At 58.2% G+C, this 55,379-nt stretch carries 57 protein-coding genes (2 of these 57 only partly in view); 28 read left to right on the top strand and 29 right to left on the bottom strand.

The window, feature by feature from the left end:
* A protein-coding gene (locus AVCG78_RS12910) for a TetR/AcrR family transcriptional regulator (RefSeq protein WP_015917176.1) crosses the window boundary here: on the bottom strand, positions 1-112 show its 5' end (the start). It extends 581 nt beyond the left edge of the window; only the first 112 of its 693 coding nucleotides appear in the window; it begins with the start codon at positions 110-112; its stop codon lies beyond the left edge, outside the window.
* Between the two features lie 161 nt (positions 113-273).
* On the opposite strand from AVCG78_RS12910, the gene AVCG78_RS12905 reads away from it, so the two are divergent.
* The 7 genes from AVCG78_RS12905 to AVCG78_RS12875 all read left to right on the top strand — a co-directional run bounded on the left by AVCG78_RS12905 (position 274) and on the right by AVCG78_RS12875 (position 9,720).
* Positions 274-1,539, top strand: a complete 1,266-nt coding sequence (locus AVCG78_RS12905; protein ID WP_081355410.1) for an HlyD family secretion protein — start codon at positions 274-276, stop codon at positions 1,537-1,539.
* 36 nt (positions 1,540-1,575) lie between these two features.
* Positions 1,576-3,153: a DHA2 family efflux MFS transporter permease subunit gene (locus AVCG78_RS12900; protein WP_015917174.1), complete on the top strand. Its 1,578-nt coding sequence runs from the start codon at positions 1,576-1,578 to the stop codon at positions 3,151-3,153.
* A 241-nt stretch (positions 3,154-3,394) separates the two neighbouring features.
* The gene (locus AVCG78_RS12895) at positions 3,395-4,435 is read left to right on the top strand and encodes a LacI family DNA-binding transcriptional regulator (RefSeq protein WP_071584915.1); all 1,041 of its coding nucleotides are present in this window, start codon (positions 3,395-3,397) and stop codon (positions 4,433-4,435) included.
* Positions 4,436-4,458: 23 nt separating this feature from the next.
* The gene (gene xylB, locus AVCG78_RS12890; RefSeq protein WP_071584914.1) at positions 4,459-5,928 is read left to right on the top strand and encodes a xylulokinase; all 1,470 of its coding nucleotides are present in this window, start codon (positions 4,459-4,461) and stop codon (positions 5,926-5,928) included.
* Between the two features lie 37 nt (positions 5,929-5,965).
* A complete protein-coding gene (gene xylA / locus AVCG78_RS12885; protein ID WP_071584913.1) occupies positions 5,966-7,273 on the top strand; it encodes a xylose isomerase in 1,308 nt (435 codons plus the stop codon).
* A gap of 203 nt (positions 7,274-7,476) precedes the next feature.
* Positions 7,477-8,529 carry a sugar phosphate isomerase/epimerase family protein gene (locus AVCG78_RS12880; protein ID WP_071203830.1) on the top strand — a complete coding sequence of 351 codons (1,053 nt, stop codon included), beginning with the start codon at positions 7,477-7,479 and terminating at the stop codon, positions 8,527-8,529.
* An 18-nt stretch (positions 8,530-8,547) separates the two neighbouring features.
* Entirely contained in the window at positions 8,548-9,720 is a 1,173-nt protein-coding gene (locus AVCG78_RS12875; protein ID WP_071584911.1) for a Gfo/Idh/MocA family protein, read from the top strand.
* A 23-nt stretch (positions 9,721-9,743) separates the two neighbouring features.
* On the opposite strand, the gene AVCG78_RS12870 is transcribed toward AVCG78_RS12875, so the two are convergent.
* Complete coding sequence (locus tag AVCG78_RS12870; RefSeq protein WP_071584910.1) at positions 9,744-10,718, bottom strand: phosphotransferase; 975 nt, start codon at positions 10,716-10,718, stop codon at positions 9,744-9,746.
* Positions 10,719-10,950: 232 nt separating this feature from the next.
* Between AVCG78_RS12870 and AVCG78_RS12865 the strand changes: the two genes are divergently transcribed.
* The 3 genes from AVCG78_RS12865 (at position 10,951) to AVCG78_RS12855 (ending at position 13,642) form a co-directional block, all read left to right on the top strand.
* Positions 10,951-12,324: a GH1 family beta-glucosidase gene (locus tag AVCG78_RS12865; RefSeq protein ID WP_071203825.1), complete on the top strand. Its 1,374-nt coding sequence runs from the start codon at positions 10,951-10,953 to the stop codon at positions 12,322-12,324.
* Positions 12,325-12,443: 119 nt separating this feature from the next.
* A complete protein-coding gene (locus tag AVCG78_RS12860) occupies positions 12,444-12,779 on the top strand; it encodes a hypothetical protein (protein WP_060718499.1) in 336 nt (111 codons plus the stop codon).
* A 113-nt stretch (positions 12,780-12,892) separates the two neighbouring features.
* A complete protein-coding gene (locus tag AVCG78_RS12855) occupies positions 12,893-13,642 on the top strand; it encodes an EAL domain-containing protein (RefSeq protein WP_071203823.1) in 750 nt (249 codons plus the stop codon).
* A 52-nt stretch (positions 13,643-13,694) separates the two neighbouring features.
* Here the strand turns inward: AVCG78_RS12855 and trhO are convergent, their stop codons facing one another.
* The 5 genes from trhO to AVCG78_RS12830 form a co-directional block, all read right to left on the bottom strand.
* Entirely contained in the window at positions 13,695-14,639 is a 945-nt protein-coding gene (trhO, locus tag AVCG78_RS12850) for an oxygen-dependent tRNA uridine(34) hydroxylase TrhO (protein WP_071584939.1), read from the bottom strand.
* Between the two features lie 76 nt (positions 14,640-14,715).
* Positions 14,716-15,093 (bottom strand): VOC family protein, encoded by a 378-nt coding sequence (locus tag AVCG78_RS12845; protein WP_071203821.1) that lies wholly within the window; start codon positions 15,091-15,093, stop codon positions 14,716-14,718.
* 96 nt (positions 15,094-15,189) lie between these two features.
* The gene (locus tag AVCG78_RS12840) at positions 15,190-15,888 is read right to left on the bottom strand and encodes a helix-turn-helix transcriptional regulator (RefSeq protein ID WP_071203819.1); all 699 of its coding nucleotides are present in this window, start codon (positions 15,886-15,888) and stop codon (positions 15,190-15,192) included.
* A 10-nt stretch (positions 15,889-15,898) separates the two neighbouring features.
* Positions 15,899-16,825, bottom strand: coding sequence for a CHAD domain-containing protein (locus tag AVCG78_RS12835; protein WP_071203923.1), 927 nt, complete (start codon positions 16,823-16,825; stop codon positions 15,899-15,901).
* Positions 16,803-17,297: a CYTH domain-containing protein gene (locus AVCG78_RS12830; RefSeq protein ID WP_071203817.1), complete on the bottom strand. Its 495-nt coding sequence runs from the start codon at positions 17,295-17,297 to the stop codon at positions 16,803-16,805. The genes AVCG78_RS12835 and AVCG78_RS12830 overlap by 23 nt, the downstream gene beginning before the upstream one ends.
* Before the next feature lie 159 nt (positions 17,298-17,456).
* Between AVCG78_RS12830 and AVCG78_RS12825 the strand changes: the two genes are divergently transcribed.
* From AVCG78_RS12825 to AVCG78_RS12810, 4 genes are all read left to right on the top strand, one after another.
* Positions 17,457-18,095, top strand: coding sequence for a 2-dehydro-3-deoxy-phosphogluconate aldolase (locus tag AVCG78_RS12825; protein WP_015917159.1), 639 nt, complete (start codon positions 17,457-17,459; stop codon positions 18,093-18,095).
* A 100-nt stretch (positions 18,096-18,195) separates the two neighbouring features.
* Entirely contained in the window at positions 18,196-18,900 is a 705-nt protein-coding gene (locus AVCG78_RS12820; protein WP_071203816.1) for a tellurite resistance TerB family protein, read from the top strand.
* Between the two features lie 95 nt (positions 18,901-18,995).
* Positions 18,996-19,685 carry a GNAT family N-acetyltransferase gene (locus AVCG78_RS12815; protein ID WP_071203814.1) on the top strand — a complete coding sequence of 230 codons (690 nt, stop codon included), beginning with the start codon at positions 18,996-18,998 and terminating at the stop codon, positions 19,683-19,685.
* A complete protein-coding gene (locus AVCG78_RS12810) occupies positions 19,682-19,894 on the top strand; it encodes a hypothetical protein (protein ID WP_015917156.1) in 213 nt (70 codons plus the stop codon). Before AVCG78_RS12815 ends, AVCG78_RS12810 begins: the two co-directional genes overlap by 4 nt.
* On the opposite strand, the gene AVCG78_RS12805 is transcribed toward AVCG78_RS12810, so the two are convergent.
* The 3 genes from AVCG78_RS12805 to AVCG78_RS12795 form a co-directional block, all read right to left on the bottom strand.
* Positions 19,876-21,045 (bottom strand): nickel/cobalt transporter, encoded by a 1,170-nt coding sequence (locus AVCG78_RS12805; RefSeq protein WP_071203812.1) that lies wholly within the window; start codon positions 21,043-21,045, stop codon positions 19,876-19,878. The two genes, AVCG78_RS12810 and AVCG78_RS12805, sit on opposite strands and share 19 nt — an antisense overlap.
* Positions 21,039-21,698 carry a DUF1007 family protein gene (locus AVCG78_RS12800; protein WP_071203810.1) on the bottom strand — a complete coding sequence of 220 codons (660 nt, stop codon included), beginning with the start codon at positions 21,696-21,698 and terminating at the stop codon, positions 21,039-21,041. Before AVCG78_RS12800 ends, AVCG78_RS12805 begins: the two co-directional genes overlap by 7 nt.
* A gap of 207 nt (positions 21,699-21,905) precedes the next feature.
* On the bottom strand, positions 21,906-22,835 hold the full coding sequence (locus tag AVCG78_RS12795; RefSeq protein WP_071203808.1) for a LysR family transcriptional regulator: 930 nt from the start codon (positions 22,833-22,835) through the stop codon (positions 21,906-21,908).
* A gap of 548 nt (positions 22,836-23,383) precedes the next feature.
* Between AVCG78_RS12795 and odc2 the strand changes: the two genes are divergently transcribed.
* Together odc2 and AVCG78_RS12785 are read left to right on the top strand one after the other, a co-directional pair.
* The gene (gene odc2 / locus AVCG78_RS12790; protein ID WP_015917152.1) at positions 23,384-24,517 is read left to right on the top strand and encodes an ornithine/lysine decarboxylase; all 1,134 of its coding nucleotides are present in this window, start codon (positions 23,384-23,386) and stop codon (positions 24,515-24,517) included.
* Between the two features lie 134 nt (positions 24,518-24,651).
* The gene (locus AVCG78_RS12785; RefSeq protein WP_071203806.1) at positions 24,652-25,242 is read left to right on the top strand and encodes a GNAT family N-acetyltransferase; all 591 of its coding nucleotides are present in this window, start codon (positions 24,652-24,654) and stop codon (positions 25,240-25,242) included.
* 260 nt (positions 25,243-25,502) lie between these two features.
* On the opposite strand, the gene AVCG78_RS12780 is transcribed toward AVCG78_RS12785, so the two are convergent.
* Together AVCG78_RS12780 and AVCG78_RS12775 are read right to left on the bottom strand one after the other, a co-directional pair.
* The gene (locus tag AVCG78_RS12780) at positions 25,503-26,867 is read right to left on the bottom strand and encodes a cytochrome-c peroxidase (RefSeq protein WP_071203804.1); all 1,365 of its coding nucleotides are present in this window, start codon (positions 26,865-26,867) and stop codon (positions 25,503-25,505) included.
* A gap of 25 nt (positions 26,868-26,892) precedes the next feature.
* Complete coding sequence (locus AVCG78_RS12775) at positions 26,893-28,473, bottom strand: alkaline phosphatase family protein (RefSeq protein WP_234665063.1); 1,581 nt, start codon at positions 28,471-28,473, stop codon at positions 26,893-26,895.
* A 468-nt stretch (positions 28,474-28,941) separates the two neighbouring features.
* Between AVCG78_RS12775 and AVCG78_RS12770 the strand changes: the two genes are divergently transcribed.
* A complete protein-coding gene (locus AVCG78_RS12770) occupies positions 28,942-29,643 on the top strand; it encodes an OmpW/AlkL family protein (protein ID WP_015917148.1) in 702 nt (233 codons plus the stop codon).
* Between the two features lie 125 nt (positions 29,644-29,768).
* Here the strand turns inward: AVCG78_RS12770 and AVCG78_RS12765 are convergent, their stop codons facing one another.
* The 4 genes from AVCG78_RS12765 to AVCG78_RS12750 all read right to left on the bottom strand — a co-directional run bounded on the left by AVCG78_RS12765 (position 29,769) and on the right by AVCG78_RS12750 (position 34,826).
* Entirely contained in the window at positions 29,769-31,574 is a 1,806-nt protein-coding gene (locus AVCG78_RS12765) for a methyl-accepting chemotaxis protein (protein WP_071203799.1), read from the bottom strand.
* Positions 31,575-31,822: 248 nt separating this feature from the next.
* Positions 31,823-32,809 carry a WD40 repeat domain-containing protein gene (locus AVCG78_RS12760; protein WP_015917146.1) on the bottom strand — a complete coding sequence of 329 codons (987 nt, stop codon included), beginning with the start codon at positions 32,807-32,809 and terminating at the stop codon, positions 31,823-31,825.
* A 55-nt stretch (positions 32,810-32,864) separates the two neighbouring features.
* Positions 32,865-33,956, bottom strand: coding sequence for a CobW family GTP-binding protein (locus tag AVCG78_RS12755; protein WP_071203797.1), 1,092 nt, complete (start codon positions 33,954-33,956; stop codon positions 32,865-32,867).
* Positions 33,957-34,004: 48 nt separating this feature from the next.
* A complete protein-coding gene (locus tag AVCG78_RS12750; protein WP_015917144.1) occupies positions 34,005-34,826 on the bottom strand; it encodes a creatininase family protein in 822 nt (273 codons plus the stop codon).
* Between the two features lie 89 nt (positions 34,827-34,915).
* Here AVCG78_RS12750 and AVCG78_RS12745 point away from each other — a divergent pair, with 89 nt between their 5' ends.
* From AVCG78_RS12745 to AVCG78_RS12735, 3 genes are all read left to right on the top strand, one after another.
* Entirely contained in the window at positions 34,916-35,458 is a 543-nt protein-coding gene (locus AVCG78_RS12745; protein ID WP_015917143.1) for a MarR family winged helix-turn-helix transcriptional regulator, read from the top strand.
* 107 nt (positions 35,459-35,565) lie between these two features.
* Positions 35,566-36,591 carry a LacI family DNA-binding transcriptional regulator gene (locus AVCG78_RS12740; RefSeq protein ID WP_174089707.1) on the top strand — a complete coding sequence of 342 codons (1,026 nt, stop codon included), beginning with the start codon at positions 35,566-35,568 and terminating at the stop codon, positions 36,589-36,591.
* A 12-nt stretch (positions 36,592-36,603) separates the two neighbouring features.
* Complete coding sequence (locus tag AVCG78_RS12735) at positions 36,604-37,563, top strand: 2-hydroxyacid dehydrogenase (RefSeq protein WP_071203795.1); 960 nt, start codon at positions 36,604-36,606, stop codon at positions 37,561-37,563.
* A gap of 2 nt (positions 37,564-37,565) precedes the next feature.
* Here AVCG78_RS12735 and AVCG78_RS12730 read toward each other — a convergent pair whose 3' ends face one another.
* Positions 37,566-38,330, bottom strand: coding sequence for a gamma-glutamyl-gamma-aminobutyrate hydrolase family protein (locus tag AVCG78_RS12730; RefSeq protein WP_156582936.1), 765 nt, complete (start codon positions 38,328-38,330; stop codon positions 37,566-37,568).
* A gap of 200 nt (positions 38,331-38,530) precedes the next feature.
* On the opposite strand from AVCG78_RS12730, the gene AVCG78_RS12725 reads away from it, so the two are divergent.
* Complete coding sequence (locus AVCG78_RS12725; RefSeq protein ID WP_015917139.1) at positions 38,531-39,637, top strand: TRAP transporter substrate-binding protein; 1,107 nt, start codon at positions 38,531-38,533, stop codon at positions 39,635-39,637.
* Between the two features lie 178 nt (positions 39,638-39,815).
* On the opposite strand, the gene AVCG78_RS12720 is transcribed toward AVCG78_RS12725, so the two are convergent.
* The 5 genes from AVCG78_RS12720 to AVCG78_RS12700 all read right to left on the bottom strand — a co-directional run bounded on the left by AVCG78_RS12720 (position 39,816) and on the right by AVCG78_RS12700 (position 41,807).
* On the bottom strand, positions 39,816-40,094 hold the full coding sequence (locus AVCG78_RS12720) for a helix-turn-helix domain-containing protein (protein ID WP_071203793.1): 279 nt from the start codon (positions 40,092-40,094) through the stop codon (positions 39,816-39,818).
* Positions 40,063-40,335, bottom strand: coding sequence for a BrnT family toxin (locus AVCG78_RS12715; RefSeq protein WP_071203791.1), 273 nt, complete (start codon positions 40,333-40,335; stop codon positions 40,063-40,065). Before AVCG78_RS12715 ends, AVCG78_RS12720 begins: the two co-directional genes overlap by 32 nt.
* 117 nt (positions 40,336-40,452) lie before the next feature.
* Entirely contained in the window at positions 40,453-40,920 is a 468-nt protein-coding gene (locus AVCG78_RS12710; protein ID WP_071203790.1) for a hypothetical protein, read from the bottom strand.
* 358 nt (positions 40,921-41,278) lie between these two features.
* Positions 41,279-41,569: a type II toxin-antitoxin system RelE family toxin gene (locus AVCG78_RS12705; protein WP_015917135.1), complete on the bottom strand. Its 291-nt coding sequence runs from the start codon at positions 41,567-41,569 to the stop codon at positions 41,279-41,281.
* Complete coding sequence (locus AVCG78_RS12700; protein ID WP_015917134.1) at positions 41,559-41,807, bottom strand: type II toxin-antitoxin system Phd/YefM family antitoxin; 249 nt, start codon at positions 41,805-41,807, stop codon at positions 41,559-41,561. The genes AVCG78_RS12705 and AVCG78_RS12700 overlap by 11 nt, the downstream gene beginning before the upstream one ends.
* Before the next feature lie 156 nt (positions 41,808-41,963).
* On the opposite strand from AVCG78_RS12700, the gene AVCG78_RS12695 reads away from it, so the two are divergent.
* Both AVCG78_RS12695 and AVCG78_RS12690 read left to right on the top strand, forming a co-directional pair.
* A complete protein-coding gene (locus AVCG78_RS12695; RefSeq protein WP_015917133.1) occupies positions 41,964-42,224 on the top strand; it encodes a type II toxin-antitoxin system RelB/DinJ family antitoxin in 261 nt (86 codons plus the stop codon).
* Positions 42,211-42,492, top strand: a complete 282-nt coding sequence (locus AVCG78_RS12690; protein ID WP_071203788.1) for a type II toxin-antitoxin system YafQ family toxin — start codon at positions 42,211-42,213, stop codon at positions 42,490-42,492. The genes AVCG78_RS12695 and AVCG78_RS12690 overlap by 14 nt, the downstream gene beginning before the upstream one ends.
* 56 nt (positions 42,493-42,548) lie before the next feature.
* Here AVCG78_RS12690 and AVCG78_RS12685 read toward each other — a convergent pair whose 3' ends face one another.
* Complete coding sequence (locus AVCG78_RS12685) at positions 42,549-42,941, bottom strand: winged helix-turn-helix transcriptional regulator (RefSeq protein ID WP_071203786.1); 393 nt, start codon at positions 42,939-42,941, stop codon at positions 42,549-42,551.
* A 98-nt stretch (positions 42,942-43,039) separates the two neighbouring features.
* On the opposite strand from AVCG78_RS12685, the gene AVCG78_RS12680 reads away from it, so the two are divergent.
* Positions 43,040-44,101, top strand: coding sequence for an SDR family oxidoreductase (locus AVCG78_RS12680; RefSeq protein WP_071203915.1), 1,062 nt, complete (start codon positions 43,040-43,042; stop codon positions 44,099-44,101).
* A 321-nt stretch (positions 44,102-44,422) separates the two neighbouring features.
* On the opposite strand, the gene AVCG78_RS12675 is transcribed toward AVCG78_RS12680, so the two are convergent.
* From AVCG78_RS12675 to AVCG78_RS12660, 4 genes are read right to left on the bottom strand one after another with little or no spacing between them, the layout of a single operon-like run.
* A complete protein-coding gene (locus tag AVCG78_RS12675; protein ID WP_071203785.1) occupies positions 44,423-44,989 on the bottom strand; it encodes a sarcosine oxidase subunit gamma in 567 nt (188 codons plus the stop codon).
* Positions 44,982-47,975: a sarcosine oxidase subunit alpha gene (locus AVCG78_RS12670; RefSeq protein WP_071584635.1), complete on the bottom strand. Its 2,994-nt coding sequence runs from the start codon at positions 47,973-47,975 to the stop codon at positions 44,982-44,984. Before AVCG78_RS12670 ends, AVCG78_RS12675 begins: the two co-directional genes overlap by 8 nt.
* On the bottom strand, positions 47,972-48,292 hold the full coding sequence (locus tag AVCG78_RS12665; RefSeq protein ID WP_015917127.1) for a sarcosine oxidase subunit delta: 321 nt from the start codon (positions 48,290-48,292) through the stop codon (positions 47,972-47,974). The genes AVCG78_RS12670 and AVCG78_RS12665 overlap by 4 nt, the downstream gene beginning before the upstream one ends.
* Before the next feature lie 16 nt (positions 48,293-48,308).
* The gene (locus AVCG78_RS12660) at positions 48,309-49,562 is read right to left on the bottom strand and encodes a sarcosine oxidase subunit beta family protein (RefSeq protein WP_071203782.1); all 1,254 of its coding nucleotides are present in this window, start codon (positions 49,560-49,562) and stop codon (positions 48,309-48,311) included.
* 456 nt (positions 49,563-50,018) lie between these two features.
* On the opposite strand from AVCG78_RS12660, the gene rpsU reads away from it, so the two are divergent.
* Positions 50,019-50,258, top strand: a complete 240-nt coding sequence (gene rpsU / locus AVCG78_RS12655) for a 30S ribosomal protein S21 (protein WP_015917126.1) — start codon at positions 50,019-50,021, stop codon at positions 50,256-50,258.
* A gap of 518 nt (positions 50,259-50,776) precedes the next feature.
* Positions 50,777-51,607: a tetratricopeptide repeat protein gene (locus tag AVCG78_RS12650; protein ID WP_071203913.1), complete on the top strand. Its 831-nt coding sequence runs from the start codon at positions 50,777-50,779 to the stop codon at positions 51,605-51,607.
* Positions 51,608-51,682: 75 nt separating this feature from the next.
* Here AVCG78_RS12650 and AVCG78_RS12645 read toward each other — a convergent pair whose 3' ends face one another.
* Positions 51,683-51,907, bottom strand: a complete 225-nt coding sequence (locus tag AVCG78_RS12645) for an aa3-type cytochrome c oxidase subunit IV (protein ID WP_015917123.1) — start codon at positions 51,905-51,907, stop codon at positions 51,683-51,685.
* Between the two features lie 264 nt (positions 51,908-52,171).
* Here AVCG78_RS12645 and AVCG78_RS12640 point away from each other — a divergent pair, with 264 nt between their 5' ends.
* Together AVCG78_RS12640 and AVCG78_RS12635 are read left to right on the top strand one after the other, a co-directional pair.
* A complete protein-coding gene (locus tag AVCG78_RS12640; protein ID WP_015917122.1) occupies positions 52,172-52,711 on the top strand; it encodes a TRAP transporter small permease subunit in 540 nt (179 codons plus the stop codon).
* 24 nt (positions 52,712-52,735) lie between these two features.
* On the top strand, positions 52,736-54,250 hold the full coding sequence (locus tag AVCG78_RS12635; protein ID WP_071203780.1) for a TRAP transporter large permease: 1,515 nt from the start codon (positions 52,736-52,738) through the stop codon (positions 54,248-54,250).
* Positions 54,251-54,491: 241 nt separating this feature from the next.
* On the opposite strand, the gene AVCG78_RS12630 is transcribed toward AVCG78_RS12635, so the two are convergent.
* Positions 54,492-55,379 carry the 3' portion of a DUF2332 domain-containing protein gene (locus tag AVCG78_RS12630; protein WP_071203777.1) on the bottom strand. The gene runs 162 nt beyond the window's last position, so only the last 888 of its 1,050 coding nucleotides appear in the window; its start codon lies beyond the right edge, outside the window — the gene reads right to left on this strand; the stop codon is at positions 54,492-54,494.

Here is a 55,379-nt window from a genome sequence, read left to right as displayed (position 1 = left end):
TGAAGGCGCGTTTGGCGCCATCCAGGATCTGGTCGCGCTTGGCCGGATCTTCACCTGCGGCGAAACGTCCTGAAGCGGCCTGGGCGGGTTTTTCATCGTCGACGACTGTCATGCTCGGGTGTCTTCGCTCATATGGGGCATTTGCAACACAAAAATTAACTTTAGATGGCCGGCACTCGTTTGTTCTCTTGATATGCGGTATGAATTGGCCTATGTCAAATCGAACCGAACGGTTCCGTTCGATTGTTTCCGCCTTTGTTGTATGGTGACGTTATGTCTGTTTCTCCCAGAAAGGGCGCGATCCGCGCCGTCGATGCACAGGATCAATCGGTCGATCAGGAGCGTTCCGCCTTGGATGAAGGCGTGACCGGCGAGGCGGGTTCCGATCCGGTGACAGGTGACGCCACGGCACGCGACGCCAAGGCGCGGGCTGAAACCGCATCGCCCGCCGCGAAGGTGGCGCCCGCCGCAGGCCAGGCTCCGCCGAAGAAGCGCCGCAACTTTGCGCTGCCGGTCATCGCGCTGGCCGTTTTGGCGGGTGCGGGCTATTACGGTTACAATTACTGGACCGAGGGCCGGTTCATGATCTCCACCGACGACGCCTATATTGGCGGCGATATCGCGGTGATTACCCCGAAGGTGACCGGCTATGTCCAGTCGGTCTCGGTGACTGACAACGATCATGTTAAGAAGGGCGACGTGATCGCCACGCTCGATGACGGCGATTATCGCATTGCGCTCGATCAGGCCAAGAGCCAGCTCGCCACGCAGAAGCTGACGGTCGAGCGCATCGAGGCGCAGGTGCAGGGCGGCGAAGCGGCACTTCAGCAGTCCAAGGCGCAGCAGGCATCCGCCGAGGCGACGTTGCGTACGGCGCAATTGTCCTTCAAGCGCGTCACGGATTTGCGGGCCCAGTCCGTGATGTCTCAGTCGGAGCTGGACACGGCAACATCGACGCTCGCTGTCGCCCAGGCCAATGTGGATGCTGCGGTTGCGGCTGTTGCCTCCTCCGTTTCAAGCATTGCCGTCCTCAAGGCCCAGAAAGCCGAGGCGCAGGCTGGCGTGCTGACAGAAGAAACGGTGGTTGCAAAGGCGCAGCGCGATCTGGATTTCACCGTGCTGCGCGCGCCTTATGACGGTGTGATCGGCAATCTGGGCGTCCAGGTCGGCGATCTCGTGTCGAGCAGCAAGCGGCTTGCCTCACTGGTGCCGATTGGCCGTCTCTATATCGATGCGAACTTTAAGGAAACGCAGCTTTCCGGTATCGTGCCGGGCTCGAAGGTGCGGGTGCATGTGGATGCCTATGATGAGCATGCCTTCGAGGGTAGGGTCGTCTCGATCGCCGCAGGGTCCGGCTCGATCTTCTCCATGCTGCCGGCGGAAAACGCCACGGGCAATTTCACCAAGGTCATCCAGCGTGTTCCGGTGCGGATCGCTATTCCGCAGGAGATGCTCGACAAGGGTTATCTGCGTGCGGGCCTGAGTGTCGTGGTCGATATCGACACCCGCACCGCGCCGAAGGCACCTGACGCGAAGTAATCAGCACGGCCAAGGCACGGATTTCGAGGCAAGATCATGACGGACAATGCAAGCACGGCCGGACCGGATGCGGTTGCGCAAATGCCAAGCCGGCGCGACGTCATCGGCTTTCTGGCGATGGTATTCGGCATGTTCATGGCGATCCTCGACATTCAGATCGTCTCGGCCTCGCTTTCCGAAATCCAGGCTGGCCTCGGGGCCGGTTCCGAAGAAGTATCCTGGGTGCAGACCTCTTATCTGATTGCGGAAGTGATTATGATCCCGCTATCGGGGATGCTGGCACGGATCGTGTCGACACGGGTGCTGTTTTCCTGTGCTGCGGCTGGCTTTACCATTGCCAGCGCCATGGCGGCGACCGCCACCAATATCGAGCAGATGATCATCTACCGCGCTATCCAGGGCTTCATCGGTGGCGGCATGATTCCCTCGGTTTTTGCCGCGGCGTTTACGATTTTTCCGCCTTCCAAGCGCAGTATTGTTTCGCCCATCATCGGCCTTGTCGCAACGCTCGCGCCAACCATCGGCCCGACGGTTGGCGGCTATATCAGCCATGCCATGTCCTGGCACTGGCTGTTCCTGATCAACATCTTTCCCGGCATTATCGTAACGCTCGTGGTCTGGACATTCGTGGACTTTGACAAGCCCGACAGATCGCTTCTGGCGAAATTCGACTGGTGGGGCCTGTTTTCCATGGCGCTGTTTCTGGGGGCGATGGAATATGTTCTCGAAGAGGGCAATAACAAGGACTGGTTTAACGACGAGCGCATTGTTTGGGGCGCCCTGCTGATGACCTTGGGTGGGGTGGTGTTCTTCTACCGTGCCTTCACCTGCGAGCAACCCGTGGTCGATCTCAGGGCCTTTTCCAATCGAAATTTTGCCTTTGGATCGCTGTTTTCCTTCGTCATGGGCATGGGCCTCTATGGTTTGACCTATCTCTATCCGCTCTATCTGTCACGGGTACGCGGCTATGACAGTCTGATGATCGGTGAAACAATGTTTGTTTCCGGTCTTGCCATGTTCCTGACCGCGCCACTTGCCGGCATATTATCCACGAAAATGGACCCGCGGCTGATGATGGCGTGTGGCTTTACCAGCTTTGCGCTTGGCACCTATATGGTAACCGGCATGACCGCTGATTGGGATTTTTATGACTTGCTGTTGCCGCAGATCCTGCGTGGCTGCTCGTTGATGACCTGCATGGTGCCGATCAACAATATTGCCCTTGGAACTTTGCCGCCTGAGCGGATCAAAAACGCCTCCGGTCTTTACAATCTCACACGAAATCTCGGCGGTGCCGTAGGGCTGGCGATTATCAACACATTGCTGACCCGGCGCACCGATGAGCATTACGGTCGCCTGGTGGAACATATAAACTGGAGCAAGCCGGCGGCGATGAGCTGGATTGATACAGTCTCGGCCAATTACGCATTTTACGGCCTCGATGGTGAAAATGCGGCCTTTAAAAAGCTGTCCAGCATGATCAACCAGCAGGCATGGATCATGGCGTTTATGGATGTATTTTTAGGGATCACAATCTTGTTTATTGCACTGACGGCACTTTCAACGATGATTAAAAAACCTGAAGGTGCCGTGCCCGCCGATGCGGCGCACTAATTGATTTGACTTTCCGCCAGAGAAAGCAGGTCAAGGCTTCGTCGGGTAAAAGACCCCCCGTCATTCTGGTTAGGTAGAGGTTTTTACCTGACCATTAATTCCCGCGATCCACCGCAGAAACTTGGCCGCCCCTCAACAGGCGGCCTTTTTTTTGCGCGTTTCTGATGTACGTACATCAGAAAATCATTTACGGATGTGGGGCCATGGGATAAAGGTCAGATCCTGACGGAGAGATGTGTGTATGAAACCCACGGTTCATGACATTGCGGCACAGGCGGGCGTCAGTTTGGCGACGGTGGACCGGGTTTTGAACAATCGCAGCGGCGTCAGTGCTTCGACCCGCGCCCGCGTGGAAAGCGCCGTCGGCATGCTCGGCTATGTTCGGGATTTGGCGGCTGCCAATCTGGCCAAAGGCCGGATTTATCCTTTCATCTTCATCCTGCCGGCCAATGACAATTCCTTTATGCACGGTCTGCGCCTGCAAGTGCTCGACGCCGCCAGCCGGGCTGGCATGGAGCGAACCCGCATCGATATGATCGATGTTGCGGCTTTCGATGCCGCATCTTTGGTTGCGGCCCTGGACGAGGCTGCGGCCCGCCAACCCGCTGGCGTGGCCGTGGTGGCGGTGGATGCGCCGGACGTGGCTGCGGCGGTCGCGCGGTTGCGTGCTGCGGGCATACCGGTGGTGACACTGGTCTCGGATCTCAGCGGTGCCGAGCGCGACCATTTTGTCGGCATAGACAACCGTGCCGCCGGGCGCACGGCAGCCAGCCTGCTTGGCCGGTTTACCGGCGGACGGCAAGGGACCATTGCAATTGTCGCCGGGTCGATGCTGGTGCGCGACCACCGCGACCGGTTTGAGGGATTTCGCGCCGTCATGGCTGCTGAATTTCCGCAATTGACCTTGCTGCCGGTGCTGGAAGGCCGTGACGATCCGCATCATGTCGAAACCCTGCTGCACGATCTGTTTTCGCAATCGCCGGATATAACCGGCCTCTACAGTCTGGGTGCAGGCAATCGCGGCTTGATCGCGGCATTGGAGCGGCTGGATGCCGACCATCGCCCCCTGGTGGTCGCCCATGAATTGACGCCGGTGACGAGAGCGGCGCTGCTGTCCGGGTTGATCGACGCGGTGTTGAACCAGGACGCTGGGCATGAAGTGCGCAGCGCCATCCGGGTGCTGAAGGCCAAGGCCGATGGCGCGGCTGTGTTGGCGGCGCAGGAACGTATTCGTCTCGACATATTTCTCAAAGACAATCTGCCAGAGCAAGAACAGCGATAACAGGCAGGATAGGGAGGCTTCTCATGTATCTCGGATTGGATCTCGGCACGTCGGGCGTCAAGGCGATGTTGATCGACGCGGACCAGACGGTGATTGGCTCGGCGAATGGCGCGCTGACTGTCTCTCGTCCGCATTCCGGCTGGTCGGAGCAGGCGCCGGCGGATTGGATCAGGGCGACGCAGGAGGCCATTGCCGGGCTGAAAGCGCAGTTTTCCCGCGAGCTTGCCGCCGTCAAGGGCATCGGTCTTTCCGGCCATATGCATGGCGCAACATTGATCGATGCGCAGGGCGACGTCTTGCGGCCCTGCATTCTGTGGAACGACACCCGCTCCTTCAAACAAGCCGCAGCACTGGATGCTGATCCGCGTTTTCGCGCGCTCACCGGCAATATCGTCTTTCCAGGCTTTACCGCGCCGAAGCTGGCATGGGTGAAGGAGAATGAGCCTGACATCTTCGCCAAAGTTGCCAAGGTATTGTTGCCCAAGGACTATCTGCGGCTCTGGCTGACGGGTGAATATCTGTCGGAGATGTCGGATTCGGCCGGTACCTCCTGGCTCGACACCGGCAAGCGCGCCTGGTCGAGCGAGCTTCTCGCCGCCACCGATCTCGGCGAGCAGCACATGCCCGGCTTGGTCGAAGGCACTGCCGAGGCGGGCCGGTTGCGAGCCGAGCTGGCGGCTGATTGGGGCATGGGTGCCGGTGTCATCGTTGCTGGCGGGGCGGGGGACAACGCGGCCTCTGCTTGCGGCATGGGCACGGTGGCGGAAGGCCATGCCTTCGTGTCGCTTGGCACATCCGGGGTGCTGTTTGCCGCCAATGCCTCCTATCTGCCAAAGCCGGAAAGCGCGGTACATGCCTTTTGCCACGCGCTTCCCAATACCTGGCACCAGATGGGCGTGATCCTGTCGGCCACGGACGCGCTGAACTGGTATTCCGGCATTAGCGGCAAGCCTGCCGGAGACCTGACCCATGAGCTTGGCGAGGACCTCAAAGCCCCGACCGGCGTGACCTTCCTGCCTTATCTCTCGGGTGAGCGCACGCCCCATAACGATGCCGAAATCCGGGGCGCGTTCATTGGTCTCGGCCACGAATCCAGCCGTGCTGTTCTGACCCAGGCCGTGCTGGAAGGCGTGTCCTTCGCCATCAGGGACAGTCTTGAAGCGCTGAAGTCGGCGGGAACCTCACTGTCACGGGTTACGGCGATCGGTGGCGGCTCGCGCTCGCGCTACTGGCTGGCGTCGATTGCCACCACGCTTGGCATTCCCGTCGAGATTCCCGCCGATGGTGACTTTGGGGCTGCCTTTGGTGCTGCCCGCCTGGGGTTGATTGCTGCAACCGGTGCCGATCCGCTCGCCGTGTGCTCAGCCCCACCGACGGAGGCAACCATTGAGCCCGTGACGGCTTTGCGCGACGGCTACGAGGACGCTTATCAGCGCTACCGCGCGCTCTATCCGGCCATCAAGCAATTGGGTCCCATCACGCTGGCCCATTGAAAACAACAGAAAACGTTTAACATCAGGAGGAAAACCCATGAGCACAGGCTTTTTCGGCGACATCACCAAGATCAAATATGAAGGCCCTGACAGCACCAATCCGCTGGCCTTCCGCCACTATAACCCCGATGAAGTGGTGATGGGCAAGCGGATGGAAGACCATCTGCGTTTTGCCGTGGCCTACTGGCACACATTTGTGTGGCCTGGAACCGACCCGTTCGGCGGCAATACGTTTGAGCGTCCTTGGTTCAAGGATTCGATGGAGGCTGCCAAGCTGAAGGCCGATGTGGCCTTTGAATTCTTCCAGTTACTCGGCACGCCTTACTATTGCTTCCATGATGCGGATGCGCGTCCTGAAGGCGCGTCCTTTGCGGAAAACACCAGAAATCTGAATGAAATTGTCGATTACTTTGCCCAAAAGCAGGCCGATACCGGCGTCAAGCTGCTGTGGGGGACGGCCAACATGTTCTCGCATCGCCGCTACATGTCGGGTGCCGCCACCAATCCCGACCCTGACGTCTTTGCCTTTGCCGCGGCAACCGTGAAGACCTGCCTGGATGCCACGCAAAAGCTGGGTGGCGAAAACTACGTGCTGTGGGGTGGTCGTGAAGGCTATGAAACCCTGCTCAACACCGACCTGAAACAGGAACTCGACCATATGGGCCGTTTCCTCAACATGGTGGTGGAATACAAGCACAAAATCGGCTTCAAGGGCGCGATCCTGATCGAGCCAAAGCCGCAGGAGCCTTCCAAGCATCAGTATGATTATGATGTGGCCACCGTCTACGGCTTCCTCAAGACTTACGGTCTTGAGAAGGAAGTGAAGGTCAATATCGAGCAGGGCCACGCCATTCTGGCCGGTCATACGTTTGAGCATGAACTGGCACTGGCCAATGCTTTGGGCATTTTCGGCTCCATCGACATGAACCGCAACGACTATCAATCCGGCTGGGATACTGACCAGTTCCCCAACAATGTGCCGGAAATGGCGCTGGCCTATTATCAGGTTCTGCAGGCGGGCGGCTTTACCTCCGGCGGCACCAATTTCGATAGCAAGCTGCGCCGCCAGTCCATCGACCCGGCGGATCTGCTGATCGGCCATATCGGTGGCATGGATTGCTGCGCCCGTGGCCTGAAGGCAGCGGCGAAAATGGTGGAAGACAAAGCGCTGTCAGCACCGCTCGCCAACCGCTACGCAGGCTGGAACAGCGACGGCGCCAAGGCCATGCTGGCCAGTGGCACGCTGGAGAGCATTGCTGCCCGGGTTGAGAAGGAAGACATCAATCCGCAGCCCGTCTCCGGCAAGCAGGAGCTTTTGGAAAACGTGGTCAATCGCTACGTTTAATCCACGTCTTGCTCAACGCTTCGTCACCCTCGGGCCTGTCCCGAGGGTCTGCTGCGCGGGCCGGGGCGTTGAGCTTGCTTTTAAAATTTGGCGGTTGCAGATTTTCTTTTTTGCATTTTCGGTCTCTAAACCCGCTTCACAGTTGAGAGAGAATTGCATACACCTACTGCAACGTTTCAGTATCATTTTGGAGGAGATGCATAATGAAGACGATTAAAGGCCCCGCTTTGTTTTTGGGCCAGTTTGCCGGTGACGCCGCGCCCTTCAATTCATGGGATGCGATTACCAAATGGGCCGCTGACAAAGGCTATCTTGGTGTGCAGGTTCCGACCTGGGCCAGCCAGTTGATCGACCTGAAAAAAGCCGCTGAATCCAAGGATTATTGTGACGAACTGGCCGGTGTGGCCCGCGCCAATGGCGTCGAGATTACCGAGCTGTCCACCCATTTGCAGGGCCAATTGGTGGCAGTGCATCCGGCCTATGATGAGGCGTTTGACGGTTTCGCTGCCCCGGAAGTGCGCGGCAATCCGAAAGCCCGGCAGGAATGGGCTGTACAACAGGTGAAATACGCGCTGAAAGCTTCACGCCATCTCGGCATCAAGGCACATGCCACTTTTTCCGGGGCGTTGGCCTGGCCGTTTATCTACCCATGGCCGCAGCGTCCGGCAGGCTTGGTTGAGACGGCTTTTGACGAACTGGCCAAGCGCTGGCTGCCCATTCTCGACTATGCCGACGAGCAGGGCGTGGATATCGCTTACGAAATCCACCCCGGCGAAGACCTGCATGATGGTGTGACCTTCGAGATGTTCCTGGAGCGGGTGAAGAACCATTCCCGCGCCAACATGCTCTACGATCCCTCGCATTATGTGCTGCAATGCCTCGATTATCTCGACAATATCGACATCTACAAAGACCGGATCAAGATGTTTCATGTCAAGGATGCCGAGTTCAATCCGAATGGCCGACAGGGCGTTTACGGTGGCTACCAATCCTGGGTCAACCGCGCCGGGCGCTTCCGGTCGCCGGGCGACGGACAGGTGGATTTCGGCGCGATCTTCTCGAAAATGGCGGCCAATGATTTCGAAGGCTGGGCCGTGGTCGAGTGGGAATGCGCTCTAAAACACCCGGAAGACGGCGCGCGTGAAGGGGCGGAATTCGTCAAGGCCCATATTATCAGGGTCACGGAGCACGCCTTTGACGATTTCGCCGCCAGCGGCACGGATGAGGCGGCCAATCGGCGGATGCTGGGACTGTAACGGCGAAGGAAGGACATCATGACAATCGAAGCAAGCAAATCCGAGCAACGCGCGCCCAAGATCCGTCTCGGCATGGTGGGCGGCGGGCAGGGTGCGTTTATCGGCGCGGTCCACCGCATGGCGGCGCGGCTCGACGATCATTACGATCTGGTGGCGGGAGCTTTGTCCTCCACGCCGGAGAAATCCTTGGCCTCGGGCCGGGATCTGGGGCTTGATCCCGCCCGCTGCTACGGCTCTTTTGAAGAAATGGCGCAGATAGAGGCGGGGCGCCCGGATGGGATCGAGGCCGTGTCTATCGTCACGCCCAATCACATGCATTACCCGGCGGCGAAAGCCTTTCTGGAACGCGGCATCCATGTGATCTGTGACAAGCCACTGACCTCCAATCTGGACGATGCCAAAAAGCTGAAAGAGGTTGCCGACAAGGCCAAGGCCCTGTTCATCCTCACCCACAATTACACCGGCTATCCCATGGTGCGCCATGCCCGCGAACTGGTGCAAAACGGCGAGTTGGGGGAGATCCGGCTGGTACAGATGGAATATCCGCAGGATTGGCTGGCGGAACCGGTAGAGCAGACCGGCGCCAAGCAGGCCGTCTGGCGCACCGACCCGGCCCAATCCGGCGTTGGCGGCTCCACCGGCGATATCGGTACCCACGCCTACAACCTCGGCAGCTTCATTTCCGGGCTGGAACTGGAGGAACTCGCTGCCGATGTACATACCTTTGTCGAAGGCCGTAGGCTGGATGACAACGCCCATGTGATGCTGCGTTTCCAAGGCGGCGCCAAGGGGCTGTTATGGTGCAGCCAGGTAGCAACCGGCAATGAAAACGGCTTGAAAGTGCGTATCTACGGCACAAAAGCTGGGATTGAGTGGACACAGGCCGACCCGAACTACCTCTGGTATACCAAGCTTGGCGAGCCGAAACAGCTGATCACCCGTGGCGGTGCCGGGGCCGGTGGAGCAGCTGCCCGCGTCACCCGCATTCCCGGTGGCCATCCCGAAGGCTATCTCGAAGCCTTTGCCACCATCTATTCCGAAGCTGCCCAGGCAATCCTTGCGGCAAGAACGGGGGCGGCGGTTGATCCGGCGGTGGTTTATCCCACGGTGGATGATGGGGTGAAGGGGGTGGCTTTTGTGACGGCGTGTATTCAGTCGTCACAGCAGAACGGGGCTTGGGTGAGGGTTTAGATACGGTTAAAAATCGCTTATCTTCATGTAATGTGCCTGGAGCTTTCAATTGAAGAATTAACGCGCTTAAGTTGAATCTCCCAAAGCCACCGCATTTTCTCGACGGTTTCTGACTTGGAACACCATTCCATTGGAACATGGATGCATTGCTCTACTGCCAGTCTCCAATCTGCGAGAGTTTGATGCCAGGTATAAGTATCATCACCTATTTGCTCATACCAATGACGCAGGATTTTTGCTTCATAGGTGGCTCGAATATGTTCGGGCCACCACAATACAAGACAATAGGCCAGATCATAGACTGCTATAGAGTATGTTAGTGACCATTCAAACGGTTGCCTATCGATGAAATATACCGGTTTTTCAGCCGACTGGGGTGTCAATATATTCATTGAGTTAAGGTCGCCGTGGAGCAGACTCATGCCTCGAAAGTCTGAAAGGCGTTGTTGTAAATGCTTCTTATGAATGCCGTAACGATTAGTAGACACTTGACCCGTGACATGTTCCATGGGCGCAACGCCGGGTTCTATCTCGTTAAAATACCGGTTGATTGCTTTAGAAGATGGGGCGGGCTGAGATTGCCAGTGATGGCGGTGCATTTGCCCTAGGGCCTCAGCTATTGCCATTCCATACTCAAGGCTTGGCAATATATCTCGACGGTTTGTGTGTGTCGTTGCGAGATCGTCCAGCAATATATTGTAACCAAGCGACTTATAAAAAAGAGCGCTCCAGCAATGCACAAGTGGAGCGCTCTCAAGATTTACGTAATCCCGCGTATAATATTCGACCTCAGAAGGTCCAAAATTTTCACCGAGGCAAATTTTGAGTCTCAGATTTTTCTGTTCGCCGTTAGCTAATTCGACCAGAATACGTATCTGTTCTGACCAATTGCTTTGATCGGTCTCGGCGATAAATGAGACCACGTCGCGCTTTAAAATTGTGCTGAGCCAATCAGTCGTAATATCGTTTTTATCACTTATGAATTTTCTATTAATCATAGCCTGAGGTGCTTTTAAATGTGCCTATTAATATCACCGATCTTTGTATCGGTTCTGTGACGTGCATAATATTAGGATCAGTCCAAATGACGTCACGCGTTAGTATGTTTTTTGTCAAACTCGTTTTTAATGTCTCACATCTTTCCCCCATCGTGCTGTTGGGTTAAATCGTTTTGACCGCAGAAGTGGCACGGCGAGTCACGCCATTAACTGACACCAACGGGAGTTCCCGATGACCGACGCCCAGATCCTTGCCGCCCGCTTCCCCGGTGATTTCCTGTTCGGTGTGGCCACCGCCGCCTACCAGATTGAAGGGGCAACCAAGGCGGATGGGCGCAAGCCGTGCATCTGGGATGCGTTTTCCAATATGCCGGGCCGGGTGTTTGAGCGGCATAATGGTGATGTGGCCTGCGATCATTACAACCGATGGGAACAGGATCTCGACCTGATCCAGGAGATGGGCGTTTCCGCCTATCGCTTTTCCATTGCCTGGCCGCGCATTATTCCTGATGGCACAGGCCGGGTGAATGAGGCAGGGTTGGATTTTTACGACAAGCTGGTCGATGGCTTGAAAGATCGTGGCATCAAGGCCTATGCGACGCTCTACCATTGGGATCTGCCGCTGGCGCTGATGGGCGATGGCGGCTGGACGGCGCGCTCTACGGCCTATGCCTTCCAGCGCTATGCCAAGCTGGTGATGGCGCGGCTGGGCGACCGGCTGGATGCCGTGGCGACGTTTAACGAGCCGTGGTGCTCGGTCTGGCTTAGCCATCTCTACGGCGTGCATGCGCCGGGCGAGCGTAATATGGAGGCAGCGCTGCATGCCTTGCACTATACCAATCTCGCCCATGGGCTGGGCATTGATGCTATCAGGCAGGTCGCGCCGCAGGTGCCTGCTGGTCTGGTGCTGAACGCCCATTCGGTCATCCCCGGCTCGCAGAGTGCGGCTGATCAGGCCGCCGCTGAACGTGCCCATCAGTTTCACAATGGCGCTTTCTTCGATCCGGTCTTCAAGGGCGAATATCCGGCAGAATTTTTTGCTGCTTTGGGCGACCGCATGCCTGTCATCGAGGATGGCGATCTGGAGGTCATTTCCCAGAAACTCGATTGGTGGGGCCTGAATTATTACACGCCGATGCGGGTTGCCGACAATCCGGCTGAGGGCGCCGAGTTCCCCGCCACGGTGGATGCGCCGCCGGTCTCATCAGTCAAGACCGATATCGGCTGGGAAGTCTATGCCCCGGCGCTGAAGTCCCTGGTGGAAGGGCTCTATGATCGCTACACGCTGCCGGTCTGCTACATCACTGAAAACGGTGCCTGCTATAATATGGAGGTGGCCGAGGGCGTGGTGGATGACCAGCCACGGCTGGATTATTACGCCGAACATCTGGGCGTGGTGGCCGACCTGATTGCCGAGGGCATCCCCATGAAGGGCTATTTCGCCTGGAGCCTGATGGATAATTTTGAATGGGCCGAAGGCTACCGCATGCGGTTCGGCCTCGTGCATGTCGATTACGACACGCAGGTTCGCACGCTGAAGAACAGCGGCAAATGGTATAGCGCGCTGGCAGCCGAATTTCCCAAGGGCAACCACAGCGCCGAATGAGGCCATTCTGCCGCCTCGTTTCTGGCCCCCTCGTTCTTGCGTGGTCGCGCTCTTGCTTATTGCGTCGCAACACGGCAAACTTCCCTCTCAGGTTGTGTCTATCAAAAGGGGGAATGCATATGGGACGGGTACAGCTGCCGCTTTCAGGTAATGTCACTCAGGCGATCAATCCATGGACCTGGGTCTATAGTCCGACCCAGGTCGGGCAGGCCAGTCTGGTCACGTTCAATATCGATGTCGGCCCCTCGACCAATCCCGAGGCCGAGAAGGATATATTGATGAATGTGGCCAGCTACGGCAAGCAGCTTGGTCGTATCGAGGACGCGCTCCGCGTGGTGATCGAACAGCTGGAGCCGCTGGTCCTGGATGAAAAACTGGCCGATAACGAGGCGATTATCGCCTTTCGGGCGCTGATGTACGAGATCGATACGATCAAGAAACAGCATCGGAAATAGCGATTGGTATAGTCGCGCCCTCATCCCCGCCGTATTTTTCGGATTTTTTAGCGAAAGTGAATTCTTCAAGATTTCAGAGTAGAATTGCGCTGAGTTTTAAACGGGAGATCTGGATGACGTCATGTGCGGGTTGCCGGGACGGGACGGCGTTCGATGCCCCGTTTTCTATGGCCTTTCAGCCGATCGTTGATATGCGTGATGGTGCCGTGTTTGGTTATGAGGCGCTGGTGCGCGGCACGGACGGTGCCGGTGCCGCCACGGTCATGGCCGGTATCAACACGCAAAATCGCTATGCCTTTGATCAGAGTTGTCGGGTCAAAGCCATTGAACTGGCGGCGTCCTTGCTACCGGAGACGTCAACGGCAAAGCTGTCCATCAATTTCATGCCCAATGCCGTTTACGAGCCGCGTGCCTGTATTCGCCTGACGCTTAAAACCGCTGAACGGGTCGGCTTTCCCCTGGATCGGATTCTGTTTGAATTTACCGAAAACGAGCGGATCGATACCGATCATCTGCTCAACATTCTGAAAACCTATCGCAGCATTGGCTTCAAGACCGCGATTGACGATTTTGGCGCGGGCCATGCCGGGCTGACGCTTCTGGCGAAATTTCAGCCCGATATCGTCAAGCTGGATATGGAACTGGTGCGCGGTATCGATCAGGATCGCGCCAAGAGGATCGTGTTGCGCCATACGCTGGCCATGCTGACCGAGTTCGGCATTCTTCCCCTGTGTGAAGGGGTCGAGACCAAGGAAGAGCTGGATGTGTTGAAGGATATGGGCGTGCCCTATATTCAGGGCTATCTTCTCGCCCGCCCAGCGTTTGAACGGTTCGATCAACCGGATCTTGCGCTCCTGTCGTGACAGTCCTTATGCCTGGACGTGTGGCGGCAAGCGCTGCCTAAAAGGCTCCAGTTCAGCCGCCGATATGCCGTTCGCCGCGCTGCTTGGCCAGCGCAATCTGTTTCTGGCGTTGGCGATAGCGATCCCGGTCTTCTTCTGTGCGGGTCTCATAGCAATGGCTGCACGATACGCCTGCCTCGTAATAGGGCGAGGTCAATTCTTCCGGCGTGATCGGGTTGCGGCAGGCGTGGCAGAGCTGGTGATTGCCCTCCTTCAATCCGTGGGTCACGGACACGCGCTCATCGAACACGAAACAGGCACCGTCCCAAAGGCTTTCTTCCTCCGGCACGTTTTCCAGATATTTCAGGATACCACCCTTCAGATGGTAGACCTCTTCGAAGCCTTGTTGCTTCATGAAGGCCGTTGCCTTTTCGCAGCGGATGCCGCCAGTGCAATACATGGCGATTTTCGGCTTGTTGTGCAGGCCGGGATTGTTTTTCACCCAATCGGGAAATTCGCGGAAGGTTTTGGTATTGGGGTCAACTGCACCCCGGAAAATGCCGATGGCGGTCTCGTAATCGTTGCGGGTGTCGATGACGATGGTGTCCGGATCGGAAATCAGCGTGTTCCAGTCCTTGGGATCGACATAGGTGCCAACGATCTTGTTGGGGTCGATATCCTCGACCCCCATCGTGACGATCTCTTTTTTCAGCTTCACTTTCATGCGCACGAACGGCATTTTCGACGCCCGGCTTTCCTTGTGCTCAAGGCTGGAAAATTCCGGCTGGGCGCGCAGATAGGCCAGCACCGTGGCAATGCCCGCATCCGTGCCGGCAATCGTGCCATTGATGCCTTCATGGGCCAAAAGCAACGTACCCTTGACGCCCTGCGCCTTGCAGAGCGCATCAAGCGGCTCGCGGAAGCTTTCGAACCGCGCGAAGGACGCAAAATGATAGAGCGCGGCCACACAGAATGCGCCGCCCTCTTCATGGCGAGGATTTTGAAGATCGTCTGTCATGGCGTGCGAAATACTGCCAATGCAGCCGGGAATCAACGAATTTCAGCAGGTGCGCCGCGCTTTGAGTTTCGTCAAGTCATGCCGGTGGGTTGAAGACGCGAATCCGATGGCCGTCTGGATCGGTGGCGAGGAAAGTCCGCCCGAACTCCATATCGGTCGGTGCTTGCAGCATGGGTACGCCAAGCGCTTGCCATTGCGCGTGGAGATCATCGACATCCGCAGCCGTATCGGCCCGGATCGCCAGTTCGCAGCCACCGCCGGTGAGGCTTGCCGCAGGCTCAACGGTGTGGCGGGACCAGAGGCCGAGAATGAACCCGCCCGGCAGCGCGAACATGGCAAATGTCGCCGATAATTCGACAGGCGCAAGACCGAAGACCTGCTGATAGAAATGGGCGCTTGTCTCGGGTGCGTCGACGTAAAGAATTGTCATTTTCGGGGTCGAGGTGGTTGTCATGGGAGCGTCTCCTTCAGGTTGACGCCCGGTTTGTAACTCAGTCTGCTGCCAAAAAATGGCAGGAGTGTTGACAGCTCTGCTCTTTTGTCTGACGCTCTAAAAAATCCGATCTGGAATGCTGTTATGCTCGCGCCATCGTTTCAGCAGGCTGGCTCGACGCACCGGGTAGCGCAGAGCGAGTGTCTTGCACTCCCCAATGCGGTCGCAGCGAAAATGTCTGAAATCTTCCCGTAGCGTACACCATGCCAGCAAGATTCGTGCGCCTTCAAAGAATGTCAGGGCGAAGGGCCAGATATCGCGGTTGCTCGCCACCCCTTTTTCATCCCGGTAGACGATATGCAGCACATGTTCTGCGCGGATCGCTTGCCGATATGGGCTGAGATCGGTCGGAAGCTGCCCCGCCGCTTTATCGCTTGGTCCGACCAGCAGGCTATTATCCTCAAGGCTGCGGCGAAGTTCGTCGGGCAGCACAGCGGTGATTTTCGCCAGGGCGTCGCGGGCGGCAAAGGCCAGATGCTGGTCGGTTCGTTGTGCGACAAAGCGGGAACCAAGCACCAGCGCTTCGATTTCCTGTGGGCTGAACATCAGCGGCGGTAGCATGTAGCCCGGACGCAGCACATAGCCAAGACCGGCCTCGCCCTCGATACCGGCGCCCTGGCTCTGGAGCGTGGCAATGTCGCGGTAGAGCGTGCGGATGGAGACGCCCAGTTCTTCGGCCAATACCTGTCCGGTCACCGGGCGGCGATAGCGCCGCAGAATTTGCAGCAGAGAAAGAAGACGCTCAGACCGGGTCATCAACTGCCGCCTATTGCGCTGCGGCTCGCAGCCAGAGTGCTTCGATGACGGCCGGTTCAAGGTCGGGTCCGTCGGCAAACAATGCATCCGCCGCCTCAAGTGCTTGCCGACGCAGGGCTTGCTGCTGGCGGATGATGATGGCGAGCAGATGGGACAATGTTTCGCCGCCAGCAAACAGACTTGAGTCTTCATCCAGCACCGAGGTCAGCACCGACAGGTCATTTTCATGGCCCAGCAGATCGGCCAGTTGCTTGGCGGCGCTGCGTTTCATCTCCATGGCGCTTGGCCAGAGATCGCGCAGCAATGACAAATGCATCCAATAGGTCTGGGTGGCCTTGCGCAGCGCATGGTAGCTTTCAGCTTCGCTGCCCTCGCGGCAGGCTGCAATGGCTGCGTCAGCGCGCTTGAAGGTCTTGGCCCAGGCCTTGGCAAATATCCGGGCGACCTTGGCGGGCCGGTCGTTGAACTCAATCCTCATGGCGACATCTGCCGCCTCACGGCAGCCGTCTGCCGCATCGCGCATCACTGCGCTCTGGCCTGCCTCCAGATTGGCCGACAGCCGTTCATGGCGATTGGACAGGAGTGACCACGCCTGTTGCAGGGCATCGGCTTCTTCATCGCTGAGGGTTGCTTCTTGAAGCGCCTCAACACTCTCCAGCAATGCGGCAGCATCGCGAAGTGCTGAAAGGCTGCGGGCAATATCACCTATCCGCCGGTTTTCCCGGCGACGCAGGTCGGCAATGGCCGGGGCGATCAGCCGGTAGAGAGCTCTGGCGCGCTTCAGTTTGCGGCGCGCAAGATGAACGGCCCGATCCCGTTCGTCGGCCTGGGCTTCTGCGCCCCTATCAAGATCGGCTGCGGCAGCCTGCAAAAGCGCGCCCAGCATCCCGGCAATGGCGGTGCCTGTCTTCAGGTCAGGCCTTAAGCGATAGGCCATTGCGCCTTTCCGTCGCTGGCGTCGAGGTTGCCAGCCATTGGTTGGAATAGCGCCCGTCGCCGGTGACTTCCCGTCCGACCCAAGGCGGCAGCGGTGGGTCTTCGCAGTCATTTTCAAGTTCGACCTCGGCCACCACAAGCCCGGCATGGGCGCCAGCGAAGACATCGACTTCCCAGAGATAGCCGCCATATTCAACATTGTAGCGGGTCTTTTCGATGACGTTACCCTGGGCTTTGTCGATCATTTCCAGCCCGTCGGCGAGCGGGATTTCATATTCGAATTCATCGCGGCTGAGGCCAACATGACCAATCTTGATGGTCAGCAGCGCATCGGCCCGGTCGCGGATGCGGATGCGCACGGAACGATCTGCCCCCGACAGGATATATCCCTGCTGAAAGCTGCTGGATTTGCTGACATGCTGACGCCAAGTGTCTGTGCGGACCAGGAATTTTCTTTCGATTTCCTTTGCCATGGCTGCTTTCCGTCACGTTAAAATCGATTTCACTCTATAGTATGACGCCGGTTTGACAATAGTTCCATCGATCCTTGAATTGCTGCTGCGCGCATTTGCCTCGACAGGGCAGTTTTCACGCGCTAATCAGGAGCATCTAATCGTTTGAAAGGTATGTTCATGACTGCGAAGACTGACAGATTGTTGGCGGTGCTCAAGCTTCAGCCAGTTGTTCCCGTGCTGATCATCGACGACGTTGAAACCGCCGTGCCGCTGGCGCGAGCGCTGGTGGCCGGTGGGCTGAAAGCCATCGAAATCACCATGCGCACGCCAGCCGCGCTGGAAGCGATTTCGCGGGTGGCCGCCGAGGTCGAAGGGGCTGTGGCCGGTGCCGGGACCATTCTCAACCCTGCCCATTTCGAGGCCGCGCTGAAAGCCGGGTCGCAGTTTATCGTCAGCCCCGGCACCACGCCGGAATTGCTGGCGGCTGCCGCCGGGTCCGATGTGCCGCTGCTGCCGGGTGCGGCCACGGCCAGCGAAGTGATGACCCTGCGCGAAAAGGGCTATGAAGTGCTGAAATTCTTCCCCGCCGAACAGGCGGGTGGGGCGGCCTATCTGAAATCGCTGTCCTCGCCGCTGGCAGGCACGCTGTTTTGCCCGACAGGCGGCATTTCACTGAAGAATGCCAGGGATTATCTGTCGCTGCCAAACGTCGTCTGCGTCGGCGGCTCCTGGGTGGCGCCAAAAGAACTGGTCGCTGCGGGCGATTGGGCCGGCATTACCAAGCTGGCCGTTGAGGCCTGCGCGCTGAAAGGCTGAACTACAAGCGGCGGCATATGTCGTAATTTGACGCCCGCGTCTTGGGAAAGGGCGCGGGCGTTCCTATCTCTCTTCTAGCTGAAATATTAGGGAGAAGAGAATGATCGACGCCAAAAAGCTCCTCACGCAGTTTCTGGGATCGCAGATCCCGGGCATCGGCGGTTCTGTTCGCAAGAGGGGTGATGACGCCGCAAGCTATGCCAAGTCCAATCCCTGGAAGACCGGCGCGCTGGTCTCCGTGCTGCTCGGCACCAAGACCGGACGGTCGCTGGCCGGAGGCGCGCTGAAAGTCGGCGGTCTGGCGCTGGTGGCCGGTCTCGGCTACCGCGCCTATCGCAATTACCAGTCCGGCAAGGCCCCGGAAGAGCTGCGCGCCCTGCCGGAACTGCCCGCCCCACCGGAAAATTCCGGCTTTGATCCGGCAACGTCGCTCAGCAATGATTTCGCGCTCACCCTGATCAAGGCGATGATCGCCGCGGCGAAGGCCGATGGCCATATCGACGAAGGCGAGCGCGCCAATATCATGGAAAAACTGCATGTCGAGGAACTCGGCGATGAGGCGGAGGCCTTTATTCGTGCAGAACTGGACAACCCGACCGATCTCGATGCGCTGGTGGCTGCTGCCCGCACCGAGGAGCAGAAGGTCGAGCTCTATACGGCCTCGCGTTTGACCATCGATCCCGATACCCGCGCCGAGCGCGGCTATCTGGACCTTCTGGCTGGACGCCTTGGGCTTGCCGATGGGTTGATCGACCATATTGAGGCGACGGTTGCGGCGGCCAAGGTCGAGACGCCGGCTGGCTGAGACCGGCGCTCAACAAAAAGCAACGGCGGAAATCGCCGTTGCCTTCCCGTTACGGCTGGCATAATCCTGACCTGTGATACGAACAGGGGGGCATCATGCAGGATCTGAAGACCTATCGCGTTGCGGCGCCAGCTCCAGTGCGGCTTGACGGTCGCTATGTGCTTGTCGAGCCCTTTGTCCGTGAGCAGCATCTGTCGGATCTGTGGACCGGGCTTGGCGGCGGCGATGCCATCAATCACGCGCTGCGCTATTTTCCAAATGACGATTTTTCCGGTGTCGAGGTCTTCGGCGACTGGCTGGAAGGCGCCAATGCCAGCGGCAGCCTGATCACCCATATCTTCCGCTCGAAAGCCGATGGGGCCATTGTCGGCATGGCCAGCCTGATGCGTCCCGATCCGAAAAACGGCGTGGTCGAGGTTGGATCGGTTGCGCATGGCCCGGCAATGAAACGCTCACCGCTGTCGAGCGAAGCGCATTATCTTCTGGCCAGACATGTGTTCGAGGATCTGGGCTACCGGCGCTACGAGTGGAAATGCCATAATGACAACGAGCCGAGCAAGATCACGGCGCGCCGCTATGGCTTCACCTTCGAGGGCATGTTTCGCCAGCACATGATTTCCAAGGGAAAGAACCGCGATACCGCTTGGTTCTCGATCATCGATGCCGATTGGCCTCTCGTCAAAGCCGGGTTCGACGCTTGGCTCGACCCTGACAATTTCGATGCTCACGGCCATCAGAAACGGCGGCTTGAGGATATTCGCGTCACTTTGAGGACTGCGACATGAGCCCGCGCGATAAGAATTCGGCGATTGCCGCTGGCCTGATCATTCTGGGCTTTGGGCTGGCCATGGTGTTCCTGCCCAATCTGGTTCTGTGGATCGGGCAATTTTCGCCACTTCTGGCGGCTGCCGTTGGCTCTTTGGTCCTTTTGTCGTTCTTCCTGATCTTCTGGCTCCGCGCGCGCTATCAGCGCCGTCACCCGGATGACAGGTGATAGCCTTGCAGGGAGGCGGCCAGCAGCAGGCTTCCGACCAGGATGATGAACAACGCGCCGCCAATTTCGATGGCAAGGCCGACGCGGTAGGCGGTATGGGAGCCATGGCCCGCCAGCCGCACTGCCAGGCCCTTGGCACCGACGGCAGCGATGGCAAGTGCCGAGACGGTGATCGCGGTTCCCGCCGCCATGGCGAAGACCGATAGAATGCCGCCGAGATAGAGCTGGTTCAGCATGGCGAAGGTCATGACCAGCAGCGCGCCTGAACAGGGGCGAAGGCCAACGGCGACAATCGCCGACCAGGCTTCCTTGACGCTGAAATGCTCGGCGCCGACCATGGCGGGGGAAGGAAGATGGCTGCGGCCGCAATCCACGCAGATTTCGCCCTCACGCGGTAAATAACGGTCGCTATCGGCTGCATCGGCCTGGAAGCGCAGGCCAGTTCCTTTTAGAGGTGCGGACCCTGAAAACGAGGCGGCTTTTGTCGCGCCCGGCTGCGGCGCATCGAACAGGCCAGCGGTTACGCCGTCCGATAGCATCTCTCCCGCACTCCCTCCGGAAAAGGCAAGGACCGGCACAGGCTGGCGATGTCGAAAAATCTCGCTCAGCTTGCGCACCAGCAGCCACACACCGAAGGCGACCACCAGCGCGAAACTGGCGGCTTCCATGGCATCGGTTGCCCGCGTCAGCGTGATGCCGCTGCCGCGCAGTGCAAGAAACATCACACCCACCGTGACGATGGCGACGATGGCCTGCAAAATCGATGAGGCGATGGAAATGGCGATACCGCGCTTCAGCTCCAGCTCATTGGCGACCATATAGGATGAGATCACCGCCTTGCCATGGCCCGGGCCTGCGGCATGAAACACCCCGTAAGCGAAGGACAAGCCGATCAATACCCAGAGCTGGTGCGGATCGTCGCGCATACCGCGCAACGCCTCGGTCAGTGACCGGTAGAAAGCCTGTTGATGGGTGTTGATCCACAGCATCACACCCGCCAGCGGTCCGTCCATCTGAAAGGACGGTTCGGCGGTGCCGATGCCAAGCGGCGAACCTGCATGGGCCAGTGTAGCGGTGAGTGTCGCGGCAAGAGCGACCGCTACGAGAAGGGGTGTGCTTGAAGCCCGTCTATATTGTGTCGGCGTCAACATGCCAGGTCGAGCCTCGTTGCAAACAGCTTGCCCATGTCCGTGCCGGTCGGATCGTTGAAAAAGGCTTCGGTCAGACTGGCCTGGTTCTGCTTGATCACGTCATCGGGATTGGGCCGGACCACGGTGCGCTTGCATTTCTTCAGCGCGTCGCCGGTCTCGACGATGTCGCTGTCCTGCTTGAAGTCGATGGCGGTATAGAGGGTCGGATCGTGAACGCCGAAGCTGAGATTGCCCTTGATCGGAATGGGCTTTTCCGGCTTGACGATAAAGAACACCAGCAATTGATTGTCTTTATAATCGGCGTTGAACACCTGCGGCTTGGCGACGTTGACGGTTGCGCCGCTGGCACTGATGAAGGTGAAATAGCCATAGTCGCCAAGCGAGCTTCTGATCGTATTGGCGATATCCTGCAACTCGCTATGGTCGAGCTTCAAGTCGCCGTTCTTGTCGAAATCCAGCATGACGCTGGAGGAAAACACCTCGTCGAAGCGCCAGGTATTGCGCAATTCCTTGATGGTATTGTCCGCTCCCGCCACCACTTCCAGCCGGGCCTGGACGAAGACATGCGGATGGGCAAAAGCCGCTGGCGCCGACAGGCCCACAAACCCTGCGACAAGAAAACCGGCGAGAAGAAGAGGTCTTGCTATGTTCATCTGCGCCCTAACCGCTGCATATATTGAATGCGACAGCGAGCCATTGGAAACATAGAGGACGCGCTGTGTTGTCGGCGTCGCATGGACGCATCGCTTTTATATTCACGGTCTGTGGTGGCCAAGCAATAGGACGGAAATAGGGCCGCTGACTTTTGCCTTGGAAAAGTGAAGAGGGCATTCTGAGATGAAACGGCGCCCGGCCTGTCGTCACTCCGAAGGTGGCGTTCCTTGCTTGGGCTGGCATGTGCCATTGCGTTTGAACCAATTGTGCATGAAATCCACGAGCGCGCGGACCTTGGCGGGCAGATAACGGCGATGCGGATAGACCGCATAGATCCCGCTGCCGGAGGGCATGTAATCCTCAAATATAGAAATCAGTGCGCCGCTTTCGATATGTCTGCGGGCGACAAAATCCGGCAAGAGGGCGATGCCGAGGCCCGATAGCGCGCCGCGCAACGTGGTCTGGGGGCTATTGACCTCCAGCGGTCCGGAAATATTCACGGTAAAGGCCTCGCCATCCGGCTGGCGCAGGCGCAGGCTGTTGTGTCCGCGGGTATTGGTGTCGATCAGCACCGGCACCTTGGACAGATCCTGCGGATGGGTGAGGGGACCATATTTCTCCAGAAAATCCGGGCTGGCGCAGGCATAACTTCTGAAATCCGCCAGCTTGCGGGCAATCATCCCCGAATCTTCCAGTTTGGTGACGCGGATGGCTAAGTCGAAGCCTTCCTCGATAAGGTCGACGAACCGGTCTTCGGCAACGATCTCGATGGAAAGATCGGGATGTTGCAGGGCAAAATCGATCAGCGACTGGCCAACTTCGGCATCGGTGAAGCTGCGTGGCACGGTAATGCGAATCTTGCCGCTGATGCCGACATTGTTCTCGCGCACCAGATCGGCCAGATTGTCGATCTCTTTCAGGATGTCAGCGGCACTGCGATAATAGGTGTGACCCGCCTCGGTCATCGAAAACTGCCGTGTGGTGCGATTGAGAAGCAATGCCCCCAATTCGTCCTCCAGCTCGCGGACATATTTTGACAACAGCGCCTTGGAGCGACCGGTCTTGCGGGCGGCGGCAGAAAAGCCTTCCGCTTCAACGACATCGATGAAAGCGCGGATGCGGGTCAGGGTGTCCAAGAGGGCCTCTTCGGGTTGTTTTGATGTATGGTGAACAATAGTCTCACTTCGTTCAATAATAAAACACATAAAAAAATGAAGCGGGCTTGCAAAAACCGCTTGATTATGACGGCGAGTTTTCTTATCTCCGTCTTGCCCAAAGTCGCACGTGCCTGTGGGTGTCCGCCGATCCTCGATGTGGTGAGGAAATCGGTAAGGTACCTGGAATTAACCCCTCCAGTCGTTATCCCGGCCAACCGGGAAATGCGAGGACACCTTGAAGCAACGACGGTGCGGGCCTTTCTAGTCTCTGCCGGCTTTCCATCAGCCGGGGTCACTGAAGAGGCACACCATCATTGCCGGAAGTGCGGTCGGGTTCCCCAACCAATCCATGGCAGACAAAGCGGATTGATGCTCTCAGGCAAGAGGGCGTTGATCCATCGCCCGCGTTAGAGCGTTCGTACGGTACCAGTGTCTCCACCGACTGGTTTCGAGCGAGGTCTCGGCGCACTTTGTCCATCCGGAGCTCTTTGGGTTCCGGTAACCTTTTTACTATGGAAGGGATCGCCATGACCACCGCCCGCATCCTCGACTTCATCAATACCCAGCGTCCTGAAGGCCCTTGCCTCGTCGTGGACCTTGATGTCGTGCGCGATAATTATGGCGCATTCCGCCACGCCCTGCCAGACAGCGCCATCTACTATGCCGTCAAGGCAAACCCGGAGCCGGCAATCCTGTCGCTGCTCGCATCGCTCGGCTCCAACTTCGATTGCGCCTCCGTGGCCGAAATCGAAATGGCGCTTGCTGCCGGTGCGACCGCCCAGCGGATTTCGTTTGGCAACACCATCAAGAAGGAACGGGATATTGCCAAGGCGCATGCGCTCGGCATCAACCTGTTTGCCGTCGATAGCCATGAGGAAGTCGAAAAGATTGCCCGTGCCGCCCCTGGCGCCCGTGTGTTCTGCCGCGTCCTCACCGATGGTGAGGGTGCCGAATGGCCTTTGTCGCGCAAGTTCGGCTGCGTGCCGCAGATGGCCGTCGATGTTCTGGTCTATGCCCACCAGCATGGTCTGGAAAGCTTCGGCGTGTCCTTCCATGTCGGCTCGCAGATGACCAAGGTCGATGCCTGGGATGCAGCACTGGGCGATGCCAAGCGGGTGTTCGCACAGCTGGCCAAGCAGGGCATCTACCTGCAAATGGTCAACATGGGCGGTGGTTTTCCGACCAAGTACCTGCGCGACATTCCGTCTGCTGAAGCCTATGGCCAGGCCATCAATGCCTCGCTGAAGAAGCATTTCGGCAACAACATTCCGCAGACCATCATCGAGCCCGGTCGCGGCATGGTTGGCAATGCCGGTGTGATAAAGGCGGAAGTGGTGCTGATCTCGAAGAAGTCCGACAATGACGCCCATCGCTGGGTGTTCCTTGACATCGGCAAGTTCGGCGGTCTGGCGGAAACCATGGACGAGGCGATTCGTTACCCGATCCGCACGGCCCATGACGGCGACGAAATGGAGCCTTGCGTGTTGGCTGGCCCGACCTGCGACAGCGCCGATGTCATGTATGAAAAGAACATGTATCCGCTGCCGCTGTCGCTGACCATCGGCGATGACGTGCTGATCGAAGGCACCGGTGCCTATACCACCACCTATTCGGCGGTGGCGTTCAACGGTTTCGAACCGCTGAAAGCCTATGTGATCTGAACAAGGGTATTTTCGCATTTCCGGGCGCAAAACCGCGCCACACTTTTGCTGGAAATGCTCTATCCTGCCGGGCTGAATAGCCCGGCAGGATTGCTCTCTCACCATTTGAACGCTCTTTTGCACAGGAGGTCGCCATGACCGCTGTTATCAACACCGTGCGCGCTTTTTTTGCGCAGCCTGCCTTCAAGATCGATGCTGAAACTCCCGCCGATGTCGTGGCGCGTGAAGCGCTGCTGGATCGTGCCATGGGAGCGGACCGCCGCGCGAAGTCGTCTGAAAAGATCCGCCGTGGCCGTGTGCCCGCTGAAGGGCTGGCGCTGGTGGCGCGTGACCGCAAGGGCCATGTAATCGGCACCGTGCGCCTGTGGAATATTGAGGCTGGCGTCAATGCTGAAGGCCAGGTTATCGATGCGCTGCTGCTCGGGCCGTTGGCCGTCGATGCCGCGCATGAAGGCAAGGGCGTTGGCTCGCAGCTGATGCGTGCTGCCCTGATGGAAGCCAAAGGCCGTGGTCACGGTGCCGTGCTTCTGGTCGGCGATGCCGCTTATTACGAGCGCTTCGGCTTTTTTGCCGCGAAAACCATGCATCTTGTCATGCCGGGACCGTTTGCCCGCGACCGTTTTCTGGCGCTGGAACTGATCCACGGCTGGCTGGACGGCGCTGTCGGCATGATCTCGGCCTCCGGCCGCAAGCTGACCGCACCGGCCCGTCGCAAGGCAGCATAAGGGGCTTATGAATACGTCCTCGGTCCCAGACTGTTCAAGAATTGCTGCTGGCGTGGCGAAAATGGTTATTTCGAGAACCGGAGCGGAGCGTACTTAATGTACGTGAGTACAAGCATTTCAGAAAAAGTGCGAAGCGGTTTTTCGTTCGAAAATGCGAATGCATAAGGCAAGCACAGAAATTGCCATTTGCAGCCGGCCAGCGGCGATTATTGGATAGACTGTGAGATCGAGGATGGTGCGCAGCAATGCAGAGCGGCGGCCTAGCGTTGCTGCGCACCCCACCCATCGGTCAGTGTTTTCAAAAAAGCCACGAGATCCCTGATTTCCGTCTCGTTCAATGCGGGCGGTTGGCCGGGCTTTCTGTCCATGGGCGCATCGATCACATCGATATTGCCGCGATAGGCTCCTGGCATGTCGTTGAACTTGTCGATGCTGCCATCCGGATTTTTTGGATAAATGCTGGCAGGATCGGTGTCACGGGCCACGTAAAAACGAGTGGCTTCCTCCAGCGTCTTGTAAACGCCATTGTGGAAATAGACGCCGCGCTCGGCGACATTGCGCAGGGTTGGGGTCTTGAACAGACCGCAATTTTGCGGCTGGGCGGAAAATTCGTCATGGCGCATCGGGCCGCAAATGCCGAGATCGAAATAGAGCCTGTCGGAATTGGCGGGAATATCATGATTGCGCGGCACGCCGAGCGCCTCGAATTCGTAATCGGTAAATGCCGGCATCTGTCCGTCGCCGCCCATTTTGTCCAGGTGGCAGGAGGCGCAATTGCCTTTTTTCGGATCGTCGAACAAGGCGAGCCCACGCTGTTCAGCCGCAGTAAGTTGCGTCTGTCTGCGCAGATAGGCATCGTATTTGCTGGAATAAGAATGGAAGGACGGGTCTTCCACCTGATAGCGGGCCAATGCAAAACCGATTTCCGACAAGGCCATGGATTGGTCCTCCGCAACCTGTTTGCCGAACAAGGCCGTCAGTTGCGCGCCATATCCGGCTTTAATTTTGTCATAGAGCGCCTGCGCATCGCTATTGGCCATTTCAAAGGGCGATAAAAGCGGCCCCAGTGCCTGGTCTTCAAGACTATCGGCGCGCCCATCCCAGAACATGCCGCCCTGTGGGACGGCATTGTCGGCGGCGGCCACGGCTTTGACGAGAGGTTGGCCAGCGACCGGCCCGGCCACTGAGGTGGTTTGCGCGGCAAGCGCCGTACCGGAAGCTTCTGCCATCGGCGAGGCTTCCTGTGCCTCCTCGGCGGCATTTTCCACGCCCACAGAGAAGGCAGGCGTGGCGATCTTGTAGGCAAGGCTTGGCACGGGGCGGATACCCGGCAGGTTGAGATCGGGTCCACCCCTCTGTACCGCCTGTGTGTTGGCTGGGGCGTAATGATGGGCGGGATCATGGCAGCTAGCGCAGGACATCCTGCCGCTACCAGACAGGCTCTGGTCGAAAAACAGCGCCTTGCCCAATTGTGCCACGGCACTGAGCTGGGCGGGTGCGCCGGTTTCGGCCTGTGTCGGGGTTTCCGCCAATGTCTGGGCCGCCCAGCCTAAGCCCGCGAAGGCAAGGCTCAGAAGGGCCAGCGCCAGCAGCGGCAGGCGGGATTTTTCGTTAAACACTGCCATGAACAACCGCTCTCGGTGTCTCCGCTTAGCTTTTCAGGCCAGTCTTCGGATCGAGGATCAGCGTATCGCTGCGAGCATGGGACCAATCGAACATGCCGTTCAGGGAGCCTGCAATGGCATCGAAGGAGCCACCGCCCAGCCTTTGCCCAGCCATCCAGTTATCCTCGATAAACCGCATGACCGAGGTCTGGTCGGTCAGGGTATGGTCGACATAGTTTTGCTTGGCATAAGGCGAGATCACCAGCAATGGCTGACGGGTACCATAGCCGCAACGGCCCTGGACGGGCTGGCCATTGACGCCGGGTAAGGGCGTTCCGGTGCCGCAGGCCGCACCATCAAGCACATCATAGCCTTTGACCGGAATACTGGACGGATTGACGACGTTATGGGCGTGGTCATACCAGCCGTCGGAATCGTCATAAAGCAGCACCACGGCGGTGTCCTTCCACTCCGGCGATTGCTGGAGTTTGTTGACGACATTGGCGACGAACTCCTGCTCATCAAGCGGATCGGAATAGCCAGCATGGCCGTCCTGATAGGCGGGTGCCTTCAGGAAGCTGACGGCGGGCAGAGTACCGTTGCTCAGCACTGCGTAGAAATCATTGATGTCATACTGGTGGTTGGCGCCGCCGTCCTGGCTGGTGCCGATGGCGGCGACCGAACTCGGGCGGATATGCTGGGGATTGGCGGTCGAGGGATAATATTGGAAGGGTTGGTGATGGGGAATATAATCCACCTCATCGACCTTGGTGATTGCCGATGTCGTCGTGCGCTTGCAACCGGTCGTGCCATTGGGATTGTTGAGCGTCAGATCGAAACCGCCCTCGAAAAAGCCCCAGGTCAGGCCCTTGTCGTTCAGGAGGTCGCCGATATTGCGGCCGGTCATCAGGGCCGTCTGACCTTTCGAGCAAACATCGCCGGTGGGGTCGAGATCGGAAATCATCGTCCAGCCGCCATTGCCATCAGGCACGACTTCGCCCTTGGCATAGGTGCCATCCTTTTCCAGCGTGTAACCGGGTGGCAGGGTCAAGCCATTGGTCTGGCCGGAGACGAGGTTGATGGCGCCGGGGGTGGAGGGGCCGAAATTGGTGGAGAAAGACCGGTCGTTCAGGGCAAAATTCTGGGCGTAATTCCACAGCGCCGTAACGGTATTGCCGTCATAATAGCCCATGACCTGGCCTTTGGTGCCAAAGGCACCGGCAGCACCCTTGGTGCCGCGCCCGGTATTGGCGGGAAACAGGTCCATGGCGAAATTGTCATAGGCAGCCTGTTCGGCGGTATAGCCATGGTTCTGCGAATTGGTGGCTGCCTGGGTGCGGTCGAGACGGAATGGGGCAGTGGCATCGGGGCCATTGCCCGGATTGGTCTTGTTCGGATTGGTCTCCAGCAGTCCGGCATGGGCCAGCGTATCGATATCGGCAGGCGTCTGCGGCGCGGCAGTAAAGGCGGGCTCACCCTCGACATTGGCAGCTTTCGGATAGGTCGCGAAATAATGGTCGAAGGCGACGTTTTCCTGGAAGATCACCACCAGATGCTTGATTGGCGTTGCCGTATTGACCTCAGCCGCCGCCGGGGCGGTGGGGATGAGACAGAGAGACGCAGACATGAGAATTGAACCGGCACACATGTTTCGCTGCCGAGGATGAAGAGGCATGACCATATCCTTTACGAGGATCCGCGGTGGGGAAGCTGACATCGGCGGAGTGGCAAGACGATAGGAAGCGTTTTTAACAGTTCCGTGACGGAAGAGGACTTGTCTCGCTCCAATCGCCGCCCGGGTACTCACAAGTGGGTGATAGGTAGCGGCGATGAAAAATAACCCTTCCTTTGCCGTTTGACGCGAGCATGTGGGCCACCTCTTTGAGGTCTGGTCGGAGGATGGTCTTGTTCGAAGAAAAATTGATAAGAATCAAAAAGATGATGCATGGAAGCCACACTTCATCCTTGAATACTGGCGGCCTGTCGTAAGGTTGTCTTTTCTTGATTTGTCTCAAGGACGGTGGTGTCCGGTCACCGATAATCGGTTGCAATGCGGCAGGGGGACCTGCTGATCAATCGATAAAGGAGAGATGACATGTCAACGAACCGCACCCTTGGCTTGATAGCGCTTGCGCCCCTTGCTTTCGCATCGCTGTCTTTGGCGACGCCTCTGGCCTCTGCGGCGGATCTGACACCGGCGGCAAGCGCTCCGCAAGCCGAATCGCTGCTGACGCCCTACAGCCCCTGGCAGGTCCGCGCCCGTGCGCTGGCCGTGGTACCCAATGATGGCGGCTCGGTGGATGGCATTGGTGGTTCCGATCTGTCCTACAGCAACAGCGTCACGCCGGAAGTCGATTTCAGCTATTTCTTCAATCGCAACATCGCTGCCGAACTCATTCTCGGCACGACGTCAGCGAACGTCAATGCCGGGGGCTCGATCGGTAGCCTGGGCAAGCTCGGCAAGGTCTGGATCCTGCCGCCAACGGTAACGCTGCAATATCACTTCACGGACTTCGGCAAGTTCCAGCCCTATGTTGGCGCGGGCGTCAATTATACAATGTTCTACAATCAGTCGGCGACCGGTTCCGCCACCAAGCTCGATGTCAAGAATACCTTCGGTGCTGCCGTGCAGGTCGGTTTCGACTACATGATCAACGACAAGTGGGGCGTCAACTTCGACGTCAAGAAATATTACCTGCGCCCGGATTTCGAAGCGACCGTTGGTGGCTCCAAGGTCAAGGGCACTGCCAAGCTCGATCCATGGCTGATCGGCGCCGGTGTCACCTACCGCTTCTAAACCTCATCGAGATACATAGGAAAATGGCGGCTAAAGTGGCCGCCATTTTTGTTTCTGAGCGCTTGATTTGGGTAAAGGCCGAAGACTAGCTTACAGGAAAGACGATCTTTCGATCGCCGTTCGTCTCACGCCGCCCGGGCCATGGGGGTTGCTGGCAGCTGGAAGCGGTTGACCAGGGTTGCCAGCGAGATGGCGCCGTCGGCCAGCGTCTGGCTGATGGCATTGGTTTCTTCGACCATGGCAGCATTCTGCTGGGTCATCTGGTCGAGACTGTTGACCGAACTGCTGATCTGCTGAAGGCCGATAGCCTGTTCTTCTGCGGCCTTGGTGATGGCATCGATATTATCATCGATTTTGGTGACAAAGCCGCCGATCTGAGTCAGGGCATCGCCAGCGGTTCCTACCAATTTCACGCCGCTTGCCACTTCCGTGCTGGAACGATCCACCAGCGTTTTGATCTGCTTGGCGGCACCTGCCGAGCGCTGGGCAAGTTCACGCACTTCCTGGGCAACCACGGCAAAACCCTTGCCAGCTTCCCCGGCACGGGCCGCTTCCACACCGGCATTCAGCGCCAGAAGGTTGGTCTGGAAGGCGATCTCATCGATCACGCCGATGATCGTGCCGATCTCACCGGAGACACTTTCAATCCGCTGCATGGCGATAATGGCATTGTTGACCACGTCATTGGAGGAATTGGTACAGTCACGCGCATCTCTCACCAGGCTGCGGGTTTCGCGGGTTCTTGTGGTGGAGGCCTTCACGGTCAAGGCAACCTCTTCGAGCGCTGCTGCGGTTTCTTCAAGGGCGGCGGCCTGTTGCTCGGTGCGCTTGGCCAGGCTGTCAGCGGCGTCCCGCATCTCGCGGCTATTGGTTTGCAGAGAGCCGGTCTCATCGAGAACCTGCTTTAGAGTGGTCTGAAGCGTCAGGATGGAGTCGTTGAAATCGCTGCGAAGAGTGTCGAAACGGGCATCGAACGGCGTGTCGAGCGTGGTGCGCATGTTACACTCGGCCAACCGGTGCAGACCGTCGCCAAGTTCTTCGACCACGCGGCGCAGGGCTTGCGCCTCGGCGGCCCGCTCGGCCTCACGCTGCCGGCGCTGCTCTTCCGTGCTGGCGCGGCTGGCATCCGCCTCCTGCTCCAGGCGGCGCTTTTCCAGGCCGGCATCGCGAAAGATCGACAGCGCATGGGCGATTTCGCCGATTTCATCGGTGCGGTCGCCGTAGGGAGGAGGCGTATCGAGATCGCCATGGGCCATGGCGGTCATCGCAGTGGTCATATGGCGCAGCGGCGACAGGGCGCGGCGTTGAACGATGACAATCGAGGCGAGGCTGAGGAGGATCAGCGCGCTTCCCAGCGCATAGCTGACGGTTTCGCGCGATGCGGTCTCCGTAGCGGCTTCGGTTTCCCGCAGCTTACCATAGGTATTCCCCATGTCGACCAACTGATTAACGGCGGCTTCGTGGGTGTGAAACCGTTCCTTCAATTCATTGAGTGCGGCTTTCAGCACGGTCGGATCAGCACCGCTTAGGGCTGGAACGACGGACTGATCCATCTGCGCCCAGAATGCATCGCCCTTGACCAGAACGTCCTGCTGCAATTTGCTGCGCAGAGCATCAGGCAGGGTTGTGCCTTTCCAATAGTCCCGGCGTTCCTGATACTGGCTTTTCAGCAGTTTCAGGCGGTCGATATTGATAGCGGCCATATCCGGCTGAAGCGCTGATTCATTGATCAGGGAATAAGCCTCGACCAGATACAGCGGCGGCGGCAGGATATCGGCGATCAGGTCCTTGCTGTCGACGATCTGCTGATAGATCGGTCCGTTGACCTTCAGCCGCTGGAGGGTCTGCATGGCTGTCGCGAGTGTGATGACGACTCCGACGGCAAGGATCACGCCGGAAATGATCACCGTGGAGGATATGCTGAGCTTCATAGTTGTGGTCCGCAGAAAGTGATGTCGGGAGGAGCAGATCACGCGGACGAAAGCGTCGAGGTGATGTGGCCAGGGTATGGTCTAAAATTGAACACATCGCTTATTTTTCAAGAGCGCTTTAAAAAGCATATTTCTTTTAGTTTCTGGTTGGTTATGTTTTCCTTAAAATTTGAATCTAGTTGATTTAAATAATAAAAAACCAGGGTATTAGCCCTGGTTTTCTTGTCATGGTTGTTTTTTACTTGAGATCAGCCGGAGATATCTATCACGCCGCAATCCCCAGCTTCAGATCCGAAGGCCAGCAGCTTGCCGCTGGCGCTCCAGCCCAGGCTGGTGATCGCACCCTTGCCCGGGCGGCGCAGCAGCGCCTCCTTGCCGTCGGCCAGGCGCACCGCCAGTACCATGCCGTCGATATAGCCAATGGCCAGCACCTCTTCTGCGGGATGGAAGGCGACCTGGGTGACCATGATATTGGCGCGTGTGCCCAGCTCTTGCGGGGCCTTGCCCATCGGGCCGTCCTTGGAGGCAAAGGGCCAGACGATCGCAGCGGGCGCGCCGGATGAGGCGAGCCACTTGCCCTTGGCCGACCAGGAGATCGACTTGACCTTGGCGGGATAGCCGGTCATGCGCATATGGCGGGTATCACTGCCAGCACCATCCAGCTTCCAGCCATGCAGGGCATTTTCCTGCATGGTGGTGACGACGAAACGGTTGTCAGGCGAAAAACTGACGCCAGTATGGGCGCCCTTCCATTCCAGATCGACTGGCTTGCCCTCGGCTGCTGCAAAGCGCAACGTCACGCCATTGTAGCGGGAAATGGCGATGCGCAAACCCTTGGGCGCAAAGGCGAGACCCTCGACCGTGCGTTCCTCTTCATAGGGATGTATCGCGCCGCTTGCCAGCCGCACGAAGGCGGATTTGCCATAACCATAGGCAACCGCGCCTTGCGGCCCGGCTGCGACAACGGAAATCCACTTGCGGGGTGCGTGCGCCAGTTCCGTGACCGTGCCATCATGAGCGATGCGCAGCACCTTGCCATCCTCGCCGCCGGTCAAAAGCGTCTGGTTATGGTCGTCCTTGATGGCGGTCAGCAGGCCCGACCCGGTTTCGGTGACCTGCTCGCCGCCATCCAGACGGTGAACAGCGCCAGCCGCTGTGACGAAAACCGGAATGTCTCCAAGGAAGGCCGCGGTCAGTACGTGGCCTTCCAGATCGAGCGGGGCAACAGTCGGCATCAGGCAGTCTTTCCGGTATGGTTGTCAGGGGTCGGCAGCAGGGAAGGGATAAGCTTCATGCCGCAGCCTCGCAGGCCTTGAAGCTGTTTTCCAGCTTTTCACGGTCCAGTTCCCGGCCAATGAACACCAGGCGGCTTTCATGCTTTTCGCCATCTTTCCATGGCCGCTGGTGGTCGCCCTCGATAATCATATGAACACCCTGCACCACATAGCGCTCGGCATCGCCCTTGAAGGCGATAATGCCCTTCAGGCGCAGGATGTTCGGGCCGTCGGTCTGGGTGACCTTCTGAATCCAGGGGAAGAAGCGGTCCGGGTTCATTTCGCCACCGCGCAGCGATATCGAGGTGACGGTCACATCATGAATAGGCGAGGGACCGTGGTCATGGTGGTGATGTCCATGGTCATGATCATGCCCATGGTCGTGATGATGATGATCGTGTCCATGGTCATGGTCGCAATCAGGGCCGCAGACATGATCGTCGTCTTCATCATGGCTCAGGAAGTGCGGATCGTTTTCCAGCGCCCGTTCCAGGTTGAAGGCGCCCTGGTTCAGCACTTTCGACAGGTCTACGCCAGAGCGAGTGGTGGTGTAGATCCGGGCCGAGGGATTGATGGCGCGGACGATATCCTCGATCCGGTGCAATTCCTCATGAGTAACGAGATCCGCCTTGTTGATAACAACGACATCGGCAAAGGCGATCTGGTCTTCGGCTTCGCGGCTGTCTTTGAGGCGCAGCGGCAGGTGCTTGGCATCCACAAGGGCGACGACGGCATCCAGCTCGGTCTTGGCGCGCACATCGTCATCCATGAAGAAGGTCTGGGCGACAGGCACCGGATCGGCAAGACCGGTGGTTTCGACAATGATACCGTCGAAACGGTCAGGCCTGCGCATCAGTCCTTCGACGACCCGGATCAGATCGCCGCGCACCGTGCAGCAGACGCAGCCATTGTTCATCTCATAGATTTCTTCGTCCGACTCGACGATCAAATCATTGTCGATGCCGATTTCACCGAATTCATTGACGATGACAGCGTATTTCTTGCCGTGGTTTTCCGACAGAATCCGGTTGAGAAGCGTGGTCTTGCCTGCGCCGAGATAGCCGGTCAGCACGGTAACGGGTGTGGGTTTTACGGCTGCTTCACTCATGGGAACCTCGATGATTGGAAGGCAGCATCGCGCCGCCCTGTAACTATATTACCCCATATAGGACGAGTGGGGTGGCAGTTCAAAGGCTTTCTCGATATCAAAGTCATGGATATCCCACAGGAGCTCCACAAGTCCGTGAACGGCATGGGAAAGCAGGTTTTCGCCCTTTTCCGCTGTTGCCACACTGGCATTTCCGGCGACGCCCAGCGGATTGAGGTCCGCCATTTTCCAGCCGAAGGCATGTGGGCCATAGGCGCGCAGATGGGTGAAGCGGGCAGCAAACTCGCTTTGCCGTGACGAGAAATTCTGAGCCTTGTCCATAGCGACCAAGTCTGGACGCAATGCCAGCATGACCGAAGTTTCGATATCGCCGCCATGAATGTCGATGGCCTTGTCTTCAGGCCGGATCAGGCCGTCCGGCTGCCCGAAGCGGGTCCAACTGGTTGCCACGGCCAGCATCGAAAAACGGATGCGCGCTTCGGTGGCGACCACGGTCATCAAGGGCGAATTGCCGCCATGGGCGTTGAGCATCATCAGCTTACGAATGCCTTGGCCGCTCAGGGTTTCGGCGATGCCGAGCCAGCGCTCCACGGCCTCGTTAAAGGTAAGCGTGCGCGTACCGAATACATCCATATGCTCGACGGAATAGCCGACCGGCTCGACGGGCAGAAAGGTGACGGGCAGGGTGTCGGGCAGTGCTAGGATCAGCCGGTCCACAACCCCCTGCGCGATGATCGTGTCGGTCTCAAAGGGCAGATGCGGGCCATGCTGTTCATGGGCGCCGAGCGGCAGGACGGCAATCCAGTTGGCCCTTTCGGCGGGCGAAAGAGCCGGATCGTTGCACTGGAAATACGGTTCTGGATGGGACATCTGGTTTACTGACCTGTTTTTGTCTATGCATCATATGCGTGACATGAGCGCCTGTGACAACAGCACTTTCTTTCGACTGCGGGGGTAGCATGGCTAAAAAAGATAAGACCGAGAAAAAGAAGAAATCCGGCAAGTCCAAAGACGAGGTGAAACAGGCGAAACTTGGCTTGAGTGGCGAGTTGGGCATGGCAATCACCCAGGCGTCACGCAGTTTTCGCACGGTGCAGACGCGGCTTTTGACCGGCAGCGGGCTCTATTCCGGGCAGGAAGGCGTGGTGCTGCTGCTGGCTGAGGAGGAAGGGTTGACGCCCGGCCTTCTGGCGCAGCGCCTGGGCGTCAAGGCGCCGACCATGACTCGCACCATCGGGCGCATGGAGGTGCAGGGCTTTGTCGAACGGCGCGGCTCGGATGCCGATGGCCGCCAGACGAAAGTGTTCCTGACAGAAATGGGGCGGGCTACGGTGGAAAAGATCGCCGATGCCAATGTTGCGGTGGAGCGCCATGCTACCCGTGGCTTTAGCAGCAAGCAGGTGAAAGTGTTGATGAAACTGCTTGCCGCCATCGATGCCAATCTACTGGCGCCTGCCGACGCACAACGGCCCGACCTGGTCGATGAACCCCTGGCTGACTGATCGAAGGAGCCCGTGCATCTGCCCTTGCCATGGCGCGTTCAACGTTTTAATTAAACTGTTTAAATGCGTTGAAGCCGGCCTGTTCACGTCCGGCAGAGGGGGGAGCCGTGGCGCAAAAGATCAAGTTATCGACCATTGCCAAAAGTCTCGGCCTGTCTACCGCCACGGTATCGCTGGCCTTGCGAGACAGTCCGCTGGTGGCGGCAGATACGCGCGAAAAGATCAAGGACCAAGCCCGGCTGCTTGGCTATATCTATAACCGTCGCGCCGCCAGCCTGCGCACCTCGCGTTCCGGCATTATCGGTGTTGTCGTTCATGACATCATGAACCCGTTTTACGGCGAAATTCTGAAAGCCATTGAAAGCGAGCTGGACCGCAGCCGCCAGACGTTCATTCTGTCCAACCACTACGATTCGGTGGAAAAGCAGCGGACCTTCATCGAGACGCTGCTGCAACTGGGCGGTGACGGGGTGATCATGTCGCCTGCCATCGGCTCACCGCCGGAGGATGTGATGCTGGCCGAAGACAATGGCATGCCCGCCATCCTGATTGCCCGGTCCATGGACGGGCTGGCCCTTCCGACCTATCGCGGCGATGACAGCTACGGCATTTCGCTGGCCACCAACCACCTGATCGGCCTTGGCCACCGCGTCATCGCCATGGTTGGCGGCACCGATCAAACCTCGACGGGGCGCGACCGCTATCAGGGCTATGTCAACGCCTTGCGCAAGGCGGGCATTGCCGTCGATCCCAATCTGCGCCTTCCCGGACCGCGCACCAAACAGGGTGGTTTCGAGGCGGCGGTGAATTTTCTGTCGCTGCCACAAAAGCCGACGGCGGCGGTGTGCTGGAACGATCTGGTCGCGATTGGGTTGATGAATGGCATATCGCGTGCCGGGCTGGTGCCGGGCCGCGATATATCCGTCACCGGCTACGACGATCTGGAGGAAGCCTCTATTGCCACGCCGGCACTGACCACTGTGTCAAACGGACAGGCGGAAGTGGGCAGGCTTGCGGCGCGCGCGCTTCTGGATAAGCTGGCGGGCAGTCATGAGCCTGATGGTATTCACCTTATCAAGCCTGAAATGCGTATCCGCCAATCGACTGGCCCCGTTAAACATCGAGACGAATAGAGATTTGATCCTATGACCAATAAGCCCGTAATTCTCATTCCCGGAAAAATTCATCCGCGCGTGTTGGAACGTTTGCAGCCTGGTTTCGAACTGGTGCAGACCCCGCCCGGCCAGCCGGTTGCGTTAAACGATGCTGACGCCGCCCGCGTGCGGGGCATTGCCATTGCCGGTGCTGTGCCGGGCGCCTTGATCGACAGCCTGCCGAAGCTGGAAATCATTGCCAATTTCGGCGTCGGCTATGACGGGGTGGATGTGGCAAAAGCTGCGTCTAAAAATGTTATCGTTACCAACACGCCTGACGTGCTGGATGATGAAGTGGCCGATACGACGATTGCGCTGCTGCTCAACACGATCAGGCAGTTCCATCAGGCGGAAAGCTATCTGCGGGCCGGGCGCTGGCAGAACGAGGGACCGTTTACACTGTCGCCGCTGTCGCTGCGGGGCCGCCATGTCGGGCTTTATGGATTGGGGCGGATCGGTGGTGAAATCGCCAGCCGGTTACAACCCTTCAAGGTGAAGATCAGCTACCATACCCGCAGCCCCAAGCCCGGCGTTCCCTACGATTACCATGCCTCGCTGACGGATCTGGCCGCAGCCGTCGATACGCTGATCTGCATTGTGCCGAAAACGCCGGAAACCCACAAGGCGATCAATGCCGACGTGTTGAAGGCGCTGGGGCCGAACGGCGTGTTCATCAGCGTCGGCCGTGGCTGGAGCGTCGATGAACCGGCGCTGATCTCAGCCTTGAAGGATGGCACGATTGCCGCCGCCGGAATGGACGTGTTCTACGAAGAACCGAAAGTACCGGCGGAATTCCTCGATCTGCCCAATGTGTCGCTGTTGCCGCATGTCGCCTCCGCCTCGGTGCCGACCCGCAATGCCATGGCCGATCTGGTGGCGGATAACCTGATCGGCTGGTTTGAAAACGGTATGGTCAAGACACCCGTGCCGGAAACACCAGTGAAGAAGTAACCTCAGGCGGCGAGGGATTTCACTGCTGCATACTCCCTGGCCGCCGCGCCGAATGCTTCAAACAGGGCGCGGGACGGGGCATCCGTTTCCGCCCAATATTCCGGGTGCCACTGCACGCCGACAGCAAAACCCTTGGCATCAATGACAGAGACGGCCTCGATTGTGCCGTCATCGGCCAGCGCTTCGGCCTGGAGCCTTGGGGCGAGATCGGAAATCGCCTGGCGGTGCAGGGAGTTGATCTGGATTGTCCCTGCTGTGCCGAGATAGCGGGCGATGCAGGAGCCTTCGCGCACCTCCACCGGCTGGCGGATGGAATAGGCGAGGTCGCGGTCGGTGGTCGGCGGCTTGCGGTGATCCCAGGTGCCGGGCTGGTCCTGGATTTCCGAGGCCAGCGTGCCGCCCAGCGCCACGTTCAGCTCCTGAATACCCCGGCAGATGGCCAGCAGCGGAATTCCACGCTCGATGGCGCGGCGGATCAGCGGCAGCGAGGTCGCATCACGGGCGTGGTCGAAGGGGCCGTCGCTGTCACGGGCTTCGCGGCCATAGAGCGAGGGATGGACATTGCTGGGCGAGCCGGAAATCACCACGCCATCCACCCGGTCAAGCACCGCCTCGATATCCGCGCCGGTTTCCAGAGCGGGAATGATAACCGGCATGGCCCCGGCCACGGTCAGGGTCGCCTTGACATATTGGTCTAGCACGCAATGCCAATTGGACCCTTCAATGGCACGGAAATCGGCGGGAATGGCGACAAGCGGCTTGGTCATTGATGGCTCCGGAATAGCGTTCTGAACATCTGTTTTGCGCCGTTTGATGTCCAAGTCAACGATAGGCCTCATCTGTCTTCAACTTTAGCCTAAACTGATAAGACTGCCCGCTTGCCACCGCCCTGGCAACATGATTACCTTCGAATTGCCTTCCTGGAGGGGAATGGTAAGGGGAATCAGCAGTGGAACGGGAGGACTCTATGGATCGTCGTGGATTTTTGAAGAAGGCCGGTGTCGCAGGCGTCGGTTCGCTTGGAGCGGTTGGATTGGCAGCACCCGCCATTGCCCAGCAGGCACCGAAAATCAGTTGGCGACTGACCTCGTCCTTCCCGAAATCGCTGGACACGATTTATGGCGGCGCTGAGGATATTGCGGCGCGTGTGGCGGCGGCAACCGATGGCAATTTCACCATCCAGGTGTTTGCGGCAGGCGAAGTGGTGCCGGGCCTGCAGGCCGCCGACGCGGTTGGCGCTGGTACGGTGGAAATGTGCCATACCTGCTCCTATTACTATGTCGGCAAGGACCCGACATTTGCGATTGGAACGGCCATTCCCTTTGGGCTGAATGCGCGGCTCACCAATGCCTGGTTCTATCAGGGCAATGGCAATACGCTGCTCAACGAGTTCTATGCTAAGCACAATCTTTACGGCATGGTAGCTGGCAATACCGGCGCGCAGATGGGCGGCTGGTTCCGCCGCGAAATCAACACCGTCGATGACCTCAAGGGCGTGAAAATGCGCATTGCCGGTCTGGCGGGCAAGGTCATTGAAAAGCTGGGCGGCGTGCCGCAGCAGATTGCTGGCGGCGATATCTATCCGGCACTGGAAAAAGGCACGATCGACGCCGCCGAATGGATCGGCCCCTATGACGACCACAAGCTCGGCTTCTACAAGGTGGCCAAATATTACTACTACCCCGCCTTCTGGGAGGGTGGCCCGGCCATCCACGCCTTCGTCAATCTCGCCAAATGGAACGAGCTGCCGAAATCCTACCAGACCGTGCTTCAGGACGCCTGCGCCTTCGCCAATACCAATATGATGGCGAAATACGACCTGAAAAACCCTGTTGCGATCAAGCAGATCGTCTCGGAAGGCACCACGCTGAAACCCTTCAGCCAGGACATTCTCGACGCCTGCTTCAAAGCGTCCATGGAAGTCTACGCCGAAATCTCCGCCAAGAACCCGGATTTCAAGAAAGTCTACGACGATCAGGTCGCCTTCAAGAAGGAAGCCTATCTGTGGATGCAGCTGGCGGAATATACCTATGATACGTTCATGATGATTCAGCAGCGCGGCGGCAAGCTGTAACAATCCGTCCAATAATCGCCGCTGGCCGTCTGCAAATGGCAATTTCTGCGCTTCCGGTACTCACGTACGTTAAGTACGCTCCGTTCCGGTTCTCGAAATCACCATTTTCGCCAGGCCAGCAGCAATTCTTGAACAGACTGTAAGCTCGCATGCAGGCATAGGCTCAGGGAATGAGAGCCTATGCCACGGCCTTTGCGACCATTTCAGGATATTGGCCAATGACGCGCACATAGGCTATGGCAAAATCCGGAGCTGTGGCACGGGCCTGTTCCCAATCGCGCAGCGTCCCGACCGGGACATGAAACCGGTTTGCGAATTCGCCTTGTGACAGACCAAGTTTTGTCCTGGTGGTGCGGATCAGCCGAGCGCGCTGACCACGATCCATCGCTTCCGGTGTCACATCGAAATCGTTTGGGTCCGCTGCATCAGCACGGAGAATGATAGGCTCGTTCTTCACCCTTGTTGCTCCTTCTCACCGATATAAACCGCGCCTCATCATCTCGCCACGTAAAGACGCCAGTAAACAATTTGCCGCTGGCCATTCCTATCACCTTGAAGCGTTCTTCTCCGTCTTCGGGACGGATGGAGGGCAGGATCAGATGATTATCGTCTTCGAAAATCGTGCTACCGAAGGACAGCGGCAGCTTGTGCTTCTCCCGGTTTAGCGCGTCTTTTTCGGGATCGAATGGCGTATTCATGGCTCAAAGATTATACGGAAATTCCGTACTATTGCAAAAGGAAATTGATGTTACCGCGCTGTATGGCTTGTAAAGCGCATAAATCACCCGTTGATACTTTACATCGACCGTATGGCTTCAATCCTCCGCTTCGGAACGATGATCCTGCGACCTTCGCTGATCGATCACGAATTGCCGAACGCGGGCAAGCGCATCCGCTGGATCGGACTTGCGGTGGTATTCTTCAAGGATGATTTGTTCAATCTGCTGCCGGGTTTCGGAGTTTTTATGCTCCGCTTTTCCCGCCAGGGATCGGCCCTGTTGCATCAGCGTGCGGCGGGCTTCCTCCAATCGGTTTTGAAGATCGGTGGCGGCATCGATAGCTGTGGTGTCGATCATCTCGGGCGGTTGCGCTGAGTGCTGAGGCGGCTCCAGCAGATTGTAGCTGCGGGGCAGGTCCTGGTACGCCGCCAGCCGATAGCGCAGCAGCAAAGCCAGCGCCCCCATCGCAAACGCCGGTGGCGTGACGATTGCGACCGCCTTGATCCAATCGGATGTGGACTGCCATGTCCTGAAAAGATCGGCCCAGACATTGTAATCGGCCATTGTCCATTCCTCCCGCACTTGTGAGCCAAGCGACCACCGGAGGATTTTGCCCTCTGGTGATCGGGGAGGTCGAAAGTCGCAATAGAAACGACCGCCTTGGCCTTTAAGCCGAAGCTCTGGACATACGCCAAGGCCTCCCCGACGCCACAGAATGGTGGTGTGGGGACCATATAGGCATGGTCCACCGCCTCAGCCACAAACCTATGGCTGAGGGGTGTCTTTTAACGACCGACACGGGCCGTCTATTGCGGAGGTTCGACGCTCCGGGATCGGTTCGTTACAACCGATCCTGGGGATGGTTTAGCGCATAACGGGTGGGGAGGGGAAGGGGGAATTTTGGGGGAGCGGTTTCTATAAGCTACGACAGATTTCGATCAGCGGCGGCCTTATAGACGCCGGAACGATCCCGCCTGCCAACCGCGACAACGACAATGATGATGTCTTTGTCGCGCACTTCATAAACCAGCCGATAGCCAGCACCGCGCAGCTTGATCTTGTAACGATCCTTGGCGCCAGAGAGTTGTGCGGAGGGTACGCGCGGATTGATACAACGTTCGGCGAGTTTTTTCTTGAACTGTTCTCTGACGCTATGATCGAGCTTTCGCCATTCTTTCAGCGCGGCATCGACAAATGCCAGCTCATAGCTCATCCAGCGTAACCTTCACGACGCGATCATTCGCCCGCGCATCAGCAATGGCATTGAGTTCGAGATCGTCCAGCCGTTCGATCATGGCTTCATAGGCTGACGCCGGAACGCAATAGAAAGCAGGTTCGTTACGATTGAGAATAGCCACCGCCGCCCCATCACCTGCGGCGACTGTCCCCATCGGGTTCTTTTTCAGCTCAGACACGCTGGCTGTCACTTCGGCAAGGACAATGTGGGTCATGGTGTTGTTCTCTGGAATATTTGGAGACCTATTATTCGCACTCTTTAAAGGACTGTTCAAGAGGCTTCGCCACTCGCTTTGTCGTTGCCTCACCATGAAACGCTTGCATTTCAGAAATGTTGAATTACATTGTCATTCATACAAGGAGTATGACCGATGGCCGCAAATCAACTGGTTCAAGCCCGTATTGACGGTGAGATCAAAGCAGAAGCAACGGCCGTTCTCGCGGCCATGGGGCTGACGGTGTCCGATGCGGTGCGGCTGTTGCTGACCAAGGTTGCGCAGGAAAAGGCGCTGCCGTTCGAACCGTTGATCCCCAACGAAACCACGATTGCCGCCATGCGAGAGGCTCGCGCGGGCAAGGTGGAGACTGTGACGCTCGATGATCTCAAAGCGGCGATCCGTGCGAAAAATTGAGCAAACCGGGCAATTTAAGCGTGATTTGAAGCGAGAGTCCAAGGGGCGCTATCGCACAATTCTCGAAGACGAGTTGCTGCCTGTTATCGCCGCTTTGGCTCAGGATGAGGTTCTGGAAGCCAGGTACCGTGATCACGCCCTAACCGGTGAGTGGAAAGATCACCGTGATTGCCACGTGAAGCCCGATCTGGTGCTGATTTATCGTAAGCCGGATGCTGAACTTCTCCAGCTTGTTCGACTTGGGTCGCATTCCGAATTGGGTCTGTGATGCTTTCGATGTGAATAGAAAGGCGTCCTAAGCCGCTGCCGCGACCCGGTTCCACCTTACCCCTCCAAACCCTCCCGCCGTGACCCCGGCCTTGGCCGCAGTGCATCCAGCGCGTCGGCATTGTCTCTCCCCCAGGCGTAGAGCATTTCGACCGGCTCGATAAACCGGCTGCCGAGCGGGGTCAGCCGGTATTCGACGGCGGGTGGAATGGTGGCCTGGACGTGGCGGGAGATCAGGCCGCTGGCTTCCATGTCGCGCAGGGTCTGGGTCAGCATTTTCTTGGAAATACCGGGCAGGCTGCGCAGCAGCACGCCGGTGCGCGCCTCGCCGCCATGGCGGGCATGCAGGGTGTGCAGCACCATGCTGGTCCATTTGGTGGAAAACAGTTCGAGTACTCGGCGCGGCGCGCAATCTTCGCGCCATTCGGTTTCGGGCGTTCCTGGGTGCATGGTGGTTACCTTCTGGTGTCTAGGCCCGTAAATGGTGCCGTCTTTTTTAAAGGCAAGAGGCGCCTACATGTCTGGCTTCAGACAGAAGGAGCATGAAGATGGTTGGATCAGCATTGGTTGTCGGCGCAAGCGGCATTGTTGGCAGTGCGACGGTGGATCTCCTGTTGGCGAAGGGATGGGCCGTGTACGGACTGGCCCGGTCGCCGGTTGCCAAAGACGGCATGCAGCCCGTGGCCGCCGATCTTCAGGACCGTGAGGCGACAGCGCGGGCTCTTTCCGACGTGAAGCCCGACGTGGTGTTCATCTCGACATGGGCGCGGCAATCAAGCGAGGCGGAAAACATCCGGGTCAATGCGGCGATGGTGCGTAACGTGCTTGACGCGCTGCGTCCCGCAGGGTCCGTCGCCCATGTGGCATTGGTCACGGGGCTCAAACATTATCTCGGCCCCTTCGAGGCCTATGGCAAGGGTACGCTGCCGCAGACACCATTCCGGGAAGATCAGGGCAGGCTGGATGTCGAGAATTTTTACTACGCGCAGGAAGATGAAGTGTTTACCGCCGCAACGCGTGACGGATTTTCCTGGAGCGTGCACCGCCCCCATACGGTGATCGGCAAGGCGGTCGGCAATGCCATGAACATGGGAACGACGCTGGCGGTTTATGCGACGCTCTGCCGTGAAACCGGGCGGCCCTTCCGGTTCCCCGGCTCTGCCGTTCAATGGAACGGCCTGACGGATATGACCGATGCTGGCGTTCTGGCCGAACAATTGCTCTGGGCCGCAACGACCCCGCAATGCCGCAACCAGGCCTTCAACGTGGTCAATGGCGATATCTTCCGCTGGAGCTGGATGTGGGGCCGGATCGCCAACTGGTTTGGGCTGGAACCTGCGCCGTTTGACGGGACGATCCTGCCGCTGGAGCAGCAGATGGCAGAGGACGCCGCCATCTGGCGGGAGATTGCCGAGCGCCATGGCCTGATCGAAAAAGACCTGTCGCGCCTGGCCTCGCCCTGGCATACGGACGCCGATCTTGGGCGGCCGATTGAAGTGGTAACGGACATGAGCAAGAGCCGCGTCATGGGCTTTGACCGCTACCAGCCCACCGACGAGGCGTTTTTCACCCTGTTTGCGCAATTGCGCCGGGAAAGGCTTATTCCTTAGAATTTGCCTTAGGAGAAGGGTGGCGGATTTCCCGAAAGGCAAATGAAAATAAGAGATCTAGAGTCTGTCTGGTTAATTTCCAAAATACACTACGCAAAGGTTTTTCGGCTTCGCCGCCCCCTCATCCGGCTGCCGCCACCTTCTCCCCGATTGGGAGAAGAAGGAAAGAGCCGCAGCGTTTATGGCTTCCTCTCCCCAGCGGGTAGAGGTCCGCTGAGCGTAGCGGAGGCGGGGTGAGGGGGAACCCAGCACGCAAAGCTAAAGTGTTGTGTCCTGTGGTTCAGTCTAAACCAGACAGCCTCTAAAGCCTGTCATCCCTGATCACGCCGCGTCCGCCGCCCCTCCCTGCAACATGCCGAAGGCATATTCGGCAAAGGACCGCCAGCATTCTACCCGAAAGGCGTCCTCGCTCATCCGGTAGAGGACGATTTCGATCTTGCCGAATACGGTGCGGGTGACGGCACCAAGCGGAAAGGTTTTCAGCGACAGATCGAGCGGGCAGGCAGCGTTGAGGGTTTGAACAGCGCCGGGGCCGGAGACCAGGATGGCGGTATTGCGGTGGGAGACATCGGTGGCGGATTGAATGGTGCCGGAGGCGGCGCAGGCGGCGGTGAGGTCAGCGCCGTCTTCGTCGATGACAAGCCATTCGTCCGGGCCAAGCCAGAAGGCGAGGCGGGGGCCGGCATGGGCGGAGGTTTTCGGCGCCGTCGGCAGGGTCAGGCCAAGGGCTGAGGAAAGACCGGAGATAGCATCCGCTCCGGCCCGCAGCGAGATGCGTGAAGCGGCGGCGGCTGGCGTCAGCGCCACATGGGCAGAGCCGCCATAGGCACCGTCAAGGACCGATTTGCGGGTGGCGGACATCGCGCCGGAGATGATTGGCTCAACCATGGATGCGGCTTCCTTCCTTGTCGTAAAAGACCATGTCGGTCACTTCCACGGCGATTGTCTTGTCAGGCATCGGCACATAGAGCGTTTCGCCCATCCGCGCCCGGCCACCGGCCACCGTGGCAATGGCAATCGATTGGCCAAGATTTTCCGACCAGTAGGACGAGGTGACATGCCCCAGCATGGTCATTGGCTTGGGCTGGTTGGGGTTGGCGACAATCTGTGCGCCTTCTTCCAGCACTTCGTGGGGGTCTTTGGTCTTGAGGCCGACCAGTTGCTTGCGGCCATCCTTCACCAGATCCGGGCGTTTGAGACCGCGAATACCAACGAAATCAGCCTTTTTCTTTGAGACGGCCCAGCCGTAATTGGCATCATCTGGCGTCAGCGTGCCATCGGTGTCTTGGCCTACGATGATATAGCCCTTTTCGGCGCGCAACACGTGCATGGTTTCGGTGCCATAGAGGCAGGCGCCCATGGTTTCCGCACGCTTCCACACGGCTTCGAATACGGATGCGCCGTAATCCGAGGGCACGTTGATTTCAAAGCCCACTTCGCCGGTAAAGGACACGCGGAACAGCCGGGTTGGCACGCCGCAGAACGTACCTTCCGCCACGCTCATATGCGGGAAGGCCTCGTTGGAAATATCAATGCCCTCGACAAAAGGTGCAATGATATCGCGGGCCTTTGGTCCCTGCACCGCAATCACTGCCCATTGCTCGGACGCGGAGGTGAGCCAGACGTTTAGCTCCGGGAATTCTGTTTGCAGGTAGTCTTCCATATGGTTCAGCACGCGGGCTGCACCGCCGGTGGTGGTGGTGACGTGGAAGCGGTCTTCGGCCAACCGTCCGACCACGCCGTCGTCATAGATAAAGCCGTCGTCGCGGGTCATGATGCCATAGCGGCATTTGCCGGATTTTAGGCTATCCCATGGGTTGGTGTAGATCAGGTTGAGGAATTTGGCCGCATCCGTGCCAACCACCTCGATTTTGCCAAGCGTTGAAGCGTTGAACACGCCCGCAATCTCGCGCACGGTTTTGCACTCGCGGTTGACGGCTGCATGCATATCCTCGCCGGGCTTGGGGTAATACCAGGCGCGCTTCCAATTGCCGACATCTTCGAAATCCGCGCCAAGGGCGGTTTCCAGATCATGCATCGGGGTTTTGCGCGTTGGGTCAAACAAGTCGCCACGCGAATGGTTGATCAGCGTGCCGAATGTTACGGGCGTATAGGGGGCGCGGAAGGTGGTGAGGCCGACTTGCGGGATTTCTTTACCCAGCATTTCGGCGGCAATGGCCAGCCCGTGCATGTTGGACAGCTTGCCCTGATCAGACGCCATGCCATTGGTGGTAAAGCGCTTGATATGCTCGATGGAATGCATGCCCTCGCGCACCGCCAAGCGAATATCCTTGGCGCAGACATCGTGCTGGAAGTCGATAAAGGCTTTCACCGCATCATCCGGGCCAGCGCCTTCGGCAGCGCCAATCATGCCGCCCGTCCAAGCAAAGGCGTTGGCACCGCTTGGCGCGCTGCCGCTTTCGCCTTCCGCTCCGGCTTCTTTTGCAAGCCTTGCGCCGCTGGCATAGGCTTCTGCCAGCAGTTCGCTGAGATCATCCGTGCCGTTGCAGGCCCCGATGCAGATGCTATCTTGCACGTAAATATCTGGCAGGAAGCGCTGGTTGGCGGCGTCGAAACGCAGTTTTCCGCGTGATTGCGAGAACAGATGCACCGAAGGCGTCCAGCCGCCGCTCATCAGCAGCGCATCGACGGCCAGCTTGCGGCGATCAAAACCGCCCTTGCTGGCAATAGTGATGGACTTTAGCCGTAGGCGCCCAGCGGTATCGAGAACGCAATGTTCGCTCAAAACCTCAATGCCTGCCGCCTTGGCGTCGGCCAAAACGCTTGCCCCGGGATTGCGGCGGCAGTCGATGATGGCCACCACCTGCACACCCGCTTTTTTCAGGTCAATCGCCGCTTCATAGGCCGAATCATGGGCGGTGTAGACTGCCACTTTTGCGCCGACAGCCACGCCATAATGGTTGAGATAGGTTCGCGCAGCCGATGCCAGCATAATGCCCGGGCGGTCGTTGTTGGCAAACACCATGTGGCGCTCAATGGCACCCGTGGCCAGCACCACCTTTTTCGCCCGCACCTGCCACAGCCGTTCGCGGGGCAGGCCCTTGGCGGGTTTGGCAATATGGTCGGTGATGCGCTCCGCCAAGCCGAGGAAATTGTGATTATAATAGCCGAATGCCGTGGTGCGGGTCAGCACGGTCACATTGTCCATGGCTTTCAGCTTTGCCACGGTGGCTTGCGCCCAGTCATAGCCGTTTTGGCCGTCAATCACTGCACCTGTATCATAATGGAAGGCACCGCCCATTTCCGGCTGCTCATCGCAGATGATCACGGAAGCGCCAGTTTCTGCTGCCGCAAGGGCGGCCGTGAGGCCCGCCACGCCGCCGCCCACCACCATCACGTCGCAATGGGCGTAGCGGTTGGCGTAATGGTCGGTGTCGTCTTCGGTTGGGGCCACGCCAAGGCCTGCGGCGCGGCGAATGATCGGCTCATAAATCTTGTGCCAAAAGCTCTTCGGCCACATGAAGGTCTTGTAGTAGAAGCCTGCGGCAAAGAAAGGCGAAAGCAGGTCGTTGACCGCGCCAATATCCATGGAGAGCGACGGCCAGCGGTTTTGCGTCTGCACGCGCATGCCGTCAAACACTTCCTGCACGGGCGCGCGCACATTTGGCTGACGCCGCGCACTGTCGCGGGAAATATCCAACAGAGCGTTTGGCTCTTCCGGGCCAGCGGTGAGAATGCCGCGTGGGCGGTGATATTTGAACGAGCGACTGACCAGATGAATGCCATTGGCCAGCAATGCCGAGGCCACGCTATCGCCCTCAAGGGCAGTGAGAATGCGGCCATCCACGGTGAAACGAGCGGTTCTGGCGGGCGTCAGACGGCCCTTGCCGGGAATACGATTGGCACCGCTCATTGCGCAGCTCCCTTGTTGTCGATGAGGGCTTGCACGGCTGCATCATCCGGCTTGGCTTCACCTGCCTTATAGGTCAGCAAAAACTTGTCGCTGACGGTATCGCGCACGGCATTGAAAAACCGCCCGCAGCCATGCAGGTGCCGCCAGCGCTCAAAGATGATGCCCTTGGGGTTATCGCGTAAGAAAAAGAAGGCTTCGAATTCCTCATCAGAAATCTCGGCAATATTGGCTGGCCGCACAATATGCGCCTCGCCTGCGCCGTGAAATTCCAGCTCGGACCGCTCTTCCTGACAATAGGGACATTTGATCAACAGCATTTTTCTCAATCCCTTTCTAGTGTGCCACGGCGGCGGCTGCCGCCTCATCAATCAATCGCCCGGTGCGGAACCGATCCAGCGTCAGGCCCTTGGCCAGCGCATGCGGTTCGCCCTTGGCAATCAGATGGGCAAACAGATTGGCAGAGCCCGGTGTGGCCTTGAAGCCGCCCGTACCCCAGCCGCAATTGACAAACAGGTTTGGCACGGGGGTTACGCTCTGGATGGGCGAGCGGTCGGCGGTGTTATCAGTAATCCCGCCCCACTGGCGCATCATCTTGACGCGGCGGAAGATGGGGAACAGCTCGCAAATCGCATCCAGCGTGTGGGTGATGATTTGCAGGCCGCCTGTCTGGGAATAGGAATTATACTGGTCGGTGCCAGCCCCAATCACCAACTCGCCCTTATCGGATTGCGAGAGATAGGCATGCACGGTGTTGGACATCACCACGCAGGGGAAAATCGGCTTCAGCGGCTCCGACACCAGCGCCTGCAACGGCGTGGAATGAATCGGCAGGCGCACATCTGCCATGCCCATCACCATGGAATTATGGCCGGAGGCAGAAACACCGATTTTCTTGGCACCTATAAAGCCCTTGGAGGTATCAACACCCGTGACTTCACCACTTGCTCCCCGGCGAATACCCGTCACTTCGCAATTTTGAATGATATGCACACCGCGATCAGAGGCTGCGCGGGCATAGCCCCAAGCCACGGCATCATGGCGGGCCGTGCCGCCGCGCCGTTGCAGGGCGGCTCCATTGATGGGGTAGCGGGCGGTTTTGGCAATATCCAGCGGCGGACAGAAGGCCTTAGCCTGTTCCGGCGTCAGCCACTCATTATCAATGCCATAGAGCGTGTTGGCATGAACATGGCGCTTAAAACTCTGCTTGTCATGCACATTGTGCGACAGCATCATCACGCCACGGGCCGAATACATCACATTGTAATTAAGCTCCTGGCTCAAGCCCTCCCAGAGTTTCAGGGAGTGCTCGTAAATGTCCATGCTCTCTTCATAGAGATAGTTGGAGCGAATAATGGTGGTGTTGCGCCCGGTGTTGCCGCCGCCAATCCAGCTTTTTTCAATCACGGCAATATTGGTGATGCCATGTTCCTTGGCCAGATAATAAGCAGCCCCCAGACCATGGCCGCCACCGCCAATAATAATGACATCATAGGATTTGCGTGGCTCTGGCGATGTCCATTGCGCACTCCAGCCGGTATGGGCGCGAAGCGCTTCGCGGGCTACGGCAAAAACCGAATATTTGCGCATTCCTATCGTCTCCTTCAGGCGAGGTCTGGCTGCTTGCTCTACGACGGATCGCAGGGTGTAGATCCTGACTTATGTCAGAAACGGGAAGAAATTCCGACCGGCTTTCAATCCAGCGTCAGCACAGGTCTAAAAAGCTGTGACAGATCGATATGCGCGATGTCCCTTTCTTTGCGACACGCTTCTATCCGTCTTTCGACACATGGCGAATATCTTGCAGCAACAGATGGAGATGCGCATAGGGGTGATGTTTTGCAAGACGGTGCCGCTTGGCTGCGGATTTTTTTGGGCAGCGGCACTTGCAGTCTGGACTTCGAAAGTCCGATCTGTTATTGGCGCTCCCTAATCGCTGGTCCTGCGGGCCAGCGGAACACTCTTTTTTGGTCCGTGAAAGGCATGGTTCGGCAGAATTCGTGTCCCGGCGGAAAACGATCACAAACCAAAGGAACGGGATTCGACGTGCAGGTACTTGTCCGCGATAACAACGTTGATCAGGCGCTTCGCGCCTTGAAGAAGAAGATGCAGCGCGAAGGCATCTTCCGTGAAATGAAAATGCGTGACTATTATGAAAAGCCGTCGCAAAAGCGCGCGCGCGAAAAGGCTGAAGCCGTTCGCCGCGTTCGCAAGCTGGCCCGCAAGAAGATGCAGCGCGAAGGCCTGATTGCCGCTCCGCCGCGTCCGGCATTCGGCAGCCGCTGATTGACGTTTCCCGCGCTTTTTCAAAGCGCGACATGATCCGATTGAGCGGCAGCGATCAAGTTCGCGGCCGCTTTTTCGTGTTAAATTTTCTATGATGGGCGGACCGGCAGACTGCATAATGATGTCCGTGGCTGACCTATAGCCTCATTCAGGACGTGGGGCCGGCGCGCTGTCACAAAATTTTGGTGTCGTATCGGATTTATCCCGAAACCGGTTTCTACTTTTCGGTCCGATGCTATAAAAGGCCGCAAATTGCTGGAATGATGTGGTTTTTGCATTTGCGCGGTGGAAACCGGCTGCATTCGGATGTAAGCCAAGTTTCGGGATAAACAGGTCTCGGAATAGACACGTCTCCAGATAAAGTTTTGTTGAGTGGACAGAACTTTAGGAACGCTTCGGCGTTTCCTCTCCAGTTTCGGCATAGTCCGAGGTTTTGAACAGGTGGAACGGAAAGCATGACGCCAATGGTCGATAAGGTTTTCAACACCGGCATAACAGCCGGTCGCCTGGGGGCTACTATGCGCGGCAAAGGCTGCTACATGCTGGCTCTCGGCCTCACCGCCATGCTGACGCTTTCCGGATGCCAATCCACCAACCAGTCAAGCGACATGATCAGTATTGACCGCGATCAGGGTTCGAAGGAAAATATTTCCTCGCTGTCGTCGGTGATCGCCGCCAATCCACGCGACCCAGGCGGCTATAACGTGCGGGGCTCTGCCTATGGCCGGGCTGGCGAATTCCAGAAGGCGCTGGCGGATTTCAACACCGCGCTGCAACTCAACCCGAATTTCTACCAGGCCTATGCCAACCGCGCCCTTGTCTATCGCAACATGGGCAAGCCGGTCGAAGCTGCCAATGATTATACCGCTGCCCTGAAGATCAATAGCAGCTATGATGTCGCCTATATCGGCCGTGGCAATATCTACCGCCAAGCGGGCCGGGTGGATGAGGCATTTCAGGATTTCTCCAAGGCAATCGAGCTGGATACCACCGATGGCCGCGCCTATCACAATCGCGGTCTGATCTTCCAGTTGCGCGGCCAGCACGATAAGGCGATCGACGATTTTTCCAAGGCGCTCTCACTGTCACCGAATGCGCCTGAGCCTTACAACGGTCGTGGCGTGAGCTATCTGGCGCTGAACGACGATGAAAACGCCTTTGCCGATTTCAACCATGCCATCGACATGAACCCGAAGCTGGCTGAATCCTGGGCCAATCAGGCCCTGGTCTATGAGCGGCGCGGCGACAAGGTCAAGGCTGCCAAGTCCTACGCCCATGCCTTGAGCCTGGATGGAAAATACACGCCCGCCCGCGATGGTCTTGCCCGGACACGCGGCTCGACAAGCTGAAGCAGCTTCTACTCAGTTCGATACAAAAGGCCGGCATTGCCGGCCTTTTCAGTTCTGGAGATTGGCAATCGCGGTTTACCGCATCATAAAGACGCCGATGACGCTGAAGATCAGGAACACCAGAATGCCCCCCAGGAATCCGGCTGTGGTGAAAAATCCGGCGGCCATGCCGATCATCAGCGCCACGAGAATGGCTGTGCCATATTTCGAGGCGGCTATGAAACTGTCATAGGTCCGTTCGTGGGCGGGATAATCCATCGAGGCGCCCGTTTCGACCGGGCCGGAATGGTCTTCGCTCATGCTCTTACTCCCCAAAAGCGTGTATTTCCCACAGGCTACCGCATAATTCTTAAAACCGGAACTGCTTTTAAAGAGAAAATTATGCGGCAAATTTAAAATGCTACAGCATCATTCGCTTGATGAAACGTATCATGCCGTAGAACTTTAGGCGAACTTGACAGGCTTTCCAGGCCAAAGTCCCAGTAATCCGGTGCATGGAGGCCGCCACCCGGTTGCGCGTGCCGACGCCTTGTTCTAAGCAAAATAAGGAGCTGGGAGGCTTATATGGCTGTTTTGCTAGGGTGGAGCCGGGCTATCGACACGCTGAGCGAAGTCGTTGGCCGGGTGGCGGAATATCTGGTGCTGCTGTGCTGCCTGATCAGCGCGGCCAATGCGATCATCCGATATCTTTTCAATATCAGTTCCAATGGCTGGTTGGAGATCCAATGGTATCTCTTTGCCTATGTCGTTGTGCTGGGAGCTGCCCATACATTGCGCCAGAACGGCCATGTGCGGGTTGACCTGATTTATGGCGCGGTCTCCGAGCGCAAACGCTTGTGGATCGACCTGATCGGCATCGTGTTTTTTCTGCTTCCGGTTTGCATCTATCTGACCTGGCTGTGCTGGCCGTTTTTCTGGCTTTCCTATCAGCAGGGCGAAATGTCGGCCAATGCCGGTGGCCTGATCCGCTGGCCGGTCAAGCTTATTCTGGTTGCCGGATTCGGGCTTCTGGTGTTGCAGGGCCTGTCGGAAATGGTGAAGCGCATCGCTGCGCTGACGGGACACCTGCATATCGACGTGCGCTACGAAAAGCCGCTGCAATAAAATAATAGCCTGGGGGACAGGTCCATGTTCGATTTCGGTATCATTCCGCCAGCCATGTTTCTCGGCATGGTGCTGTTCATGCTGTTCGGTTTTCCGGTGGCCTTCTCGCTGGGGGCGGTTGGTTTGTTCTTCGGCATGGTCGGCATTGCCACGGGCCATTTCAACGAAGTGTTTCTTCAGGCCATTCCGCTGCGGTTTTTTGGGATCGTCTCCAACGATCTGCTGCTGGCCATCCCCTTCTTCACCATGATGGGCGCCATTCTGGAACGGTGCGGGTTGGCGGAAGATCTTCTGGAGGGAACCGGCAAGCTATTCGGTGCCGTTCCCGGTGGTCTCGCCTATGCGGTGATTGCCGTCGGTGCCATTCTGGGGGCGATTACCGGCACGGTAGCAGCCTCTGTGATCACCATGGGGATGATCTCGCTGCCGATCATGCTGCGCTATGGCTACGATCCGAAGCTGGCCACGGGGGTTATTGCGGCGTCTGGCACGATCACCCAGCTCATTCCGCCCTCTCTGGTTCTGGTCATTCTCGCCGATCAGCTGGGCCGTTCCGTCGGTGACATGTATCTGGGCGCTATCGGCCCATCGATCCTGCAAGTGGTGATTTTCACGCTGTTCATTTTCCTGATGTCGATCTTCAAGCCTTCGAGCATGCCGCCGCTTCCCAAAGAAGTGCGTGGAGACCTGGATTGGAGACTGATCCGTCAGGTGCTGGCGGGCATGTTGCCCTCCATCGTGCTGATCTTTCTGGTTCTTGGCACGATCTTCATGGGATTGGCGACGCCGACGGAGGCAGGCGCCCTGGGCGTGGTCGGGGCCGCCGTGCTGGCGGCCATGCATCGCCGGCTGACGTGGCCGCTGATCCGTCAAGCCATGCAATCCACCATGTCGATCACCTCGATGGTGGTGATGATCCTGATTGGCTCCACCTGTTTCAGCCTGGTGTTCCAGGGCATGGATGGCTCGCGCTGGATCGAGCATATGCTGTCGGGCCTGCCGGGAGGCCCGGTGGGCTTCCTGGTCTTTGTCAATATCTTTGTCTTCGTGCTGGCCTTCTTCCTGGATTTCTTCGAAATTGCCTTCATCGTCATCCCGATGCTGGCGCCGGTGGCGCAATCGCTGGGCATCGATCTGATCTGGTTCGGTGTTTTGCTGTGCGTCAACATGCAGACCAGCTTCATGCATCCACCCTTCGGTTTTGCGCTGTTTTATCTGCGCAGCGTTGCTCCGCCAGAGGTCAAGACCCGCGATATCTATATCGGCGCCTTGCCCTGGGTGGGCATGCAGCTTTTGTTGGTGGCGGTGGTGATTTTCTGGCCACAATCCGTCACCATGTGGCTGGAAAAAGCTAAGGATATCGATCTGAATTCGGTGAAAATCGAGGTGCCCGGCTTTGGTGCCGGGAGCGGTATGAGTCTGCCGCCCATCGGCGATAGCGGTGCGCCCGGCCTGAATTTCGGCACGCCACCCTCGCTTGGTGGTGCGCCTGCCGCCAAGCCGGGTATTGATCTCAGCCAGCCGCCAGCTTTTAAATGAGCGTGGCGTTCCTAGAGTCTGTCAGGTTCAGATTGAACCAGACAGACTCTCGATTCTCTTGTTTTCGTTTGTCTTTTCGGGAAAACCGGTTTCCACTTTTCCCTGACAAACTCTATTGTACCAAAGCTCGAAGATACTGACGCATCCTCGCTTTCAAGAGATTTCGACTATCTCAAATGCATCAAGCGCTTGAGATAGTCGAAAGGGGAATACGAAGTGTCATTTTCAATGACTCTTCGTATCAGGCCTTCCAGCCCTGCCATTTCACCCAGCGACCATGGAAATCAGCGCGGCCGATCTCCTGGCGCTCACCGCCCGGCCAGATTTGCAGAGTGAGGCTGGCGCCGTCGCGCTGGCCATCCGCTTCCATTTGCAGACGGGCAAGCGGAGCCTGGGTTGTGGCTCGTTGTCCGGCCTGAGCAATCAGCGCTTCGCCTTGGGCTTTCAGCGTGTCGGGAAGATATTGCCAGGCGACGGAATGGTAGACGACGTGCATCTGGCCCGGATGAGACGGAGCCAGCCTTTGCTTCAGCCAGTCGATCGCATCCATGCGGTCCACGGAAAGATTGTTGCTTCGTGCCAGTGCCAGGGCTGCTTTGGTGCGCTCCAGCCGGTCGGCTTGATCGGCCCAGATATAGGAAAACAGCCGTTCGCAATCCTCAGGCGTGCCGGGATCGAGCGGGTTCAGATCGCATCCCGCCCGCTCTTCAACGGTGATCGTCGCGGATGGCGGTGGCGGCCCTTGCCAGTCGGGGGCCAGCAGAACCTGCGAACCATCGCCCCAGCTTGTTTCGCCCAGCCGATAGGCATAGCGGTCCCATTGCAGGTTCAGCCCGGCGCTGGCACCGACCTCAGACAGCCGCAATGGCAGGCCGAACAGCGAGGCAATGGTGAGGAAGCCCGGCAAAAGGGCGGCAGACCGGCGCACTTCATTGGTCTGTGGCGCAGAATTCAGCCGCGCCTGCATGAAGGCCTCATGGTCGCGGACGGTGGTTTCCACCGCAGCCCAGAGTGCATCATCGGTGGCGTCATGAGGCGGATAGACAGCGGCCAGATCAGGACTTTCGTTGCTCAACACCAAAGCATGCAGCGTACCCGCCAGCCGCAGCGGCACGGAATCGCCCGCAGA

Source organism: Gillisella vitis, assembly GCF_021559775.1.
In the GTDB taxonomy this organism is placed as follows: Bacteria; Pseudomonadota; Alphaproteobacteria; order Rhizobiales; family Rhizobiaceae; genus Allorhizobium; species Allorhizobium ampelinum.
Note: the sequence above shows the minus strand (reverse complement) of the source record. Positions and strands in the feature narration are given on the sequence as shown.

Bases quoted from the DNA above. Each gene is read 5' to 3' on its own strand.
- AVCG78_RS12905 (WP_081355410.1), top strand. From the start codon at position 274: ATGTCTGTTTCTCCCAGAAAGGGCGCGATCCGCGCCGTCGATGCACAG.
- AVCG78_RS12900 (WP_015917174.1), top strand. From the start codon at position 1,576: ATGACGGACAATGCAAGCACGGCCGGACCGGATGCGGTTGCGCAAATG.
- AVCG78_RS12895 (WP_071584915.1), top strand. From the start codon at position 3,395: ATGAAACCCACGGTTCATGACATTGCGGCACAGGCGGGCGTCAGTTTG.
- xylB (WP_071584914.1), top strand. From the start codon at position 4,459: ATGTATCTCGGATTGGATCTCGGCACGTCGGGCGTCAAGGCGATGTTG.
- xylA (WP_071584913.1), top strand. From the start codon at position 5,966: ATGAGCACAGGCTTTTTCGGCGACATCACCAAGATCAAATATGAAGGC.
- AVCG78_RS12880 (WP_071203830.1), top strand. From the start codon at position 7,477: ATGAAGACGATTAAAGGCCCCGCTTTGTTTTTGGGCCAGTTTGCCGGT.
- AVCG78_RS12875 (WP_071584911.1), top strand. From the start codon at position 8,548: ATGACAATCGAAGCAAGCAAATCCGAGCAACGCGCGCCCAAGATCCGT.
- AVCG78_RS12870 (WP_071584910.1), bottom strand. From the start codon at position 10,718: ATGATTAATAGAAAATTCATAAGTGATAAAAACGATATTACGACTGAT.
- AVCG78_RS12865 (WP_071203825.1), top strand. From the start codon at position 10,951: ATGACCGACGCCCAGATCCTTGCCGCCCGCTTCCCCGGTGATTTCCTG.
- AVCG78_RS12860 (WP_060718499.1), top strand. From the start codon at position 12,444: ATGGGACGGGTACAGCTGCCGCTTTCAGGTAATGTCACTCAGGCGATC.
- AVCG78_RS12855 (WP_071203823.1), top strand. From the start codon at position 12,893: ATGACGTCATGTGCGGGTTGCCGGGACGGGACGGCGTTCGATGCCCCG.
- trhO (WP_071584939.1), bottom strand. From the start codon at position 14,639: ATGACAGACGATCTTCAAAATCCTCGCCATGAAGAGGGCGGCGCATTC.
- AVCG78_RS12845 (WP_071203821.1), bottom strand. From the start codon at position 15,093: ATGACAACCACCTCGACCCCGAAAATGACAATTCTTTACGTCGACGCA.
- AVCG78_RS12840 (WP_071203819.1), bottom strand. From the start codon at position 15,888: ATGACCCGGTCTGAGCGTCTTCTTTCTCTGCTGCAAATTCTGCGGCGC.
- AVCG78_RS12835 (WP_071203923.1), bottom strand. From the start codon at position 16,825: ATGGCCTATCGCTTAAGGCCTGACCTGAAGACAGGCACCGCCATTGCC.
- AVCG78_RS12830 (WP_071203817.1), bottom strand. From the start codon at position 17,297: ATGGCAAAGGAAATCGAAAGAAAATTCCTGGTCCGCACAGACACTTGG.
- AVCG78_RS12825 (WP_015917159.1), top strand. From the start codon at position 17,457: ATGACTGCGAAGACTGACAGATTGTTGGCGGTGCTCAAGCTTCAGCCA.
- AVCG78_RS12820 (WP_071203816.1), top strand. From the start codon at position 18,196: ATGATCGACGCCAAAAAGCTCCTCACGCAGTTTCTGGGATCGCAGATC.
- AVCG78_RS12815 (WP_071203814.1), top strand. From the start codon at position 18,996: ATGCAGGATCTGAAGACCTATCGCGTTGCGGCGCCAGCTCCAGTGCGG.
- AVCG78_RS12810 (WP_015917156.1), top strand. From the start codon at position 19,682: ATGAGCCCGCGCGATAAGAATTCGGCGATTGCCGCTGGCCTGATCATT.
- AVCG78_RS12805 (WP_071203812.1), bottom strand. From the start codon at position 21,045: ATGTTGACGCCGACACAATATAGACGGGCTTCAAGCACACCCCTTCTC.
- AVCG78_RS12800 (WP_071203810.1), bottom strand. From the start codon at position 21,698: ATGAACATAGCAAGACCTCTTCTTCTCGCCGGTTTTCTTGTCGCAGGG.
- odc2 (WP_015917152.1), top strand. From the start codon at position 23,384: ATGACCACCGCCCGCATCCTCGACTTCATCAATACCCAGCGTCCTGAA.
- AVCG78_RS12785 (WP_071203806.1), top strand. From the start codon at position 24,652: ATGACCGCTGTTATCAACACCGTGCGCGCTTTTTTTGCGCAGCCTGCC.
- AVCG78_RS12780 (WP_071203804.1), bottom strand. From the start codon at position 26,867: ATGGCAGTGTTTAACGAAAAATCCCGCCTGCCGCTGCTGGCGCTGGCC.
- AVCG78_RS12775 (WP_234665063.1), bottom strand. From the start codon at position 28,473: ATGTCTGCGTCTCTCTGTCTCATCCCCACCGCCCCGGCGGCGGCTGAG.
- AVCG78_RS12770 (WP_015917148.1), top strand. From the start codon at position 28,942: ATGTCAACGAACCGCACCCTTGGCTTGATAGCGCTTGCGCCCCTTGCT.
- AVCG78_RS12765 (WP_071203799.1), bottom strand. From the start codon at position 31,574: ATGAAGCTCAGCATATCCTCCACGGTGATCATTTCCGGCGTGATCCTT.
- AVCG78_RS12760 (WP_015917146.1), bottom strand. From the start codon at position 32,809: ATGCCGACTGTTGCCCCGCTCGATCTGGAAGGCCACGTACTGACCGCG.
- AVCG78_RS12755 (WP_071203797.1), bottom strand. From the start codon at position 33,956: ATGAGTGAAGCAGCCGTAAAACCCACACCCGTTACCGTGCTGACCGGC.
- AVCG78_RS12750 (WP_015917144.1), bottom strand. From the start codon at position 34,826: ATGTCCCATCCAGAACCGTATTTCCAGTGCAACGATCCGGCTCTTTCG.
- AVCG78_RS12745 (WP_015917143.1), top strand. From the start codon at position 34,916: ATGGCTAAAAAAGATAAGACCGAGAAAAAGAAGAAATCCGGCAAGTCC.
- AVCG78_RS12735 (WP_071203795.1), top strand. From the start codon at position 36,604: ATGACCAATAAGCCCGTAATTCTCATTCCCGGAAAAATTCATCCGCGC.
- AVCG78_RS12730 (WP_156582936.1), bottom strand. From the start codon at position 38,330: ATGACCAAGCCGCTTGTCGCCATTCCCGCCGATTTCCGTGCCATTGAA.
- AVCG78_RS12725 (WP_015917139.1), top strand. From the start codon at position 38,531: ATGGATCGTCGTGGATTTTTGAAGAAGGCCGGTGTCGCAGGCGTCGGT.
- AVCG78_RS12715 (WP_071203791.1), bottom strand. From the start codon at position 40,335: ATGAATACGCCATTCGATCCCGAAAAAGACGCGCTAAACCGGGAGAAG.
- AVCG78_RS12710 (WP_071203790.1), bottom strand. From the start codon at position 40,920: ATGGCCGATTACAATGTCTGGGCCGATCTTTTCAGGACATGGCAGTCC.
- AVCG78_RS12705 (WP_015917135.1), bottom strand. From the start codon at position 41,569: ATGAGCTATGAGCTGGCATTTGTCGATGCCGCGCTGAAAGAATGGCGA.
- AVCG78_RS12700 (WP_015917134.1), bottom strand. From the start codon at position 41,807: ATGACCCACATTGTCCTTGCCGAAGTGACAGCCAGCGTGTCTGAGCTG.
- AVCG78_RS12695 (WP_015917133.1), top strand. From the start codon at position 41,964: ATGGCCGCAAATCAACTGGTTCAAGCCCGTATTGACGGTGAGATCAAA.
- AVCG78_RS12685 (WP_071203786.1), bottom strand. From the start codon at position 42,941: ATGCACCCAGGAACGCCCGAAACCGAATGGCGCGAAGATTGCGCGCCG.
- AVCG78_RS12680 (WP_071203915.1), top strand. From the start codon at position 43,040: ATGGTTGGATCAGCATTGGTTGTCGGCGCAAGCGGCATTGTTGGCAGT.
- AVCG78_RS12675 (WP_071203785.1), bottom strand. From the start codon at position 44,989: ATGGTTGAGCCAATCATCTCCGGCGCGATGTCCGCCACCCGCAAATCG.
- AVCG78_RS12670 (WP_071584635.1), bottom strand. From the start codon at position 47,975: ATGAGCGGTGCCAATCGTATTCCCGGCAAGGGCCGTCTGACGCCCGCC.
- AVCG78_RS12665 (WP_015917127.1), bottom strand. From the start codon at position 48,292: ATGCTGTTGATCAAATGTCCCTATTGTCAGGAAGAGCGGTCCGAGCTG.
- AVCG78_RS12660 (WP_071203782.1), bottom strand. From the start codon at position 49,562: ATGCGCAAATATTCGGTTTTTGCCGTAGCCCGCGAAGCGCTTCGCGCC.
- AVCG78_RS12650 (WP_071203913.1), top strand. From the start codon at position 50,777: ATGCGCGGCAAAGGCTGCTACATGCTGGCTCTCGGCCTCACCGCCATG.
- AVCG78_RS12645 (WP_015917123.1), bottom strand. From the start codon at position 51,907: ATGAGCGAAGACCATTCCGGCCCGGTCGAAACGGGCGCCTCGATGGAT.
- AVCG78_RS12640 (WP_015917122.1), top strand. From the start codon at position 52,172: ATGGCTGTTTTGCTAGGGTGGAGCCGGGCTATCGACACGCTGAGCGAA.
- AVCG78_RS12635 (WP_071203780.1), top strand. From the start codon at position 52,736: ATGTTCGATTTCGGTATCATTCCGCCAGCCATGTTTCTCGGCATGGTG.